This window comes from Ruegeria sp. BG5 (assembly GCF_056538425.1).
This window is the reverse complement of record NZ_JBQFTC010000005.1, coordinates 1-55,931: the sequence shown is the minus strand read 5'-3', so window position 1 is coordinate 55,931 and position 55,931 is coordinate 1. Positions and strand designations below refer to the sequence as shown.

The 55,931-nt window shown below is 59.6% G+C and carries 56 protein-coding genes and 1 tRNA gene (1 of these 57 running past the window's edge); 31 read left to right on the top strand and 26 right to left on the bottom strand.

Features of this window, described 5'->3' with window-relative positions:
* On the top strand, positions 1-510 hold the final stretch of the coding sequence (gene gltX, locus ACR0KX_RS15145; RefSeq protein WP_480708560.1) for a glutamate--tRNA ligase. 816 nt of this gene lie to the left of the window's left edge; only the last 510 of its 1,326 coding nucleotides appear in the window; its start codon lies off the left edge, out of view; the stop codon is at positions 508-510.
* Positions 511-524: 14 nt separating this feature from the next.
* Here the strand turns inward: gltX and ACR0KX_RS15140 are convergent, their stop codons facing one another.
* Positions 525-1,136: a gamma-glutamylcyclotransferase family protein gene (locus tag ACR0KX_RS15140; RefSeq protein WP_480708559.1), complete on the bottom strand. Its 612-nt coding sequence runs from the start codon at positions 1,134-1,136 to the stop codon at positions 525-527.
* 93 nt (positions 1,137-1,229) lie between these two features.
* Between ACR0KX_RS15140 and ACR0KX_RS15135 the strand changes: the two genes are divergently transcribed.
* Positions 1,230-1,676: an Rrf2 family transcriptional regulator gene (locus ACR0KX_RS15135; RefSeq protein ID WP_170522357.1), complete on the top strand. Its 447-nt coding sequence runs from the start codon at positions 1,230-1,232 to the stop codon at positions 1,674-1,676.
* Between the two features lie 2 nt (positions 1,677-1,678).
* On the opposite strand, the gene ACR0KX_RS15130 is transcribed toward ACR0KX_RS15135, so the two are convergent.
* Both ACR0KX_RS15130 and ACR0KX_RS15125 read right to left on the bottom strand, forming a co-directional pair.
* Positions 1,679-4,207, bottom strand: a complete 2,529-nt coding sequence (locus tag ACR0KX_RS15130) for an ABC transporter permease (protein WP_480708558.1) — start codon at positions 4,205-4,207, stop codon at positions 1,679-1,681.
* Positions 4,204-4,899, bottom strand: a complete 696-nt coding sequence (locus ACR0KX_RS15125; protein ID WP_480708557.1) for an ABC transporter ATP-binding protein — start codon at positions 4,897-4,899, stop codon at positions 4,204-4,206. Before ACR0KX_RS15125 ends, ACR0KX_RS15130 begins: the two co-directional genes overlap by 4 nt.
* Positions 4,900-4,911: 12 nt before the next feature.
* Here ACR0KX_RS15125 and ACR0KX_RS15120 point away from each other — a divergent pair, with 12 nt between their 5' ends.
* Both ACR0KX_RS15120 and ACR0KX_RS15115 read left to right on the top strand, forming a co-directional pair.
* Positions 4,912-5,592, top strand: a complete 681-nt coding sequence (locus ACR0KX_RS15120; RefSeq protein ID WP_170455516.1) for an arylesterase — start codon at positions 4,912-4,914, stop codon at positions 5,590-5,592.
* Positions 5,593-5,595: 3 nt separating this feature from the next.
* The gene (locus ACR0KX_RS15115; protein WP_170623943.1) at positions 5,596-6,210 is read left to right on the top strand and encodes an SOS response-associated peptidase; all 615 of its coding nucleotides are present in this window, start codon (positions 5,596-5,598) and stop codon (positions 6,208-6,210) included.
* Positions 6,211-6,218: 8 nt separating this feature from the next.
* Here the strand turns inward: ACR0KX_RS15115 and ACR0KX_RS15110 are convergent, their stop codons facing one another.
* The 5 genes from ACR0KX_RS15110 to ACR0KX_RS15090 form a co-directional block, all read right to left on the bottom strand.
* Positions 6,219-6,773 carry a L,D-transpeptidase gene (locus tag ACR0KX_RS15110; RefSeq protein WP_170455512.1) on the bottom strand — a complete coding sequence of 185 codons (555 nt, stop codon included), beginning with the start codon at positions 6,771-6,773 and terminating at the stop codon, positions 6,219-6,221.
* 164 nt (positions 6,774-6,937) lie between these two features.
* A complete protein-coding gene (locus ACR0KX_RS15105; protein ID WP_170378838.1) occupies positions 6,938-7,144 on the bottom strand; it encodes a cold-shock protein in 207 nt (68 codons plus the stop codon).
* A 327-nt stretch (positions 7,145-7,471) separates the two neighbouring features.
* A complete protein-coding gene (locus tag ACR0KX_RS15100; protein ID WP_170623941.1) occupies positions 7,472-8,287 on the bottom strand; it encodes a DUF3800 domain-containing protein in 816 nt (271 codons plus the stop codon).
* A gap of 67 nt (positions 8,288-8,354) precedes the next feature.
* Positions 8,355-10,022, bottom strand: a complete 1,668-nt coding sequence (ettA, locus tag ACR0KX_RS15095) for an energy-dependent translational throttle protein EttA (RefSeq protein WP_170327107.1) — start codon at positions 10,020-10,022, stop codon at positions 8,355-8,357.
* A 76-nt stretch (positions 10,023-10,098) separates the two neighbouring features.
* Complete coding sequence (locus ACR0KX_RS15090) at positions 10,099-11,481, bottom strand: KAP family P-loop NTPase fold protein (protein ID WP_480708556.1); 1,383 nt, start codon at positions 11,479-11,481, stop codon at positions 10,099-10,101.
* Positions 11,482-11,584: 103 nt separating this feature from the next.
* Here ACR0KX_RS15090 and ACR0KX_RS15085 point away from each other — a divergent pair, with 103 nt between their 5' ends.
* From ACR0KX_RS15085 to dacB, 3 genes are all read left to right on the top strand, one after another.
* Complete coding sequence (locus ACR0KX_RS15085; protein ID WP_480708555.1) at positions 11,585-12,052, top strand: MOSC domain-containing protein; 468 nt, start codon at positions 11,585-11,587, stop codon at positions 12,050-12,052.
* Positions 12,053-12,084: 32 nt separating this feature from the next.
* Positions 12,085-12,705 carry a nicotinate-nucleotide adenylyltransferase gene (locus ACR0KX_RS15080; RefSeq protein ID WP_170455504.1) on the top strand — a complete coding sequence of 207 codons (621 nt, stop codon included), beginning with the start codon at positions 12,085-12,087 and terminating at the stop codon, positions 12,703-12,705.
* A gap of 66 nt (positions 12,706-12,771) precedes the next feature.
* Complete coding sequence (gene dacB, locus ACR0KX_RS15075; RefSeq protein WP_170623937.1) at positions 12,772-14,250, top strand: D-alanyl-D-alanine carboxypeptidase/D-alanyl-D-alanine endopeptidase; 1,479 nt, start codon at positions 12,772-12,774, stop codon at positions 14,248-14,250.
* Positions 14,251-14,255: 5 nt separating this feature from the next.
* Here the strand turns inward: dacB and ACR0KX_RS15070 are convergent, their stop codons facing one another.
* The 5 genes from ACR0KX_RS15070 to ACR0KX_RS15050 form a co-directional block, all read right to left on the bottom strand.
* Positions 14,256-14,678, bottom strand: coding sequence for a tellurite resistance TerB family protein (locus ACR0KX_RS15070; RefSeq protein WP_170455499.1), 423 nt, complete (start codon positions 14,676-14,678; stop codon positions 14,256-14,258).
* Between the two features lie 148 nt (positions 14,679-14,826).
* Entirely contained in the window at positions 14,827-15,966 is a 1,140-nt protein-coding gene (gene nagA / locus ACR0KX_RS15065; protein ID WP_480708554.1) for an N-acetylglucosamine-6-phosphate deacetylase, read from the bottom strand.
* Entirely contained in the window at positions 15,963-16,991 is a 1,029-nt protein-coding gene (locus ACR0KX_RS15060) for an SIS domain-containing protein (protein WP_170522384.1), read from the bottom strand. Before ACR0KX_RS15060 ends, nagA begins: the two co-directional genes overlap by 4 nt.
* A gap of 19 nt (positions 16,992-17,010) precedes the next feature.
* Positions 17,011-17,760: a GntR family transcriptional regulator gene (locus tag ACR0KX_RS15055; RefSeq protein WP_170455494.1), complete on the bottom strand. Its 750-nt coding sequence runs from the start codon at positions 17,758-17,760 to the stop codon at positions 17,011-17,013.
* Complete coding sequence (locus ACR0KX_RS15050) at positions 17,757-18,635, bottom strand: BadF/BadG/BcrA/BcrD ATPase family protein (RefSeq protein ID WP_170455491.1); 879 nt, start codon at positions 18,633-18,635, stop codon at positions 17,757-17,759. Before ACR0KX_RS15050 ends, ACR0KX_RS15055 begins: the two co-directional genes overlap by 4 nt.
* Before the next feature lie 161 nt (positions 18,636-18,796).
* Here ACR0KX_RS15050 and ACR0KX_RS15045 point away from each other — a divergent pair, with 161 nt between their 5' ends.
* From ACR0KX_RS15045 to ACR0KX_RS15020, 6 genes are all read left to right on the top strand, one after another.
* A complete protein-coding gene (locus ACR0KX_RS15045; protein ID WP_170455490.1) occupies positions 18,797-19,681 on the top strand; it encodes an N-acetylmuramic acid 6-phosphate etherase in 885 nt (294 codons plus the stop codon).
* A 21-nt stretch (positions 19,682-19,702) separates the two neighbouring features.
* On the top strand, positions 19,703-20,956 hold the full coding sequence (locus tag ACR0KX_RS15040; RefSeq protein ID WP_170455487.1) for an ABC transporter substrate-binding protein: 1,254 nt from the start codon (positions 19,703-19,705) through the stop codon (positions 20,954-20,956).
* A gap of 69 nt (positions 20,957-21,025) precedes the next feature.
* Positions 21,026-21,940, top strand: coding sequence for a carbohydrate ABC transporter permease (locus tag ACR0KX_RS15035; RefSeq protein ID WP_170522394.1), 915 nt, complete (start codon positions 21,026-21,028; stop codon positions 21,938-21,940).
* The gene (locus ACR0KX_RS15030) at positions 21,937-22,776 is read left to right on the top strand and encodes a carbohydrate ABC transporter permease (protein WP_170522396.1); all 840 of its coding nucleotides are present in this window, start codon (positions 21,937-21,939) and stop codon (positions 22,774-22,776) included. The genes ACR0KX_RS15035 and ACR0KX_RS15030 overlap by 4 nt, the downstream gene beginning before the upstream one ends.
* Positions 22,773-23,807 (top strand): Gfo/Idh/MocA family protein, encoded by a 1,035-nt coding sequence (locus tag ACR0KX_RS15025; protein WP_170455482.1) that lies wholly within the window; start codon positions 22,773-22,775, stop codon positions 23,805-23,807. Before ACR0KX_RS15030 ends, ACR0KX_RS15025 begins: the two co-directional genes overlap by 4 nt.
* Complete coding sequence (locus ACR0KX_RS15020) at positions 23,804-24,799, top strand: ABC transporter ATP-binding protein (RefSeq protein ID WP_170522398.1); 996 nt, start codon at positions 23,804-23,806, stop codon at positions 24,797-24,799. The genes ACR0KX_RS15025 and ACR0KX_RS15020 overlap by 4 nt, the downstream gene beginning before the upstream one ends.
* A gap of 7 nt (positions 24,800-24,806) precedes the next feature.
* Here the strand turns inward: ACR0KX_RS15020 and ACR0KX_RS15015 are convergent, their stop codons facing one another.
* Genes ACR0KX_RS15015 through ACR0KX_RS15005 form a run of 3 tightly spaced genes read right to left on the bottom strand, consistent with a single transcriptional unit; the run spans position 24,807 to position 26,862 of the window.
* Positions 24,807-25,601 carry an iron chelate uptake ABC transporter family permease subunit gene (locus ACR0KX_RS15015; protein WP_170455477.1) on the bottom strand — a complete coding sequence of 265 codons (795 nt, stop codon included), beginning with the start codon at positions 25,599-25,601 and terminating at the stop codon, positions 24,807-24,809.
* Positions 25,601-26,347 (bottom strand): metal ABC transporter ATP-binding protein, encoded by a 747-nt coding sequence (locus ACR0KX_RS15010; protein ID WP_170455475.1) that lies wholly within the window; start codon positions 26,345-26,347, stop codon positions 25,601-25,603. Before ACR0KX_RS15010 ends, ACR0KX_RS15015 begins: the two co-directional genes overlap by 1 nt.
* A 2-nt stretch (positions 26,348-26,349) precedes the next feature.
* Positions 26,350-26,862 (bottom strand): transcriptional repressor, encoded by a 513-nt coding sequence (locus ACR0KX_RS15005; protein ID WP_170455473.1) that lies wholly within the window; start codon positions 26,860-26,862, stop codon positions 26,350-26,352.
* A 56-nt stretch (positions 26,863-26,918) separates the two neighbouring features.
* On the opposite strand from ACR0KX_RS15005, the gene ACR0KX_RS15000 reads away from it, so the two are divergent.
* From ACR0KX_RS15000 to ACR0KX_RS14965, 8 genes are all read left to right on the top strand, one after another.
* A complete protein-coding gene (locus ACR0KX_RS15000) occupies positions 26,919-28,070 on the top strand; it encodes a zinc ABC transporter substrate-binding protein (protein ID WP_480708553.1) in 1,152 nt (383 codons plus the stop codon).
* Positions 28,071-28,313: 243 nt separating this feature from the next.
* Positions 28,314-29,474: a substrate-binding domain-containing protein gene (locus tag ACR0KX_RS14995; RefSeq protein WP_170623933.1), complete on the top strand. Its 1,161-nt coding sequence runs from the start codon at positions 28,314-28,316 to the stop codon at positions 29,472-29,474.
* Positions 29,471-30,826 carry an extracellular solute-binding protein gene (locus tag ACR0KX_RS14990; RefSeq protein WP_170455467.1) on the top strand — a complete coding sequence of 452 codons (1,356 nt, stop codon included), beginning with the start codon at positions 29,471-29,473 and terminating at the stop codon, positions 30,824-30,826. The genes ACR0KX_RS14995 and ACR0KX_RS14990 overlap by 4 nt, the downstream gene beginning before the upstream one ends.
* Positions 30,827-30,892: 66 nt before the next feature.
* Entirely contained in the window at positions 30,893-32,128 is a 1,236-nt protein-coding gene (locus ACR0KX_RS14985) for a carbohydrate ABC transporter permease (protein WP_170623931.1), read from the top strand.
* Complete coding sequence (locus tag ACR0KX_RS14980) at positions 32,128-33,336, top strand: carbohydrate ABC transporter permease (protein ID WP_170623929.1); 1,209 nt, start codon at positions 32,128-32,130, stop codon at positions 33,334-33,336. Before ACR0KX_RS14985 ends, ACR0KX_RS14980 begins: the two co-directional genes overlap by 1 nt.
* A gap of 5 nt (positions 33,337-33,341) precedes the next feature.
* Entirely contained in the window at positions 33,342-34,589 is a 1,248-nt protein-coding gene (locus ACR0KX_RS14975) for an MGH1-like glycoside hydrolase domain-containing protein (RefSeq protein ID WP_480708552.1), read from the top strand.
* Positions 34,589-35,641: a sn-glycerol-3-phosphate ABC transporter ATP-binding protein UgpC gene (locus ACR0KX_RS14970; protein ID WP_170455459.1), complete on the top strand. Its 1,053-nt coding sequence runs from the start codon at positions 34,589-34,591 to the stop codon at positions 35,639-35,641. The genes ACR0KX_RS14975 and ACR0KX_RS14970 overlap by 1 nt, the downstream gene beginning before the upstream one ends.
* 131 nt (positions 35,642-35,772) lie before the next feature.
* Positions 35,773-36,447 carry a glutathione S-transferase gene (locus ACR0KX_RS14965; RefSeq protein ID WP_170737068.1) on the top strand — a complete coding sequence of 225 codons (675 nt, stop codon included), beginning with the start codon at positions 35,773-35,775 and terminating at the stop codon, positions 36,445-36,447.
* A gap of 40 nt (positions 36,448-36,487) precedes the next feature.
* Here ACR0KX_RS14965 and ACR0KX_RS14960 read toward each other — a convergent pair whose 3' ends face one another.
* On the bottom strand, positions 36,488-37,492 hold the full coding sequence (locus ACR0KX_RS14960; protein ID WP_170522418.1) for an AraC family transcriptional regulator: 1,005 nt from the start codon (positions 37,490-37,492) through the stop codon (positions 36,488-36,490).
* 362 nt (positions 37,493-37,854) lie between these two features.
* Between ACR0KX_RS14960 and ACR0KX_RS14955 the strand changes: the two genes are divergently transcribed.
* Genes ACR0KX_RS14955 through ACR0KX_RS14940 form a run of 4 tightly spaced genes read left to right on the top strand, consistent with a single transcriptional unit; the run spans position 37,855 to position 42,282 of the window.
* Positions 37,855-39,024: an amidohydrolase family protein gene (locus ACR0KX_RS14955; protein WP_480586459.1), complete on the top strand. Its 1,170-nt coding sequence runs from the start codon at positions 37,855-37,857 to the stop codon at positions 39,022-39,024.
* Between the two features lie 26 nt (positions 39,025-39,050).
* Positions 39,051-39,815, top strand: a complete 765-nt coding sequence (locus ACR0KX_RS14950) for a DUF3299 domain-containing protein (protein WP_170522422.1) — start codon at positions 39,051-39,053, stop codon at positions 39,813-39,815.
* 47 nt (positions 39,816-39,862) lie between these two features.
* Entirely contained in the window at positions 39,863-40,990 is a 1,128-nt protein-coding gene (locus tag ACR0KX_RS14945) for a carbohydrate porin (protein WP_480708551.1), read from the top strand.
* 50 nt (positions 40,991-41,040) lie between these two features.
* Complete coding sequence (locus tag ACR0KX_RS14940; RefSeq protein WP_480708550.1) at positions 41,041-42,282, top strand: dipeptidase; 1,242 nt, start codon at positions 41,041-41,043, stop codon at positions 42,280-42,282.
* A gap of 256 nt (positions 42,283-42,538) precedes the next feature.
* Here ACR0KX_RS14940 and ACR0KX_RS14935 read toward each other — a convergent pair.
* A tRNA-Val gene (locus ACR0KX_RS14935) sits at positions 42,539-42,614 on the bottom strand.
* A gap of 285 nt (positions 42,615-42,899) precedes the next feature.
* Between ACR0KX_RS14935 and modA the strand changes: the two genes are divergently transcribed.
* From modA to ACR0KX_RS14915, 4 genes are all read left to right on the top strand, one after another.
* Positions 42,900-43,640 carry a molybdate ABC transporter substrate-binding protein gene (gene modA / locus ACR0KX_RS14930; RefSeq protein ID WP_480708549.1) on the top strand — a complete coding sequence of 247 codons (741 nt, stop codon included), beginning with the start codon at positions 42,900-42,902 and terminating at the stop codon, positions 43,638-43,640.
* A 5-nt stretch (positions 43,641-43,645) separates the two neighbouring features.
* On the top strand, positions 43,646-44,338 hold the full coding sequence (modB, locus tag ACR0KX_RS14925; RefSeq protein ID WP_170455694.1) for a molybdate ABC transporter permease subunit: 693 nt from the start codon (positions 43,646-43,648) through the stop codon (positions 44,336-44,338).
* Positions 44,335-45,435 (top strand): molybdenum ABC transporter ATP-binding protein, encoded by a 1,101-nt coding sequence (modC, locus tag ACR0KX_RS14920; RefSeq protein WP_170455443.1) that lies wholly within the window; start codon positions 44,335-44,337, stop codon positions 45,433-45,435. The genes modB and modC overlap by 4 nt, the downstream gene beginning before the upstream one ends.
* Positions 45,436-45,520: 85 nt before the next feature.
* Positions 45,521-45,928, top strand: a complete 408-nt coding sequence (locus tag ACR0KX_RS14915) for a hypothetical protein (protein ID WP_170455441.1) — start codon at positions 45,521-45,523, stop codon at positions 45,926-45,928.
* Positions 45,929-45,931: 3 nt separating this feature from the next.
* On the opposite strand, the gene hemF is transcribed toward ACR0KX_RS14915, so the two are convergent.
* The 4 genes from hemF to clpS are packed head-to-tail and all read right to left on the bottom strand — an operon-like array spanning position 45,932 to position 48,998.
* Positions 45,932-46,816 carry an oxygen-dependent coproporphyrinogen oxidase gene (gene hemF, locus ACR0KX_RS14910; RefSeq protein ID WP_170623921.1) on the bottom strand — a complete coding sequence of 295 codons (885 nt, stop codon included), beginning with the start codon at positions 46,814-46,816 and terminating at the stop codon, positions 45,932-45,934.
* Between the two features lie 6 nt (positions 46,817-46,822).
* Positions 46,823-47,623: an SDR family oxidoreductase gene (locus ACR0KX_RS14905; RefSeq protein WP_170455437.1), complete on the bottom strand. Its 801-nt coding sequence runs from the start codon at positions 47,621-47,623 to the stop codon at positions 46,823-46,825.
* Between the two features lie 37 nt (positions 47,624-47,660).
* Positions 47,661-48,626 carry a class I SAM-dependent methyltransferase gene (locus tag ACR0KX_RS14900; protein WP_480708548.1) on the bottom strand — a complete coding sequence of 322 codons (966 nt, stop codon included), beginning with the start codon at positions 48,624-48,626 and terminating at the stop codon, positions 47,661-47,663.
* 30 nt (positions 48,627-48,656) lie between these two features.
* Positions 48,657-48,998 carry an ATP-dependent Clp protease adapter ClpS gene (gene clpS, locus ACR0KX_RS14895; protein ID WP_170455433.1) on the bottom strand — a complete coding sequence of 114 codons (342 nt, stop codon included), beginning with the start codon at positions 48,996-48,998 and terminating at the stop codon, positions 48,657-48,659.
* Between the two features lie 93 nt (positions 48,999-49,091).
* On the opposite strand from clpS, the gene ACR0KX_RS14890 reads away from it, so the two are divergent.
* Entirely contained in the window at positions 49,092-49,793 is a 702-nt protein-coding gene (locus ACR0KX_RS14890) for an HAD family hydrolase (RefSeq protein ID WP_170455431.1), read from the top strand.
* A 282-nt stretch (positions 49,794-50,075) separates the two neighbouring features.
* Entirely contained in the window at positions 50,076-51,470 is a 1,395-nt protein-coding gene (locus ACR0KX_RS14885; RefSeq protein ID WP_170455430.1) for a D-alanyl-D-alanine carboxypeptidase family protein, read from the top strand.
* Positions 51,471-51,539: 69 nt separating this feature from the next.
* Here ACR0KX_RS14885 and ACR0KX_RS14880 read toward each other — a convergent pair whose 3' ends face one another.
* The 4 genes from ACR0KX_RS14880 to ACR0KX_RS14865 form a co-directional block, all read right to left on the bottom strand.
* Entirely contained in the window at positions 51,540-52,787 is a 1,248-nt protein-coding gene (locus ACR0KX_RS14880) for a hypothetical protein (protein ID WP_170623913.1), read from the bottom strand.
* 141 nt (positions 52,788-52,928) lie between these two features.
* Complete coding sequence (locus ACR0KX_RS14875; protein ID WP_170455425.1) at positions 52,929-53,690, bottom strand: 5-oxoprolinase subunit PxpA; 762 nt, start codon at positions 53,688-53,690, stop codon at positions 52,929-52,931.
* Entirely contained in the window at positions 53,691-54,701 is a 1,011-nt protein-coding gene (locus ACR0KX_RS14870) for a 5-oxoprolinase subunit C family protein (protein WP_170455423.1), read from the bottom strand.
* Positions 54,698-55,447 (bottom strand): carboxyltransferase domain-containing protein, encoded by a 750-nt coding sequence (locus ACR0KX_RS14865; protein ID WP_170455421.1) that lies wholly within the window; start codon positions 55,445-55,447, stop codon positions 54,698-54,700. The genes ACR0KX_RS14870 and ACR0KX_RS14865 overlap by 4 nt, the downstream gene beginning before the upstream one ends.
* Between the last annotated feature and the right edge of the window lie 484 nt (positions 55,448-55,931).

Sequence of the window (55,931 nt, the reverse complement as noted above, 5' to 3'; positions counted from 1 at the left end):
GATCCGGTCGAGCTGCGCTCGGACATGGCGGAACTGATCGATGGGTTTGATGTGAACCGCTTTGGGGCTGCGCCGACCAAGTTTGACGTGCAGGACCTGTTCCCGCTGACCGCGAAACACTTGCAATCGCTGCCGCTGGCGGAAGTTGCTGATGCTGTGGCCGATGCAGGCGTTCCTGCCGAACTGGCCGAGCCGTTCTGGGCCATGGCGCGTGAAAACATCACCACTCTGTCCGATCTGAAAGGCTGGTGGGAGCTGTGCCGGGATGGGGCGGAACCTCTGATAGCGGATGAAGACCGGGTGTTCATCTCGGACGCCATGGCATTGCTGCCCGAAGGCCCGTTTGATGGTGAGACCTGGGGCACCTGGACCAAAGCGGTAAAAGAGGCGACGGGCCGCAAAGGCAAGGGCCTGTTCATGCCGCTGCGCAAGGCGCTGACGGGGATGGAGCGCGGGCCTGAAATGGCGGCACTGCTGCCCTTGCTGCAGGTGATCCGCGCGCGGGGCTGAATGCCGCTGACAATTTAGAACTTGAAAGAGGCAGGCAGTTCGTCTGCCTCTTTTTGTTGTTGTGGTTGGATGATCTTCACCGCCGCGCGCTGCAGGCGGTCATCCACAAAGGCAGTCTCGTCCGGTTTGAGTTGTTGGTGGCGCGGATACCTCGGTTCGGCCCGGTCATTCAACACAGGTGCGTCCCAGCCATCGGTCGTGGCAAAGAACCGGTCCACCCCGTCTGGTCCGAAAATGCGCAGGTACCCTTGCACCACAACGTCAATGTAGCTGAGCAGTAAAGGATGGTGGCCGGTCGGTGCATTATGCCGGGTTTGCGGGACGGCATAGACCGCGATTTCAACGTCATGGGTCAGCGGATGTGTGGCCGATTGTGTCACGGGTATCCGGTCATAGGCCCATTCCCTTTCATCCAGCGCGGCCCAGTCGTTCTTGGGAACATGCGCGATCATGCCTTCGATCTCGGACTCGGGGTCCGGAACCGCCGTCAGAAAGGCGACCGGACGCAGATCGGTGTGTTTCCAGGCCCGCCGCCAGCCCTTCAGTTTTGCCGGTCGTGGGTCGGGAAAATCATGGGTGGCCAGGTTCACAAGGCTGCCATAGCCAAAGAAATAGGGGTCTGCCATCTGCGAACGCGCCTTTCGATCGATTGATGTATGTCAAACCGCTTTTTTCCCGGACATGCAATAAGTCTGCATCATTATGTGAGGGAGGCCCATATGCGGATTACCAAACGAACGAATATTGCTGTGCGCCTGCTGATGTATTGCGCGGCGCACCCAGACCGGCTGGTGACGAAATCCGAGATCGCCGAAGTGTGCAACATCTCGGAAAACCATCTGGCGCAGGTGATCAATCAACTGGGTCAGTTGGACTATCTGAGCACGCAGCGCGGCCGGAATGGTGGCATGTCTCTGGCGCGCCCGGCGGATCAGATCCGCATTGGTGCCGTATTCCGGCATGTGGAAGGATCGCTGCCGATTGCCGAGTGTTTTGCGGATGCCGACAATACCTGTCCGCTGACCGACGCCTGCCGCTTGCGGGTGGCCTTGCAGGACGCCGCCGAGGTGTTTTACGCATCGCTCGACGACATCACGCTGGATGCGCTGGTCTGCGATAATGATCCGCTGCTGAAAATCCTGCAGCCGGTCGCGTGTATGCGTTAAACTCAGTCGCTGGCGCGCAGAATGCGGGCGGGTCGGACGGATAAGGGGCGCAGCGCAAAGATCAGCCCTGCGCCAAGGGTGACGATGACCCCTGTGATCACGATGCCCAGTGCCGAGGGCCAGATCACCGCGAACCCGGTGTCGAAGATATAGGTCGCCACAGCCCAGCCGCCCAAGATACCGACCAGCAGGGCGACGCAGCCTGCCGCGGCCCCCAGCAACATCGCACGCAGGGTGAAGCTGAGCAGAATGCGGCGACGGTCGGCCCCGATTGTTTTCAGGATCGCAGCCTCGTACCGGCGGGCCGGTTCTCCGGCTGCGGCTGCGCCGATCAGCACCAGAAACCCGGTCAGCAGCGACACCCCGGCTCCGTAGGACGTTGCCGAGGCCAGCCCCGCCAACAGGCCCGAGACACGGTCTATGGCATCGCGCACTCGAATAGCGGTTATATTGGGGAACTGACCAGCCAGATCGCGCAGGATGGCGGCCTCGGCCTGTTCTTCGGCATAGACGGTGGCGATGAAACTATGCGGTGCGCCGGCCAGCGCCGACGGGTTCATCGACATGATGAAGCCGATGCCGGCGGTCGAAAAATCAACCTCGCGAAAGGATGTGATCGCCGCGGTGATGTCGCGGCCCAGAATGTTCACGGTCAGCGTATCGCCCAGGGACAGGCCCATTTCTTCGGCCTCTTCGGCGGCAAAGCTGATCTGGGGGTCACCTGCATAGCCCTCAGCCCACCATTCGCCCGCCGTGATGCGCGCATTCTCGGGCGGGAGGGCAGAGTAGGTGATGCCCCGGTCGCCTTCCAGAACCCAGTGGCTGCCTGCAACCTCGCGGGCGGGCTGACCGTTGATCCGGGTGATGATCCCTCGCAGCATCGGTGCGCTTTCAAGGCGACTGACAGTGGGGTCGGTTTCCAGACGCTCGGTAAAACCGGGCATTTGATCCTTCTGGATGTCGACAAAGAAATACGAGGGCGCAACGTCCGGCAGATTGCCCGAGATGGCATTGCGCAATGTGCCATCGATCTGGCCCACGGCGGCAAGCACAGAAAGGCCCAGACCAAGGGACAGAACCACAGACCCCGCGCCTTCGCGTGGGTCCGAGATGGCGGCCAGCGCCCATCGCAGTGGCGGGTGGCCGCGCGACCACGGAACGCCCTTGCGGGCCAGCCAGCGAATTGCGAAAGCGGCCAGTGATAAAAGGAACAGCGCCCCGACCAACCCGCCGCTGGTCCAAAGCGTCAGCCGCGCCGAGCCGCTGAACCACGCCGCCGCTGCGATCAGAATGGCCAGACCCAGCCCGGTTGCCAGAACGTAAATCAACCGGGGTATCTGCCGGGCCGAGGTCAGGGCGTCGCGAAACAAGGTGGCGGCACGCACCTCCTCGGTTCGGGCCAGCGGCCAGAGGGTGAACAGAAACGCTGTCAGCAAGCCATACAGCGCAGCCTCGGCCAGGGGTTGGGGATAGATCGAAAACACCGCCGGGACGGGCAATTGGCTTTCGATGATAGGAGCCAACAGGACGGGGGCCAATCCACCCAAGGCCAATCCGATGGCAATGCCGATCCCGGACAACAGCCCGATCTGGATCATATAGGTCTGAAACACGGTCGCCCGATCCGCGCCCAATGTGCGCAGCGTGGCGATGGTTTCCGTTTTCTGCGACAGGTACGCCCGAACCGCGGCGGACACGCCGATGCCGCCCACGGCCAAGCCAGACAGGCCCACCAGAACCAGAAAGGCGCTGAGCCGCCCGACGAATTCGGCAATGCCGGGCGCTCCGTTTCGGGCATCCGTCCAGCGCATTCCGGTACCTTCAAAGGTCCGGGCGGCTTCGGTTGCGGTTACCTCAAGATCGGCGGTTTCCGGAAGGTTCAGCCGGTACTTGGTCGAAAACAAAGTGCCGGGTTCCAACAAGCCAGATGCGCCAAGGTCTGCGGTGCGAACCAGCGTTCTGGGGCCAAGGCCAAACCCGTCTGCGGCCCCGTCAGGCTCGGCGATCAAGGCAGCCATCAGAACGAAATCCTGCGTTCCCAGCGCAAAAACATCGCCCACCGAAAGGCCAAGCCGGTCCATCAGGACCTGCTCCATCACCGCGCCCGGCAGACCGTTTTGACCGTCTAGGGCGTCAGGCAAGGGCATGTCAGGGTTCAGCCCGACCTCGCCCAGCAAGGGATAGGCGGCATCAACGGCTTTCACCTGCGTCAACGCGCGTTCGGCGCCCGTATCAAGCGGGGCAACCGCGAGCGAACGGAAATCGACAACCTCCGAGACCGCCTCGGCGGTGTTTTCCATCCATGCACGTTCTTCTGCTGTGGCAAACCTGTAGGTGAATTCCAGTTCGGCGTCGCCGCCCAGCAGCGCCGCGCCTTCCTGTGTCAGCCCGATCTGGATGGCGTATCGGACCGATCCAACAGCGGCGATGGCCGCGACGCCAAGGGCCAGACAGGCCAGAAAGATGCGAAATCCGCGCAGACCTCCGCGCAGTTCCCGCCGCGCCAGCCGCCCGGCCAGTCGCAGGCTCATTCTGCAGCCTCTTTCCGCGCATCCTCGGCAATGCGCCCGTCGCGCAGGCGGACAACGCGGTCGCATCGGTCGGCCAGCGTATGGCTGTGCGTCACCAGAACCAGCGTTGCGCCGTGTCTGTCGCGCAAGCCAAACAGCAGATCGACAATGGCGGCACCGTTTGCCTCATCCAGATTTCCCGTGGGTTCATCCGCCAGCAGGATCTGCGGGCGCGGGGCCGAGGCCCGGGCCAGTGCCACGCGTTGCTGCTCACCGCCCGACAACTGCGCCGGATAGTGGTCGCGCCGATGCGACAGGCCAACCGAATCCAACTCGGCCTCGGCCCGGGCAAAGGCATCCTTGTGACCGGCCAGTTCCAGTGGCGTGGCTACGTTTTCCAGCGCAGTCATGGTCGGGATCAAGTGGAAGTTCTGAAACACCACACCCATCGTATCGCGCCGGAACCGCGCCAGATGATCCTCGTCCATCCCGGTCAGGTCCTGCCCCAAGGCCGTGACGGAGCCTCCGGTCGCCTGTTCCAGCCCACCCATCAGCATCAGAAGGGATGACTTGCCCGACCCGGATGGCCCAACCAGCCCCAAGGTCTCACCCTGCTTTACCGACAGCGTGATGCCATGCAGAATATCCACACGCCCGGCATTGCCATCCAGCGACAAAGCGGCATTTTGGAGCGAAAGAACAGGCTGAGTCATAGGTCTTTCCAAATGGAGGCAACACTTGTGGGATATGGAGCGGATACGACTTTGCGCAAGACTTTGATCGCAGGCCTTTTTGCAAGCTGCGGTTTTGCGGCCACAGCCGAACCTGTGATTATCGCCGCATTGGGGGACTCGCTGACGCAAGGCTATGGGCTGGTTGAAGAGGACGGGTTTGTTTCGCAACTGGAACGGTGGCTGCAGGCGCAAGGCGCGGATGTCCGGTTGATCAATGCGGGTGTTTCGGGCGATACCACGGCCGGTGGTGCTGCGCGAGTGGACTGGACCCTGACGCCCGAGGTGGATGGGATGATCGTCGCGCTGGGCGGCAATGATCTGCTGCGCGGGATCGACCCGGATGTGTCTCGATCAAACCTCGAGAAGATCCTGACCACCGCGCAAGCGGGGGAGGTTGAGGTGTTACTGGTGGGCATGCAAGCCCCCGGCAATTATGGCCCGGACTACAAGCAGAGCTTCGACAGCATCTATCCCGATTTGGCGCAGCAGTATCAGACGCTTTACGCAGACAGCTTCTTTGAAGGGCTGACGGCGGTTGACGATCCGAATGCTGTTGGCGCGTTCATGCAGCCCGATGGCATTCATCCCAACGCCAAGGGCGTCGCCCTTATTGTCGAGGCTTTGGGGCCAAAAGTGCTGCAACTGGCCAACGAGGTCGCAGAACAAGGGTAGCTCATGCCGGGACGGTTCTTTCTGACGCGACCTATCGCCGAAATCGCCGATTTGCTTGGTGTTTCGGCGGATGTCCCCGAACAACCGCCCCGCAGCAACATCCAGCCTGGTCAAGAGATGCTGGTGCTGACGCAAACCGGGCTGGTGCCGATGCGCTGGGGCATGATTCCGGTCGGTCGGGTCAACGCCCGAGGGCGCCCGGTGATGGAGACCATCATCAATGCCCGTTCTGAGACCGTCTTCGACAAGACCGCGTTTGAGGGCGTTGGCCGCGCAGTTATCCCGGTGGATGGGTGGTACGAATGGACCGGAGAGAAGCGTCGCAAGACAGCATGGCGTATCTTGTCGGCTGACGGCGCGCCACTGTTCTTCGCGGCGATTACCGACACCTGGCAGGCCCCGGGCGGGTTGCAGGTCGATCAGTTTGCTGCCGTCACTTGTGAACCGAATGGCGACGTGAAACCTATCCACCACCGGATGGGCGTGCTGCTGGATCGCGCAGGCATTGATTTATGGCTGACTGTCTCGGAAGATCAGGCCAAGCAGTTAACGCGCCCGTGGCCAGACGGGCTGTTGCATATCGAAGAAGCAAAGGGCGTAGACTGGTCCGCGCCCTAACCAGCCGGTCAGACCACGGTTACCACCGTTCCAATCGGAACCCGGTTATACAGATCGACCACATGTTCGTTCAGCATCCGAATGCAGCCGTTCGAGGCCGCCCGTCCGATGGTCTGCGGCTGTGTCGTCCCATGAATGCGAAAATACGTATCGACCCCGTTCTGGAAAAGATACAGCGCACGGGCGCCCAGAGGATTGTCCCCTCCGCCCGGTTGCACATAGTCGTTGTCCTTGAACTTGGCATAAGCCACCGGATCGCGTTCGATCATCTCATCGGTGGGCCGCCACGTGGGCCATTCCTTCTTGACGTCGATGGTCGCGGTGCCCGTGAACTCCAGCCCCGCCTTGCCGACACCGCAACCGTAACGGATCGCCTTGCGCGGTTCGGTCACGTAATAGAGGTAGAAGGATCGGGGCACGACCAGCAATTGACCGGGGACGAATTGCTTCTTGATCCGCACAAATTGCGGCGTTGGATCATACTCGACCGCCTTCTTGGCGCTGGCGATACCCGGCAGCAGGCTGGCAGCCGTTCCGGCAAGAAACACACGGCGTGTGAACATGGGTGAGCCTCTTCAAATGACCAATGCAATCATGACTATACTGTCAGGATGATAGCAAATCTGGTCATTTCTAGGGCAAATATAACGGAAACGTGATGTGTTCCGCTTGCGCGCTGCGCCGTAAGTAAAAAAGGGTGAGGATTGCGCCTCACCCTGTGACTGGCTTAGGCCAGCTCGATATTGTCGGCGCTTTCGCGACCGTCACGACCCGAGCGCAGCTCGTATGTGACTTTCTGGTTGTCGGCCAGACCTGTCAGGCCCGAACGCTCGACAGCCGAGATGTGAACGAAGATGTCTTTGCCGCCATCTTCGGGTGCGATAAAGCCGTAGCCTTTGGTGGTGTTGAACCATTTTACGGTGCCTGCGGGCATATCCGTTGTCTCCTGATTGGTGCTGCCCACGTGGATGCGGCAGCCTGGCGTCGTAGTCTGGATCGAATGACTGAGCGCCGTGGAAGGAGACAGTAGGTCGAAATAGAAAAACGTAAGCCCTTTGCATATGGCATTGGGGTGGGCATGTGGCAAGGGTGGAATTTGGTTCCGTTTAGCATCAAACTAACGAATGAACCTCCACTTATAAGTTGATTTTTCACCTTTTAAGGTTATATCTCAGTTGCGGGCAAGCGCTGGGAGCAATCCGAGTTGCCAAACGGCGGCAGCGTCCTGAGCGACGTGATACAGGATCCAGGGGCCCGCACTTTACAAACTTTGAACAAATACTTCTGACTGCGGTGGGATGGTGCAGCGACGCGGCACTAAGGTAACCCCGCAGTTCAGTATTCGCTTATTTTGTTTGATAAATCTGGGCCGCAAGTAGTTGGCATATCGTGGCTCGGTGTCACCATAGAGATTTGGTTCAAGCGCACTATACACAGCGCTGGTTGCCACATCAGCAATTTGTAAGCCTGCACGGTTTGAGTGGTCTTCAACTTTAACGTCTTCAGGATTCAAAACTGACCAATCAATCGAGCGGACCGGGCGCATGACTTCACGACCGTCACGCATTAAAAACAGGTAGTCACGCATTACCTCGTAGTCAGTGCCGCCCCGCTTCGAGAAAGTAACATGCACTTTACATGCTGTACCTGTAAGCTTGCTTTTTTGAGCACATGCAGCAGTGACCCTCTCAAGCAGAAATCTAACTAAATAATTGTATAGATGTCCTTTTCTTTTGTAGACTGCTAACTTTTGATCATCAAGTTGGAGCAAGGTTGGTTTGTAAGAGGCGACAACACAAGCTCCGAATGGTTTTCCGGCCAAGGTGCGGGAGGCCAGCACTTTTTGTTCATGTTTGAGTTTGTGAAAATGGAGGTCTCTGCGTCTTTTCTGGGGAAACTGATCCATGATTTCGTTCCGCCATTGTGGCAGAAAACGATCATTTTCTTTGGAAACAACAATTCCACCTAAGAGAAGCCAAGATGACTGACCGCCAGAATTGGAGTTTCGTAGCTTCCCGAAACCTTCGTCCCCCGCTTCGTCAATGTAAACGAAGTACTCAGTCAGAGTAGCCTCCAAAAATTCCTACAAGCAATGCTGCAAATTGTGTGCCAGACATTTGCTCGGCACACAACTAATAGGTGAACTATCGCGCAAACTTCTTATGCTTCAACCGCTTGGGCTCCAGCGCATCCGGTCCCAGACGGCGCTTTTTGTCCTCTTCGTAATCCTCGAAGTTGCCCTCGAACCATTCCACATGTGCATCACCCTCAAACGCCAGAATATGCGTACAAATCCGGTCGAGGAAGAAGCGGTCGTGTGAGATGACCACGGCGCAGCCTGCGAAATCGACCAGCGCGTCTTCTAGCGCGCGCAGGGTTTCGACGTCGAGGTCGTTGGTCGGCTCATCCAGCAACAGCACGTTGCCGCCCTCTTTCAGCAGGCGGGCCATGTGGACGCGGTTGCGCTCACCGCCTGACAGCAGCGAGACCTTTTTCTGCTGGTCGCCGCCCTTGAAGTTGAAGGACGAGCAATAGGCGCGGGAATTGACCTGCGCGTCGCCCAGTTGGATGATCTCGGCGCCGCCGGTGATCGCCTCCCACACGGTGTCGTTGTCTTTCAGGTCGTCGCGGGACTGGTCGACATAGGACAGCTCGACCGTGTCGCCCAGCGTAATGGTGCCGCTGTCGGGCTGTTCCTGACCGGTGAGCATCTTGAACAGGGTCGATTTACCCGCGCCGTTGGGGCCGATTACACCGACAATGCCGCCGGGGGGCAGGGCGAAGTCCAGCCCTTCGATCAGTTGCTTGTCGCCCATGTGTTTCGACAGGCCCTCGACCTCGATCACCTTGCCGCCAAGGCGCTGGCCGTTGGGGATGACGATCTGGGCGCGGGTCAGCTTTTCGCGTTCGGACTGTTCGGCCAGCTCGTTATAGGCGTTGATCCGGGCCTTGGATTTGGCCTGACGGGCCTTCTGGCCCTGACGCATCCATTCCAACTCGCGCTGCAGGGTCTTCTGCTTGGACTTGTCCTCGCGCGCTTCCTGTTCCAGCCGTTTGGCTTTTTGTTCCAGCCATGCGGAATAGTTGCCCTCGTAAGGAATACCCCGGCCACGGTCGAGTTCCAGAATCCAGCCGGTGATGTCATCCAGGAAATAGCGGTCGTGGGTGACGATCAGGATGGTGCCTTTGTAATCGATCAGGTGCTGTTGCAGCCAGGCGATGGTCTCGGCGTCCAGGTGGTTGGTCGGTTCGTCGAGCAGCAGCATGTCGGGCGCTTCCAGCAGCAGCTTGCACAGCGCCACGCGGCGTTTCTCACCCCCCGAGAGGTTGGCGATGTTGGCATCGTCCGGCGGGCAGCGCAGCGCCTCCATCGAGACGTCGATCTGGCTGTCGAGGTCCCACAGGTTTTCGGCGTCGATAGCGTCCTGCAGGGTGGTCATTTCCTCCATCAACTCGTCCGAGTAATTCTCGGCGATCTCCATGGCGATTTCGTTGAACCGGTCGACCTTGGCCTTTTTAGCGGCCACGCCCAGCATGACGTTTTCGCGGACCGACAGGCTTTCGTCCAGTTGCGGTTCCTGCGGCAGATAGCCGACCTTGGCGCCCTCGGCTGCCCATGCCTCGCCGGTAAAGTCGGTATCCAGACCGGCCATGATCTTCATCAGCGTCGATTTACCCGCGCCGTTGACGCCGACAACACCGATTTTCACGCCGGGCAGAAAACTCAGGTGGATGTTTTCAAAGCACTTCTTGCCACCGGGATAGGTCTTTGAGACACCCTGCATGTGGTAGACATATTGATAGGCGGCCATGTCGCGTCCTCTGGGTCGGGGAAATTGGGTTGGGCGGTGTGATAGCGGATGCGTTGGGTGGGGGCAATGATGCCCGTCAATGATTGTTGAGTGGCTGAAACACCTCTAGGTAATCGTTGATGAGTGCGGAGAGAAGCTCTGTGCGCGGTACGTTCCGAAGATCGTCAGGAACAAAGTCGTTCTCAAAATTAAGTTCACTCTGACCGAGTACCGGTCTGTCACCAAAGGCAGGGTCCAAGTAATAGTGCCATATCAATATTAGCATATGTCGCTGGCTATTGCGGGGCTTGCTGTGTTCATCAAGTTCTACGCGCGCCAAGACCAACTGTTCGAGCACTTCGTTTTTTGGAAGTTTTCCAGCTCTCAATGATGTGTAGAGCTCCGGCCTTTTGATTTTGATAAGCAGCAGACCCGGCACCAACCATGCCGCGTACTTCCCACCCCAGTCAGTGTCTATTGGAGCGGCAATGGAAGCCAAAGCACACACCCTTTCCGCTTCGCGAAGTGTCAATTCGCGAGTTGCTGAACCGTGCTTGGTGTAGAGGTTTAGTAGACCGACACCTTGAGTGTTCTTGCTCTTGGTATGTTCAGCGACGAGGGCTAAATACTTTGAAAGTGTTGTTGCTGATGCCTTGCCTGTTTCTAATGGCAGTTTGAACTGAACGTGAATGAATTTCTGTAGATAGGCATTTGCGTTTGTCTGTCTTCCATACCGAGCGCGAACTGAGTTCTGTAATTCCTCTAGATTTACGCCCAAAACGAACTGGACGCCTGCCACGTCGAAAAAGTGTTTGATCGTTTCCAGAACGGAGAGTGCAAAGTCGGGTCGACAACGATCCAGTTCGTCAATCACAACGATCAGTTTTCGGTTTGGCGCTCCGCTGGCATCTGGCTCGGTCAGATCGACCAGTGCCCGTCTGAAACCCTCCATTGCCGCGCGTTTACCATTTTCTAATTTCCAGAAATCAGTCACGGCTTCATCAAGCTCACCGGCAACGGTTTTGATCGCGGCCTCCGCCAATTCGTCTGCTTTGGTTACTAGACCCGCAGTCACGACGGACGCGCCGGTACGAACAAGTGCGCGCGCGAGGGCAGGGGCGACCTGCTTGGCTGTCTTCCAAGCCTTTTGAGCCGCTTCGTCGTTCGTTTCTTCGAACCGTTCGGCAATCGCTCCGGTCAACGCAATCAAAGGATCGTCCAGAAAGTCATGTTTGAACGCGTCGAAGTAAACGGTTTGGGTCGTGTTTCCTTCTCGCTTCAGATGCTCGCCCACCCAGCACTTTAGGAAGAATGACTTGCCGGAGCCCCATGCTCCGTCCAAAGCGATCACAAGTGGGTCGTCGATGCGCTCGACCAGTTCCGACAACTTGTCGCCGGTGGGTTTGCGTGAGAGTTTGTCGTGCTCGTCAAACCCATCTTTGTATAGCTTGATCTTGGGTTCGGGGATGGTCAGGCGCATGTTTGGTTCCAATTCACAAATCAATCAGCATTACTATTAGCGGCTGCCGCAGGAACGGCCAGACTGCTAGATGAGGGGAGGTGTGAAAATCTCGGAGCCTTTGATGTCCCTGAAAGATCTCATTGCTGGTTGGGCACAGTCGGGACGTGTTGAATGGATCGGCCTTCGGTCTGAGCGGCGGTCGGAGGTGATTATTGTGGACGAGGCCATGACCTCTGCCGATGGGTTGGACGGCGACCGCAGTCGCGCAGGCAAGCGGGCGGTGACTCTAATTCAGCAGGAGCATCTGGCGGCGATAGGCTCGTATCTCGGGCAGGGGCCGGTTTCGCCCGACATTCTACGGCGCAATCTGGTGGTTTCCGGGATCAATCTGGCGGCGCTCAAAGGGCGTGAGGTGCAGGTGGGCGAGGCCATCTTGCGCTTTACCGTGATCTGTGCGCCGTGCAGCCGGATGGAGGAGGCGCTGGGCAAAGGGGGTTATTCTGCCGTGCGGGGGCATGGTGGTTGGTGTGCGGAAGTCCTCCGGCCCGGGCGCGTCAAGCTGGGTGATGCGGTGCAGCCGGTTGATTGACAACGCCCGCCAGTTCTGAACATCAGCGTGGGATGGAGCGATACGACATTCCATATGCGCGGCCCGGGCAGGTGATCGGGCTGTTCGGCGGGTCCTTTGATCCGCCGCACAAGGGCCATGTGCATGTGACGCTTGAGGCGATGAAGGCGTTTGGGCTGGATCGGGTGTGGTGGCTGGTGTCTCCGGGCAATCCGTTGAAGGAGCGCGGACCGGCCCCTCTGGCGCAGCGGGTCAAGGCCGCGCGGGGGGTCATACAGCACCCGGATGTCGAGATCACGGATATCGAGGCGCTGACAGGAACGCGGGCGACGGCGGACACTCTGGCGGCGCTATGCCGGTTATATCCGCAGGTCAAATTTGTCTGGCTGATGGGGGCCGATAATCTGGCGCAGTTTCATCGCTGGAAAGACTGGCGGCAGATCATGGACAGCGTGCCGGTGGGTGTGGTGGCGCGTCCGGGGGATCGGATCAGTGCCCGGATGTCGCCTGCGGCGCGGCTCTATGCCCGCTACCGGATTGACGGGCAGGCGCGGCATTTGCTGGGGCGGGCACAGGCTCCGGCCTGGTGTTTCGTGAATGTACCGATGGTCGATGTCAGCTCGACCGAGTTGCGCAATCGCGGCGATTGGCGCAACGGAGTGTTGCCGGAATAGCCACATCACCTGCATATTGTCATGCAATGGTTGTCTGATTTTAATCGCTGGGATTTTAATTGCCCCATGGTTGATCGCATTTCACGACGGTTTTTTCTGGGGGGTATCGGGGCGTCCCTGATCCCGGCGACGGGATTGGCGCAGGCCCCTTTGGTCTCGCTCCGGCCGCAGGCGCGCGGGCCGCAGTTGACCGGCGCCGAACGTCTTGTCCGGGCGGCCGGTCTGAAAGGCGACGTCGTGTTCGCGGTGGCCGATGTTGGCACCGGTGCGCAGCTTGAGGCGTTTCAGGGCGAGATGGGATTGCCGCCCGCCAGTGTGGGCAAGGCGCTGACCGCGCTTTACGCGCTGGACGTGCTTGGACCCGATCATCGCTTTGAAACAAGCCTGATCGCGGCTGGGCCAATTGAAAACGGCATATTGCAGGGGGATCTGATCCTGGCCGGCGGAGGTGATCCGTTGCTGGACACCGACAATCTGGCCTCGATGGCGGCCAATCTGCGCGAGGCGGGCATTACCGAGGTGCGCGGCGCGTTCAAGGTTTATGACGGCGCGCTGCCTTTCGTGTTCAGCATCGACCCCGGACAGCCGGATCATCTGGGCTATAGCCCGGCCATCAGCGGTATTTCACTGAATTTCAACCGGGTTCACTTTGAATGGAAACGGGACGGCACCAATTACGACGTCACAATGGACGCCCGCACCGCCAAGTATCGCCCGGATGTTGACGTGGCGTCGATGCGGGTCGAAGGGCGCAGCCTGCCGATTTACACTTATCAACCCAGTGCGCGGCAGGACCGCTGGTCCGTCGCCAAAGGAGCCTTGGGCAACGGCGGTGCCCGTTGGTTGCCGGTGCGAAAACCTGCACTTTATGCGGGGGATGTGTTCAAAACTCTAGCCCGTGCCAACGGGATCGTTCTGGACCGGGTTGAAGTCACGCGCGAGGCGCCGCAAGGCACCACCCTCATTGTCCATCAAAGCGATCGTTTGGACAGTATCCTGCGCGGAATGCTGAAATACTCGACCAATCTGACAGCCGAGATGGTGGGAATGGCAGCGACCAAGGCGCGCGGAGTGATGCCGCAGGACCTTGCGGAATCGGCGGCAGAGATGAACCGCTGGGCGCTTGAGGTCTATGGGGTCGATCAGATTGCAATGGTGGATCATTCCGGGCTGGGCGACGCATCGCGCATGGCACCGGAGGCTTTGGTTGCGGCCTTTGTTCAGGCGCGCAAGGCCGGGGCGCTGCGCCCTTTGTTGAAGCCGTTTTCCCTGACCGACAAGATTGGCACGCCCGTAAAGGATCACCCGATCAAAGTGGATGCCAAAACGGGAACGCTGAACTTCGTTTCAGGTCTGGGCGGCTTTCTGACAACGGCGGATGGATCGGAGCTGGCCTTTGCGATCTTTACTGCAGATGTCGATCACCGCGCGACGATCCCTCGTGCCCTTCGCGAACGCCCCGAGGGCGCGCGCGCCTGGAACCGGCGGTCGCGCAAATTGCAACGGGCGCTGATTGAGCGCTGGGGCGCGCTTTACGGCAGTTGAAACCGTCAGACCACGTGACGGGCGCGTGCGCCACGCTCGATGGCGGCGGCGTGCAGGCGGTCAATGCTCAGCTCATACCGGATTTCTTCCAGCAGGCGCAGCTCGGTCTCGGCCAGTGATCCGTCGGCAGCGGCCACGTCGCAGGCCAGCGCATAGGCGGTTTCGTTCAGACGCTCGGGCAGGTTGTCCCGGATCAGGCCGAACAAGGCGTCCAGACCATCTTCCTGCTCGAACAGGTCGAACACGATTTGCGAGACATGCCGGGTGCGGTCCGCGTCATACCCGGCAAAGACCGGCAGCATGTTCACCGCGCCCTGGATCTTGACCAGCTCAGCCGTGCGGATGTTTTCGTCCGATGCGGAGACCGCGACCATGATCGCCACAAGGCAATCCTGCGGGGACATGGGATGAGGGGTTTGATCGGTCATGAGCTACGTCCTGATTGAAGGCCTTCAGAGGCGCACGATAGGCACCGGTGCGCGCGGGTTCAACAGCTTGTTTGGTCGCAGATCGAGTACCGATAAGAATTGATAAGGACCTGAGCGGGATGGGTCATCCCGGTCTTGCACGTCATTGTCAGTCGAACGTGGAGACTGATGAGAAGTCCGAGGCGATGCGGATCATACCCGACAACTTGCCCTCACCGATCTTGAGGTCCTCGCATTGCTGTCCAATCAAGGCGGCAGGGACCGAGGTTGCAGCCTGCAAGGCGTCCTCCGGCGGGATGCCGACTTTGTTGACCATCACGCCCAGTGCTGTGGTCAGATCCAGATCAGCGCCTGCCAAAGTGCCATCCGACAAGGTGAGGATCCCGTCACGACGCAGGATCGTGCGCCCGTTCAGTTGGAACTCAGTTTCGCTTGTCCCGGCCACAGCCATGGCGTCACTGACCAGATACAGCCGACCCGGCCCGCGCTTGGCCGCCCACGCGGCGCGGATCGTTTCCGGGTGAACGTGAACGGCATCGGCGATCAACCCGGACGAGGCCGCGCCATTGGCCAGAACCGCGCCGACCAGCCCCGGTTCGCGATTGCCCAGCTGGCTCATGGCGTTGAACAGATGCGTCGCACAACGCGCACCAGCCGCAAAGTACCGCATGCAGGTGTCGAAACCGGCGTCCGTGTGCCCCAGCGAAACCAGCACCCCGGCCTCGGCCAGCGTGCTGACCTGCTGTTCGGACACGGATTCCGGGGCGATTGTGACTTTGAGACACGGCAATTGGGCGGCGGCAGACAACAAGGCATCAAGATCGTGCTGCTCCATCGGTCGGATCAAGCTGGCGTCATGCGCGCCTTTTCGGGCAACCGACAAATGCGGCCCTTCCAGATGCAAACCGGCAATGCCGGGAATACCCGCGCGAACGGCTTGGATGGCTGCATCTATGGCAGCCTGAGTTTTATCGGCGGTATCCGTAATCAGTGTCGGCAGCAGCGAGGTGACCCCCAAACGACGATGGGTGCGAGCCATTCGGCGCAGCGTGTCTACCGAGGGATCGTCATTGAACAACAGCCCATCGCCGCCATTGACCTGCAGATCGACATAACCGGGGCTCAGAATATCGCCGCCAAGGTCAACGACACGTCCCGCGTTAGAGATGTCCGTATCCGGTCCGAACTCTGCCACGTGCCCATCGACGACCCGCAACGCGTGGTTCTGCCACAGCTTTGACCCGTCAAAACAAAGCCCGTTCCGGAATGTCACCACATCCTGTGTCATACCGTTTCCGTCACCTTGTTCAGATGCCGCGGCGTGTCGGGGTTGATCCCACGGTTTACCGCCACGGTTTCAACCATCCCGTAGAACGAAACGATGGCTGCAATCGGGTCGGTCAGCCAGTGATCGGTTCGCACATAAGGCAGACGCGTCGCCGTGTTGACCTTGTCGGACAGGGCAAAAACGCGCGCGCCCTTGGCGGCCATTGCGTCCGCCGTCTGCGCGACGCTATCTTCAGCGGCGTCTGCGGCAGCGAAGGCGATCACGGGAAAATCCTGCTCGACGATCGAGACCGGGCCGTGCAGAACCTCGGCAGACGAGTAGCTTTCGGCGTGGATCAGGCAGGTCTCCTTGAACTTCAGCGCGGCCTCGTTCGAGATCGCCCAGCTTGGCCCCCGGCCCAGCGTAAACAGCGACCGGCCGTCGACGGCCTCTGCCGCAGCGGACCAGTCGCATTGGGTCGCCGCCTCCAGCCTTTCCGGCAGGGTCTTGATCGCTGCGATCAGTGCGGCGTCCTTTTTGATTTCGGCAATCAGCCACAGCCCCGCGACCAGTGATGTGACGAAGGTTTTTGTTGCCGCGACGCTCAGCTCGGGGCCTGCATGGATCGGCAGCGTGGTGTCGGCAATTCCGGCCAGCCGGGACGTCGAGTCATTGGTGATCGCAACCGTAAATCCGCCGGTCTTGCCCAGCACTTCGGTCATGCGCGCGATGTCGGGGCTTTGCCCGGATTGCGAGATCGAGATGCACAGGGCACCTTCGGCCTGCAACGCGACATCGTAGATCGAACTGACGGATGGGCCGACCGATGCCATGGGGCGTTTCAGGATCAACTCGCTGGCGTATTTCAGATAAGTGCAGGCGTGATCCGAAGACCCCCGCGCCACGGACAGCAAATAGCGCGGGTCGATCTGCCGCGCTGTATCGGCGGCTTGCGTGATCGCGTCACCGCCCTGGGTCAGAAGCCTGTCGACAGCGCCGGGGATTTCCAGAATCTCGCGGCGCATCTGCGTGGTTTGATGTGGCATTCAGATCGGCCTTTCCGGTCTACAAGCGCAATTCGGCGACGAAATCGTAGGCATCGCCGCGATAGATGGAGCGGGTGAGTTCCGCGACCCGCCCACTGTCAAGGAATGAGGTGCGTTCGATCCTCAATCCGGCATCCCCTTCGGCAACATCCAGCAACTCGGCCTCGCGCGCTTCCAGATTGATGGCCGAGATTTTCTGCACCGCGCGCGTCGGGCGGTTGCCGGACTTGGCGAGCAGATCATACAGGGACGTGGACACCTCGGTCGGATTGGGCAGCAAATCCAGCGGCAGCGCTGCGCGTTCCAGCGCCAGCGGGCGTCCATCCGCCTCGCGCAGGCGATAGATGCGCGAGACCTGATCGCCTGCTGCAAGGTCCAGCGCCGACACTTCCTCAGGTGTGGCCATGAATACCCCGCGTTCCAGCCAGCGAGAGGTCGTCTCCATCCCCCGCCGGGTCATGTCTTCGGTGAATGAAGTCAGTTGCTTGAGCGACTGTTCCATCCGGGTCACCGGTTCGCGAATGAAGGACCCAGAGCCCTGCCGCTGTTCGATCAGCCCTTCGCGCACAAGTTCCTGAATGGCTTTGCGGACGGTGACGCGGGACAGGTCGGTAATCTCGGCCAGTTCGCGTTCGGGCGGCAGGGACGAGTTCGGTGGTAAGATTCCCGAGGCGATGCCCTCTTCCAGACGCCGCCTGAGCTGCACATAGCGTGGCCCGCCGGTTTCGCCGAGCCAGGTTTTCGACCGCAGGAATTCGATGGCGCTCATGCGATGACCTCCTCAGCGAAATCACGGGCCAATGACAGAGCACCGTCCAGAGGCGACTTGAGCGGTTGGGTCACGCAGTCCTGCATTACGGCCGGTAAATAGGCGCGGAATTCCGGGCCGATCCCGCCGGTCAGACAGACGGGAAGTCCGGGCGCCCAGCCGATCTGTTTCAGGCTGCGTTCGATCTCATCCGCTCCGGCCTGCATGGTGGATTGAGCTAGATGATCGCCTTCTGCCGCGAGTTCGGTGACGGTTTTCGCCAATTCGCCAAACTCGTGCGGGCGGGCGGTTGCGGCGAAGCGAACAAGCCCAGCAGGGGATTGGAATTGGGTCAGAAAGCGTTGGGCCATGGGGGCGTCGGGAATGCGACCATCCACGCTTTCCAACGTCAGGCGCAGGGCGTTTCGGCCGATCCATTGTGCCGAGGCTTCATCCCCAAGAACAGGGCCCCAACCGCCTGCGAATTTCGCGGTTGCACCAAACTGCGCGGCATAAAACGACCCCGTCCCGCAATGGGCCAGAACGCCGTCCTGCCGTCCCAAGGCTCCGCGCAAAGCGGCGCGCCGGTCGTCTTCGATGCGCAGGTGCGACAAGGGCAGGGCCTGTCGCAACCGATCCGCGATGGCTGGCCCGGTCACGCCTGCCAGCCCGACAAAGGCCGGTGTGTTGTGGATCACGTCTTGGGGCAGGCCAGATTTGGCTGTCAGCAAGTCCAGACCTTGCACAATCGAAAGGACGGTGCCGTTAAAATCGCTGGATACATTGGCCGAACCGGTCTCGACCGAGGTCACGGTTTGCCCCTGCGCCAGCGCGATCCGGCACCGGGTGCCTCCGCCATCGATGGCGAGAATTGGGGTTTGAGATTCGGCAGCCATAGGAGACTCCATTAAGATACCTGTGCGGGTAAGTAAATACCTTTTAAATACCAAAATCGCGAAAAACGCCTGTATTTTACCGCCAAGAAGGTCTCAAAAAGATTCTTGTGGACAAAAGGTATTATAAAGGTATTGTTTCCGGAGTTGGAGGGGGGAATCAGGTGCATTCCACACAGACAGAAGCGTTGCACGGATTGGCAAAGGGGTTGGATGCACGCCCGTTGGCCGATGTTGCGGCTGTGCTGGCGGATGCACAGATCGAGGCCGCGACGGCGGTCCGGGCTGCTGTTCCCGAAATTTCTGCCGCAGCGGCGCAGATGGCGGCGACCCTTCGTGGCGGCGGCGTCCTGCACTATGCGGCGGCGGGGTCTTCCGGGTTGATGGCGGCTGCGGATGCGCAAGAGTTGGGCGGAACCTTCTCGATCCCGCCTGCGCAGTTGCAGATCCATTTTGCGGGTGGTTTGCCAACGGGCGTCGAAATGCCGGGCGCAACCGAGGACGATACCGCCGGGCTGGACCGTGACCTTGAGACCCTGACGGCGCGCGACCTGCTGATCGGCGTTTCGGCCAGCGGCACGACGCCCTTTACCGTCGAAGCCGCCCGGATCGCCCGATCCCGAGGGGCCGCCGTTGTGGGGATCGCCAATAATGCGGGCTCTGCCTTGTTGGATCTCGCGGATCACGCGATTTGCCTGAGCACGCCGCCTGAAGTGCTGTCCGGCTCGACCCGAATGGGCGCGGGGACGGCACAGAAAATTGCGCTGAACATGCTGTCGACGCTGATGGCGATGGAATTGGGCCATGTTCATGATGGGATGATGGTCAACCTGCGGGCGGATAACGCAAAACTGCGCGCGCGTGCCGCTTCGATGGTGGCGCGGATCGCGGGCGTTGATGTTGCTGCGGCATCCGCCGCGCTGGATCAGATCGGGGGGCAGGTCAAGCCCGCTGTTCTGGTGGCAAACGGGGTTGCCCCCGATGCGGCCCATGCGCTGCTTCATGAAACCGAAGGAAACCTGCGGGCCGCGCTGTCGCGGCTTGAATGACAATAACCTGGGAGGACTATGATGAAACGCAATTCACTATCGCTGGCGATGGCCACCACTGCCTTTGTGGCGACGGGGGCCTATGCCGAGGATATCACGCTGACCATTGAAAGCTGGCGCAACGATGACCTGACACTGTGGCAGGACAAGATCATCCCGGCCTTTGAGGCCAAGCATCCCGGCATCAAGGTCCAGTTCACGCCCTCTGCACCTGCCGAGTACAATGCCGTTTTGAACTCGAAGCTCGACGCAGGGTCTGCGGGTGATCTGATCACGTGCCGTCCCTTCGATGCCTCTTTGGCGCTGTATGAGGCGGGGCACCTGACCGACCTGTCTGATCTGGATGCGATGGGGAACTTCTCGGACGTGGCGAAATCGGCATGGCAGACGGATGACGGATCGGCCAGCTTTTGCGTGCCGATGGCGTCGGTGATCCACGGGTTCATCTACAACAAGGATGCCTTCGCTGAACTGGGTCTTGAGGCTCCGACCACCGAAGATGAGTTCTTTGCGGTGCTCGATGCTTTCAAGGAAGACGGCAATTACATCCCGATGGCCATGGGCACGAATGACCAGTGGGAAGCGGCCACCATGGGCTATAACAATATCGGCCCGAACTATTGGAAGGGCGAAGAAGGCCGTCTGGCTCTGATCGCGGGCGAGCAGAAGCTGACCGACGCGCAATGGACTGCGCCTTATGCGACGCTGGCGCGCTGGGCGGATTATCTGGGCGACGGGTATGAGGCGCAGACCTATCCCGACAGTCAGAACATCTTCACCCTGGGACGCGCAGCGATTTATCCCGCCGGTTCGTGGGAGATTTCGGGCTTCAACGCGCAGGCCGATTTCGAGATGGGCGCGTTCAAGCCGCCGGTCCAGAATGCGGGCGACACTTGCTACATCTCGGATCACACCGATATCGGCATTGGAATGAACGCAGCCAGCGAAAATTCCGAGGCCGCGCGCACTTTCCTGGCCTGGGTTGCCAGCCCTGAATTCGCCGAGATCTTTGGCAATGCCCTGCCGGGTTTCTTCCCGCTGTCCTCGACCCCGGTCGAGTTGGAAGACCCGCTTGCCAAGGAAATCGTCGGGTGGCGTGGCGAGTGTGAAAGCACGATCCGTTCGACCTATCAGATTCTGTCGCGCGGCACGCCGAACCTTGAGAATGAAACCTGGGGTGCCTCGGTTGCCGCCATCAAGGGCAGCGCCTCACCGGACGAGCTGGGCCAGCAGCTTCAGGATGGTCTGGCCAGCTGGTACGCCCCGCATCAGTAAGCCCACCGCTGTTGCACACATCCCGGGCGCATCTGTCGCCCGGGTCCTTCTACCCCCGGAGATCGAACCATGAACCCCGGCCGCATTCGCTGGCATATCGTCGTATTCCTTGCGCCAGCCGTGATCGTCTACACCGCCGTGATGATCTTTCCCCTGTTCAACACCCTGCGTCTGGCGCTGTATTCGCGCATCGATCAGGAGAGGGTGTTTGTCGGGCTCGACAATTTCAGAACGCTGTTCTTCGATCCCATCTGGGCCGAGCAATTCTGGAACGCGCTAGGCAACAATTTCTGGTTCTTCCTCATTCACATGCTGGTACAGAACCCGATCGGCATCGCGTTGGCTGCGCTGCTCAGCCATCCCCGCCTGCGGTTTGCTGCGCTTTATCGGTCGGCGATCTTCATCCCCACGATTCTGTCCTTTGTAATCGTCGGCTTTGCATGGAAGCTGATCCTGTCACCCATCTGGGGCATCGCGCCATCCATGCTGGATGCGGTCGGGCTGAAATCCCTGTTCGCCCCGTGGCTGGGCAAAGAGGAATACGCCCTGACGACGCTGGCGCTGATCTCGGTCTGGCAGTTTGTCGGTATTCCGATGATGCTGATCTATGCCGCGCTGTTGACCATACCCGAAGAGATTCTTGAGGCCGGAGAGATTGACGGCATCACCGGCATGTCTGCGTTCTGGAAAATCAAGCTGCCGCTGATCTTGCCCTCGATCGGGATTATCTCAATCCTGACCTTCGTGGGGAACTTCAACGCGTTTGACCTGATCTATGCCGCGCAGGGCGCGCTGGCCGGGCCTGACTTTTCAACCGATATTCTGGGCACCTTCATGTACCGCACCTTCTTCGGTTTCCAGTTGCAACTGGGCGACCCGCATATGGGATCGGCCATCGCCGGGGCCATGTTCGCGATCATTCTGGTGGGCGTCTGTATCTATCTGTTTGGTATCCAGACCCGGATGCGGAGGTATCAGCTATGAGCAAAGCGCGTACGAATCCATTGAACGCGTTCGGTATGCACGGGGCGTTGATCCTGTACACGCTGATCGCGCTGTTCCCCGTCTTTGTCATCCTGATCAACAGTTTCAAAAACCGCAAAGCGATCTTTCGTCAGCCGCTGGCCTTGCCCGATGCCGACAGTTTCTCGCTGATTGGCTACCAGACAGTGATGAAACAGGGGGATTTCTTCCTCTACTTCCAGAATTCGATGATCGTCACGGTCGCGTCGCTGTTCTTTATCCTGCTGTTCGGCGCAATGGCGGCTTATGCGCTGAGCGAATACCGTTTCAAAGGCAACCTGCTGATGGGCCTGTATCTGGCGCTGGGCATCATGATCCCGATCCGCATCGGCACCGTTGCGATCCTTGAGATGATGGTGGCCACCGGTCTGGTCAACACGCTATGGGCGCTGATCCTCGTTTATACGGCGCAAGGGTTGCCGTTGGCGGTGTTTATCCTCAGTGAGTTCATGCGGCAGGTTTCGGACGATCTGAAAAACGCGGGCCGGGTTGATGGGCTGTCGGAATACGCGATCTTCTTCCGGCTGGTCCTGCCGTTGGTGCGCCCGGCCATGGCGACGGTTGCGGTGTTCAACATGATCCCGATCTGGAACGACCTCTGGTTCCCGCTGATCCTTGCCCCGGCCGAGGAGACCAAGACGCTGACGCTGGGCTCGCAGGTCTTCATTGGCCAGTTCGTGACCGACTGGAACGCGGTCTTGTCGGCGCTGTCCATGGCGATCCTACCGGTGTTGATCCTGTACGTAATTTTCTCGCGGCAATTGATCCGCGGTCTGACTTCGGGGGCTGTCAAATGATCCGTGTTCTTGTTGCCGGTCTTGGGAATATGGGCCTGAGCCATGCGCTGGCCCATCACCACCATCCGGAGGCCGAGATTGTTGGTCTGGTGAACCGCAGCGGGGAGGTCTCGCATCCCGATCTGGCCGGGTATCCCGCGTTTAACGATTTCGAGGCGGCTCTGGCGGACACCACTCCGGACCTTGCCGTTATCGCAACCTATACCGACACCCACGTGGACTATGCCTGCAAGGCGATGGAGGCAGGGGCGCATGTGTTTGTCGAAAAGCCTCTGGCCATGACCGTGGCCGATGCCAAGCGGGTTGTCGAAACCGCGCAGCGCACCCGGCGCAAACTGGTCGTCGGGTACATCCTGCGTCATCACCCGTCGTGGATTCGGTTGATCGAAGAGGCGCGGGGGCTGGGTGGGCCATATGTCTTCCGCCTGAACCTGAACCAGCAATCCTCGGGTGCTGAGTGGGAGACGCATAAGGCGCTGATGCAGACCACCAGCCCGATAGTGGATTGCGGCGTGCATTACGTCGACGTCATGTGCCAGATCACCGATGCCGACCCGGTGCGCGTGCATGGCATGGGCCTGCGCCTGACCGACGAGATACCGGAAGAGATGTACAATTACGGCCAGTTTCAGGTCGTCTTCGCCGATGGCTCGGTCGGATGGTACGAGGCTGGTTGGGGTCCGATGATGTCCGAGACGGCGTTTTTCGTGAAAGACATCGTGTCGCCCAACGGATCAGTCTCAATCACGGACGGCAATAAGGGCGCATCCGCAGATATCGATGGTCACACCAAGGTCGGCAGCATTCTTGTGCACAGACCAGATGGTGACACTACCGTCGAGATGCCGGATGAGCCGGGCCATCAAGAGCTCTGCGATGCCGAGCAGGCGTACATGTTGCGCGCCATCACGGACGACATCGACCTGACCCGCCACATGAACGACGCCGTGCAATCCCTGGCCGTATGCCTGGCTGCGGATGAAAGCATTCGCACCGGCCAACCCGTTTCGCTGAAGGAGGACGCCACATGACCGCGCTGACCTTGAAAGATGTGAACAAGTCCTTTGGTGAGGTTCACGTTCTGAAAGACATCAACCTCGACGTCGAAGAGGGCGAGTTCGTCGTTTTCGTCGGCCCCTCGGGCTGTGGCAAGTCCACCCTGCTGCGCGTGATTGCGGGGCTTGAGGATGCAACCTCGGGCGAGGTGCGGATCGGCGATGAGCTGGTCAATCTGACCCCACCGTCCAAACGCGGGATCGCGATGGTGTTCCAAAGCTATGCGCTCTATCCGCATCTGAACGTGCGCGGGAACATGACGCTGGCGCTGAAGCAGGAAGGCCAGTCCAAGGCGGTGATTGAAGAGCGTATCGCCAAGGCCAGCCAGATGCTGGATCTGGGCCCCTATCTGAACCGCTACCCGTCCGAGCTGTCCGGTGGGCAGCGTCAGCGCGTGGCCATTGGCCGGGCCATTGTGCGCGAACCCAAGCTGTTCCTGTTTGACGAACCGCTGTCGAACCTTGATGCGGCGCTGCGCATGAACACGCGGTTGGAGATTGCAAACCTGCACCGCCAGCTTGGCGGGTCGATGATTTACGTCACCCATGACCAGACCGAAGCGATGACCCTGGCCGACAAGATCGTGGTCCTGCGTGACGGGCGCGTCGAACAGATCGGCTCGCCGATGGAGCTGTATAATAACCCGGCCAACCAGTTCGTTGCCGGGTTCCTGGGCTCACCTTCGATGAACTTTTTCCCCGCCGGGTTGATGCAGGAAGGGGATGACCGGACCATGGGTGTGCGCCCCGAGGATCTGGTGCTGGACGACAACGGCGCGCTTCAGGCGCAGGTCAGCCATGTCGAGCATCTGGGCGGTGACACCAACGTCATTGCCAAGGTTCAGGACCACCAGATCACCGCCCGCCTGTTCGGGCAGCATCGGGTCGAAGAAGGGCAGGACATCCGCCTCGCCTTCGATCCGCAGAGCGTTTACATGTTCGACCAAAGCGGCGCGCGGTTGTCCTGAGCTTTGATCAGGTCTTGCGCCCTTGCCAGCCCAGCAGGCTGAAACAGGCGAACAGCACAGCCGCGACGCAGACGATTGAGGGGCCGGCGGGCGTGTCGAACACATAAGCCGCCCTCAGGCCGACGATCGATGAGGTCGTCCCGATAAGGGCGGCAATCACGGCCATGGACTCGGGCGATCGCGCCAGGCTGCGGGCTGCGGCAGCGGGGATGATCAGCATGGCGGCGATCAGCAACACGCCAACCACCTTGATCGCAACCGCGACTGTTACCGCCAGCGACAGGGTCAGGATCAACTGCTCGCGTTTGGGGTTGTAGCCGCTGGCATAGGCCAGTTCTTCGTTCAGCGTCGCGGTCAGCAGGTGGGACCAACGCCAAGAAATCAGGGCCACCACCAAAGCGGCTCCACCCCAGATGACGGCCAGATCGCTTTTGGAAACGGCCAGAATATCGCCAAACAGATAGGCCATCAGGTCGATCCGCACCCCGGACAGGAACGATACGGCGACAAGGCCGAAAGCCAGTGCGGAATGGGCCAAAACACCCAGCAGAGTGTCCATGGCATAGCCTTTGCCGGACAGCAGCGTGACTGCCAGCGCCATCACCAAAGCAACGGCCAAAGCCCCGGTGAACACAGACATCTGGAAGGTCAACGACAAGGCCACACCCAGAATTGCGGCATGGGCGGTTGCATCGCCGAAATAGGCCATTCTGCGCCAAACGACGAAACAGCCCAGCGGGGCGGCGGCAAAGGCCACACCAACGCCAGCAAGCGTTGCGCGGGTCATGAAATCATCAAGCATTATTCTGCAGCTTCCTGAGAGTTCGGGCCATGATCATGTTCGTGATCATGATCATGGTCATGACGATACAGCGCCAACGCGCCCCCCGTGCCTGTCCCAAACAACGCCCGGTATTCAGGGGCCGAGGCGACCACGGCGGGCGAGCCTTCGCAGCAGACATGACCGTTCAGACAGATCACGCGGTCCGACGCGCTCATGACCACATGCAGTTCATGGCTGATCATCAGGATGGCGCATCCGGTTTCCCGGCGCACGTCTTCGATCTGGCGGTAAAAGGCGGCAGAGCCAGGTTGGTCCAGCCCTTGAGTGGCTTCATCCAGCAACAGAACTTCGGGTCGGTTGATCAGCGCACGCGCCAGCATAACCCGCTGAAACTGACCGCCGGACAGCTGCGACATCTGCCGGTTCAGCAGGTCCGGGACACCGGCGGTTTTCAGGGCCGCCGCGCAATCCTGTTTTGAAACCCGATCCGTCAGGCGCATGAACCGCTCGACCGAGATCGGCAGCGTCGGATCGATATGCAGCTTTTGCGGCACATACCCGATCCGCAGCCCTTTTTTGAGCGTGATATGCCCCGCAGCGGGTTGGGTCGCGCCAATGATGGCGCGCAGCAGGCTGGTTTTGCCCGACCCGTTCGGACCCACGATGGTCACGATCTCGCCCGGCTCAACGGCCATGTTTACGTGGCGCAATACGGTGTTTGCGCCGTAGCGGACGCTGAGATCCTTTACAGAAACCAAAGTCATGATCAGGCTTTCTCGGTGCAGTCGGGGCAGATGCCTTCGGCTTCGACGACGGTGCGTTCGATCTCGAACCCGACGGCGCGCGCGGCAGCGCCTAGCGCGCCTTTGGCGGGGGCGGAATACGCCTCGGCCACGGCATCGCATTTGCGGCAGATCATGAAGGCCGGGGAATGCGAAGCCCCGGGATGCGCGCAGGCGACAAAGGCATTCAGTCGCTCGATCTTATGGGCAAACCCATGCTCGACCAGAAAGTCCAGCGCACGATAGGCCACCGGCGGTTGCGACCCGAAGCCTTCTTCACGCAAACGGTCGAGAATCGCATAGGCCCCAAGCGCCCGATGCTCTTGCAGCAACATTTCCAGAACCTTCTGGCGCACAGGTGTCAGGCGCAGCCCTTCTGCCTGGCAATGCGCCTGGGCATTGGCCAAACCGGTTGCAACGCACGAGGCGTGGTCGTGCTTGTTGAACCCAAGCAGGGTGGCTTCTTCAGCCGTGGCGGGCGGTGTCTCACTTGTCATGTTATTATATATCATGTATTTCACTGGTAACGTTATAAAATCACATAGGGTTCCCGATGTCCAGAAAGCTCCTTCCCGTTTCGATCACAGCCGCGTTGATGGGGGGCACGGCGATTGCCGATGTGCCGAATGTGGCAGTTGATATTGCGCCGGTGCATTCGCTTGTGGCGCGGGTCATGCAAGGCGTTGGCGAGCCGGACCTGATTATCCCGGCTGGGGCTTCGCCGCACGAATACAACCTGCGCCCATCCGAAGCTGAAGCGCTGCAAGAGGCGGATCTGGTGTTTTGGCTGGGTGAGGATCTGACGCCCTGGATGGAAAGCGCGGTGGAAACACTGGCCGAAGGTGCAACTGTTACGGCGTTGCTTGAGGCCGATGGCACCGTTCTGCTGGATTTCCGTGAAAGCGCGCTGTTTGAGGCGCATGATCACGGGGACCATGATGATCATGATGATCATGACCACGAAGACCACGCGGATGACGATCATGACGACCATGATCACGACGATCATGAAGATCACGCCAAAGACGAAGACCATGACCATGATCACGAAGATCATGCGGACTCGGATGGTCACGACGACCACGATCACGACGACCACGATGATCATGCCGACGCCAAGGATCATGATGGCCATGACCATGAAGACCATGCGGGGCATGACGACCATGACGATCACGACGGCCATCACCATGGCGCGCATGACCCGCACGCCTGGCTGTCGCCAGAAAACGCCGGAACTTGGTTGAACGTGATCGCGGCCCAACTGTCGGCGGCAGACCCTGACAACGCCGGCGCCTATTTCGCCAATGCGGCCGCCGGGCGGGAAGAGCTTGAGGCGCTTTCGACCGAGGTTGCACAGATGTTGGACCCCGTTCGCGGTGGCAGTTTCATCGTCTTCCACGATGCCTATCAGTACTTTGAGGATGCGTTTGATTTCCCCGCCTCGGGGGCAGTTTCGATTGGCGACGCAGCCGATCCCAGCCCCGCGCGGATTACCGAGATTCAGGGCAGGATCACGGAAGAGGGGATCGATTGCGTTCTGGCCGAGCCGCAATTCAACCCGGGGATCATTGAATCCGTTCTGGGCGGCACCGACGCAAATACCGGCGTCATCGACCCGCTGGGCTCGGACCTTGAACCCGGCGTGGACCTGTACCCTCAGGTCATCCGGAACATGGCAAAGACCCTGGCCGAGTGCCTTTAATTCCTGATCATCCCGGACAGTGCCGAGAGAGTTGTCCGGGATATCCAAAGTTGGGGGTGACGCGGGTTAACTGTTCCGTTTCGTCAAAAGTGGCGTTGCCCCCAACAACCGGCTGAGGCCGGCTGATAACCCCGACAAATCCTGCATTCCTACCACGTGAAGTTGTGCCCTTGATTGGCGCTACAGCGCGGCTGATAAGATTTTCTGTTGCCGAAACCGGTTTCGGAAACAAAAAATGAAGACATGGGAGCGAATCTTACAAATCGGCAATACGAAGCGGCGGGTGAAAATCCGCAGTCTTCGCGCCGTGTAAAGATCGATGAACTTGCGGCCCGTCTGGGCTTGTCCAAAAGCACGGTTTCGCGGGCTTTGAACGGTTATCCGGACATTTCCGAAACCACCCGAAAGCGGGTCGAAACCATGGCGCGCAAGCTTGGGTATCGCCCGCTCAGCCACGCGCAGGCCATTCGGACCGGGCGTGTTCGGGCGCTGGCCATGGTGCTCAACACAGATGAGCCGGACGGTCACAACCCGTTCCTGCAAGAGTTTCTGGCAGGCGCATGTGAGGCGGCCAGCGGTTTCGGCTGGACCATGACGATTTCAACGGCGCATTCGGAGCAGGACACGCTCAAGGTGCTTGGCCGTCTGGTCGAGGAACACAAGGCAGACGGCTTTATCCTGCCGCGTACCGCCGTCAACGACGCGCGGGTTCGGTTCCTGCGCAATCTGGGCGTGCCGCATATCCTTTATGGGCGCACCGGCTATGGCGGGGCCAAAGTGCCGGATGATATTTCGTGGTTCGATATTTCGGGCGAGTCCGCGATGCTGAAGTCGGTTCTGCGGCTGGCAAGCCATGGGCATACGCGCATCGGTTATGTCGGCAGCGATCCCAAGTTCAACTACAGCCATCTGCGCCGGGACGGGTATATCGAGGGGCTGCGCATTGCCGACCTGCCATTCGACCCCGATTTGATCCGCGAAGGCGCGCGAACACGCGAAGAGGGCGCAATCGAAGCGCGTGCCCTAATGGCGCTGGACCGTCCGCCAACTGCCATCATCTTTGCCACCGATCTTGCGGCATTGGGCTTCTACCCCGTTGCCGCTGAGCTTGGCCTGCAGATTGGCCGGGACGTTTCGGTGACCGGATATGACGGCGTTCCGGAGTGCCAATACGCCAACCCGGCCCTGACAACCTTCAGTGTAGATTCTCGCGCCGCGGGTGAGCGTCTGGCCACCCTGCTTATCCGTCAGATCCGGGGTGAAGCACCGGGCACACTGCGCGAGCTGGGTGAGGCGATGTTGATCGAACGGGCCTCGGACGGTCCGCCGATGCTGGGCTCGGACGCGCTGGCCACGAAAATCAAAGAGACGACAGAAAGTAAATTGGGAGGAAACCAATCATGAAACTCACGCCGAAAGCAGCCAAGCTGATGTTAGGCTCGTCCCTGGCACTGGCGCTGACCGCGCTGTCCGTGCAGGCGGATACGATCCGCTTCTGGACCACCGAAGAACAGCCCGAGCGACTGGCCAAGCAGCAAGAGATGGCCGATCAGTTCAAGGCCGAAACAGGCACCACGGTCGAGGTCATTCCGATCACCGAAAGCGATCTGGGCACGCGCGCAACAGCCGCGTTTGCCGCCGGGGATCTGCCCGATGTGGTCTATCACCCGCTGCAATACGCGCTGCCCTGGGCCGAGGCCGGAATTCTGGACACCGAAGCCGCAACCGAAGTGATCGAAGAGCTGGGGGCAGACACGTTCGCTCCTGGCGCGTTGGGAATGGCGGCGTTCAACGATGAAACCGCATCTGTTCCGGTGGATGGATGGACCCAGATGGTGGTCTATCGCAAGGACCTGTTCGAAGGGGCCGGTTTGGATGCGCCGGACAGTTTTGCGGGCATTCAGGCCGCGCTGGAGGCTTTGCATAACCCGCCCGAGATGTATGGCTTTGTCTCGGCCACCAAGGTTGACGAGAACTTCATGAGCCAGGTGCTGGAGCATGTCTTCCTGGCCAATGGCGTCTCACCGGTTGGTCCTGACGGGTTCCAGCCGCTGGATGAGGCCAAGACCACCGAGGTTCTGGATTTCTACAAAGCCATCTCGCAGGCGTCACCTCCGGGTGAGCTGTATTGGAAGCAGTCGCGCGAGCTGTATTTTGACGGCAAGGCCGCGATGATCATCTGGTCGCCCTTCATTCTGGACGAACTGGCCGGCCTGCGTGACAGCGCCCCGCCGACCATCAACGACGATCCGACCTCGCGCGATCTGGCCAGCAAGACCGGCATCGTGACCAAACTGTCGGGCCCGTCGAACCCTGACGGTGCGGCTTGGGGCGATGTGCGGTACTTTGGCATCACCAACGACGCGGATACCGATGCGGCGATGGAGTTCGTGAAATTCGCCATGGACGAAGGCTATACCCAAACACTGGCCATCGCGCCCGAGGGCAAATTCCCGGTCCGTCGCGGCAACGCCGACAACCCGACCGCGTTTTCCGAGGCCTGGGCGGACCTGCCCGTGGGTGTCGACCGCAAAGCGCCGCTGGGTGAGTTGTACGAACAGGCCATGATCGACGAAATCGTCGGCGGTCTGGACGTGGCCCAGCGCTGGGGCGTGGCCGAAGGCCAACTGGCGCTGGCCTCGAAAATGGTCAACAGCCAAGCGATTAACCGCGTTGTCCGTCAATATATCGACGGCGAAATTGACGCCGCAGCTGCTGTTGCAGCCATGAACGAAGAACTCGCCAAGGTCGAGTAACGCCACCTTCCAATGGCACTGCAGCGGCGTTCGCGCCGCTGCCCCCATCCCTTCGAGGTATCCCAAATGTCTTCGGCCACCCCACCGACCGGAACCGGGGCGTTAGCCAAACGCGAGGCGCGTCTGGCCTGGACGCTGCTGGCTCCGACCGTGATCAGTGTATCGCTTGTGGTGATCCTGCCTTTGCTGGCAATCATCTGGATCAGCTTCAAGCCCTTCACGCTGTCCGACCTGCGCCCACCCGCGCCTGTTGTCCGCGAAAGCCTGCGCGGATCGGGCGACGATCTGCAAATCGAATACCGCCTGCGCAATTCCAGCCAAGAGATCGCCATCGAAGGCGTGACCCTCAGCGATGTGTTGCCGGATGGCGTTGCACCAATTGGCGAGGTCGCAGCGCCCTGTGCCCTGAACGGGCAAGAGTTGTTCTGCGATTTCGGAACGCTGGAAGGCGGTCAGCGCGAGCGCATCCGCATCCCTGTCACCGTCGACGGCGACCCGGACGTGTTCGAGGATCTGGTCGAAGGATCCGAACCGGCCACCACCGGCAGCGGGCCGAGCGTTCTGACGAATTTCGAATTCAGCCTTGAAAACTTCGCCCGCGTATTTGATGGGTCCGAATTCTGGGGCGTGCTGTGGGTCACCCTGTTCTACACGGTCTTTGGCACCATCGGCGCATTGGTCATGGGCCTGTTTGCGGCGCTGCTGCTGAACAAGAGCTTTCGGGGGCAGGGCTTTATCCGCGGCCTGTACCTGTTCCCTTATGTGGCGCCTGTCATTGCCGTGGCCTTTACTTGGGTGACGCTGTTCGATCCCTTCTCGGGCTCGGCCAATGCGCTGCTGGTGCAGATGGGCCTGACCAGTGATCCGATCAACTTCTTCGGGGAACGCCCTCTGGCCCTGATCATGGTCACGGTGTTTGAGATATGGCGCTATTTCCCGTTGTCCTTCCTGTTCATCCTCGCGCGGATGCAATCCATCGACTCCAGCATGTATGAAGCGGCGGATATGGACGGGGCGTCGCCCTTCCAGAAGTTCTGGCTGCTGAGTATCCCGCAACTGCTGGGCATCCTGTCGGTTCTGTTCCTGCTGCGCTTTATTTGGACGTTCAACAAGTTCGACGACATCTTCCTGCTGACCGGTGGCAATGCGGGCACCCGCACGCTGACCGTGAATGTCTACGAGCAGGCCTTTGCCGTCTCGAACATCGGGGCGGGCGCGGCGGTGGCCGTGGTCATCCTGATGTGCCTGATCGCCTTCAGCTTTGTTTTCTTCAAATTCATCAGCCGTGAGGAGGGTTTGTGATGCGCAACGGCTTTGTCACCGGCCCCGTACTGGGCGCGCTTTGGTTGGTGGTGATTGCCACCACCATCGCGGTCACCATGTCCTTCGCAACAGGGGCGGCCTTCCGCCCGCAGGTTCTGCTGAGCCTGATCTGGGGCGCGGTCGCGGGTCTGGCCTATGTCCGGTTCCCTAAACGCCATGCCCCGGCACGTCTGGGCGTGTCGGTCCTGTTGGGCCTGTCTTGCCTGACCGGCTTTGGCCCGGTTCTGATCGGATCGGACACCACCCTGCAAGCCACGCTGATCACCGTGATTTCGCTTGCGGTGGTGATGCACCTGTCGATGGCCGAAATCCTGAAAGAGCTGCCCTTCGGCGAACTCACCCGTCATGAATTCGAGGACGCGGTGATCCGGTTCTGCACCGGCTTTGGCTACATCTTTTTCACCGCCATTGTCATCATCCCTTTCTACGTGATGGTGATGACCAGCCTGAAATCGCAGCAGGCGCTGTTGCAGAACCCGCTGGATTTCTCGGTTGACCTGTCACAGGGCTGGGCGCTGTTGCGCAGCTATACCGAGCTGTTCCGGGACTTCAACTTCGGCACCTATCTGTGGACCTCGTTCTACGTTTCGGTCCTGACGGTGTTCATCACGCTGGCCTTCAGTGTTCCGGGGGCTTACGCGGTCGCACGGTTTCGGTTCAAAGGGCAAAAGGCGTTCTCACGCTCGATCCTGCTGATCTACATGGTGCCGATGATCGTTCTGGCGCTGCCGATCTACATCGCGTTCTCGCTGACCGGGCTGCGCAACTCGATCCTTGGCATCGTGATGATCTACCCGGTCACGACGATCCCGGTCGCGCTGTATATGCTGCAAGGCTATTTCCGGGGTCTTCCGACTGAGGTGGAAGAGGCCGGTCTGATGGATGGCCTGTCGCGTCTGGCCGTGATCTGGAAGATCACCCTGCCGCTGAGCCTGCCTGCGCTGGCATCTGTGTCGCTTTACGTCTTCATGATCGCCTGGAATGAATTCCTGCTGGCCTTCATGCTGCTGGACGATCCGTCGAAATTCACCCTGACCCGAGGGGTGACGATGCTGAACTCTTCCGAAATCCCCCGACAGCACCTGATGGCCGGTGCGGTGATTGCCACCGTCCCGATCATGGCGCTGTTCCTGGGGCTTGAACGTTTCATGACCAAGGGCCTGACTGCAGGGTCTGTCAAAGGATGACCGAGATGAACCAACATACCAACCCCGACCGCGAGGCGCGCAACATTCTGGTTGCCAATGACCGCGGCGGTTACACCATCCCCACCGAAGGGCTGTATCCCTATCAATGGAACTGGGACAGCGCGATTGCCGCACTTGGCTTTGCCGAGTTCGACATCGACCGCGCCTGGGTCGAGCTTGAGACGTTGTTCTCGGGCCAGTGGGATGACGGCATGGTGCCGCATATCCTGTTCCACCAACAGGATGACGGCTATTTCCCGGGTCCCGATGTGTGGGGCTGCCACGGGCCGATCCCGTCCTCGGGCATCATCCAGCCGCCGATTGCCGCGACGATGGCGCGCAAAATCTGGGAACAAGACCCAGACGCGGGTGAGGCGCGCATCCGGGCGCTGTTTCCGGCCATGCTGGCGTGGCATCGCTGGATCGTGAAATGGCGTCTGGACGAGCATGACGCCGTATGCACAACCCATCCCTGGGAGGCCGGTCGCGACAATGCGCCCGACTGGGACAAGACCATGGCGCGCATGGACGCATCCGATGTGGGTGAATACCAGCGCCGCGATACCGCCCATGTGAACAGCGAGGATCGCCCGACCAAGTTCGACTATGACCGCTATATCAAACTGGTGCAGATCGGACGCGATGCCCAATGGGATCAGCAGAGATTGCTGGCGGACAACCCGTTCCGCGTGGCTGACCCGACCATGACATTCACCACATTGCGCGCCGCGCGGGATTTGCTGGCGGTCAGTGAGGCGTTGCATCTGAATGCCGATGGTTTGGCGGATGACATAGCGCGGCTTGAGGCCGGCGCGCTGTCGCTGTGGAATGAGGATCTTGCGTCCTTCGACTCGCGCGATGCCCATTCGGGCGAATGGTCGGGCACTGTGTCTAACGCGTCCTATATGTGCTGGTTCGCGGGCGTCGACTCGGATGCCATGCTGGACCGGATCAGGACGGTGCTGAACACCGTCGCGCATCCGGTGCCAAGTTACGATCCAACCATGCCCGGCTTCGACGCCCGCCGCTATTGGCGCGGGCCGACCTGGGCAATCATGAACATGATGATCGGCTTTGGCCTGAAAGACATGGGCCATACAGCCGAAGCAGACCACTTGCGCCGCAAAACGGCCGAGCTGATCTCGAGTTTTGGGTTTGCTGAATACTTCGATCCAACAACCGGCAGCCCCGCTGGTGGTAACGCATTCACCTGGACAGCCGCTGTCTGGCTGCACTGGGCAGGGAGGTCCTAATGGGTAGCATCGAACTTAAAGGCGTCGAAAAGTGGTTTGGTACCGCGCAGGTCATCAAAGGCATCGACTTGCAGATCGAAGAGGGCGAGTTCGTCGTGTTTGTCGGCCCGTCCGGCTGCGGCAAGTCCACGCTGTTGCGCATGATCGGCGGGCTTGAAGATATCTCGCGCGGTGAGCTGTTGATCAATGGCAATGACGTCACGGATCATCCGCCCTCCAAGCGCGGTCTGACCATGGTGTTCCAGTCCTATGCGCTTTATCCGCATCTGACCGTGGCCGAGAATATGGGTTTCTCGCTCAAGGTCGCAGGCGTAGCCAAGGCCGAGATTCACGAGCAGGTCGGTAGGGCGGCCGAAGTTCTGAAACTGGAACCGTTTCTGGAACGGCGGCCCAAGGATCTGTCCGGTGGCCAGCGGCAGCGCGTTGCCATCGGGCGCTCGATCGTGCGGGATCCGACCGCGTTTCTGTTCGATGAACCGCTGTCGAACCTCGACGCCGCGTTGCGGGTCGAGATGCGGTACGAGATCGCGAAACTGCATCAGAACCTCAAACGCACGATGATCTATGTGACCCACGATCAGGTCGAAGCGATGACGCTGGCAGACCGGATCGTGGTGCTGGAATACGGCAAGATCGCTCAGGTCGGTACGCCGCGCGAATTGTATGAACGCCCGGCCAATCTGTTTGTCGCCCAGTTCATCGGCAGCCCGAAGATGAACATCATGCCCTGCACAACGCGGGATGGTGCCTACCATCTGGATAATGGCGGGTCCGGCACGTTCGACCTGACGGGCGAAGCGACCCGCGTGGGCATCCGCCCCGAACATATCGAGGTGGTCGCCCCCGGTGCAGGTCAGACGGATGGCACCATCGAAGTGGTCGAGTATCTGGGTGCCGATACGTTCCTGATCGTCGATTGCGGCTTTGAAGAGAAAGTGACGGTTCGTCTGAACGGCGATACGGATCTGACCGCAGGAACCGGGATCGGGCTGCATTTCCTGCCCGAAAAACTGCGTTTCTTCGATGCGGACGGGCAGGCTGTCGAGGGTTAGTGCAACGGTATAAATCGGGTACCCCGACGCGCCGATCACCCGGCGCGTCGCTGACACTGATGTCTTGCGGTGGTTGCGCATGGTGTCGCAAAGTGCAAGTTGCGCCTGTCTCTGATGAGGGTATTTGCATCATGGCCCACCCGCCGATCCTTTGGTCTTTTCGCCGCTGCCCCTACGCAATCCGGGCGCGCCTTGCGATCCTCAGCGCCGGTGTGCAGGTCGAATTGCGGGAAATCCTGTTGCGGGACAAACCCGAGGCCTTTCTGGACACATCACCATCGGCCACGGTTCCGGCCCTACGGATGAAAGACGGGGTGCTGGATGAAAGCCTTGAGGTTATGCTCTGGGCATTGAACCAGAATGACCCGGCCCGTCTATTGGACATGCCACAGGCAGGTTGGGATTTGATCGAAACCAATGACGGCCCGTTCAAAGCGGCTTTGGATCACACGAAATACGCAACGCGGTATCCGGATCTGGACCCCGCGACCGAACGTGGAAAAGCGTCAGCGCATCTCCTAAAGCTTGATGCGCAACTCAACAGACAGCGCTGGCTGTTTGGAGAGCGTCCAACTCTGGCCGATCTGGCCCTTCTGCCATTCGTGCGTCAGTTCGCCTTTATCGACAAACCGTGGTTCGACGCGCAGCCCTGGCCGAATTTGATAGGTTGGCTGAACCGGTTTCTGGAGAGCACATCTTTCGAACAGGTTATGACAAAATACCCGACATGGTCAGAAGGGGACGCACCTGTTTGGTTTGGCTTATCGACCCAGCCAATGCCCGGGGCGCGGGAAGCCAGGGTCTGACACGCGCCGACTGACGCCGGGGCTCTCGGGCTCCTGTGCGTTACGATCCAAGGCGGAATTTGGTCGGCGTCATGCCGGTCTGGCCGCGAAAGAAACGCGTGAAGTGGGACTTGTCTGAATAACCAAGCATGAGACCGATCTCGGCAATTGTCCTCTTGTTTTCTCTAAGATGCTCTTTGGCCACATCGACACGCAGCCGTTTGACCTCGCGGGTCAAGGTTGTCCTTTGGTGCCTAAGGGCTTTCAGTAACCGCTCGGGCTGTATGCCCAACAGCCCGGCCACCACCTCTGGCCCCAGATTGGTTTCGTCCAGTTTGTCGCGCAGGACGGATCGCAAAGCAGCCACCACAGTTACTTCCTCGTGCCGCCGGGGTGAGAACTCAGCGGTGGCGGCATCTTGTGAGACATGGTGCAAAAACAACCATTCCACAGGAAAGCTGATCTGCATGCCGGGATCGGTTCCAAGACCAACCTCAATCCCCTTGTAGCCAATGGGCAGGCCATTAATGTATCTGCTTTCCCATCGCACTCGGGACGGATCCCATGACGATCCGACGACGGTCTGCAAGAGGCGCACATAGATGGCGGCGCCGAAGCCGGTCACCTGAACGGGTGGGACTGTTGGTTCCTGTTGCCTCTGGATCCGATAGATCGCTTTGTCCGCGTCAACGACAAGGCTGTGCCTTACAGAATTGGACTCGCGCGGGACAAGCCCCACGAAACGGGCGAAAAATTCGAACAGGGTATGTGTCGATTGCAGGGCCTGAGCGAACGGAGGCCACGCCTGCAGGTCAAACGTTTCCCCCACTTTCAACCCAAGATACCGATCCCCTGCCAAGTCCGCGAAGGCATTTATCAGACCATAGACCAGTTCTGAATGGACATAGACAGATGGGTCAGACAGCAGCTCAGCCTTCAATCCGACCTGATCCAGGGCGGGTTGCGGATTGATTTTGCGGTCAGTGAGATATTGCAAAAACGGAGACGCCAAAGCGAGGCGGATAAAGCCTTCGCTATGTTCCGAAGTCGAGGAGTTGAAAGGCAAGCTTGTCACCCTTTGTCGGTTTGCTCAGTGGCCACTTTTACAGTCACATTCGAACATCCTAACTCGAAACTGGCAACCGGACCAAGAATTTCCGGGCTACAGTTAGGAATTGGTGAATATGAAAGGGAGACCCTATGCCCGGCTTACAATTGCCCCTTCGCACAACGGTGATCTTTGCGGCGGCCCTGACACTGTCGGCGCCCGCACAGGCTCAGGACCAAGCGGAACCTCAAACGCTGTTTACCAACGTCCACGTCTTTGACGGTGTCAACGAACAGCGTATCGAGAATGCCAGTGTTCTGGTCGAAGGCAATCTGATCACGTCGGTTTCAACGGATGCTATCGATGCCCCTGATGCCATCGTGATCGACGGCGGCGGGCGCACGCTGACACCGGGCTTTATCGAGAACCACGCGCACCTGATGCTCATGGGGCCATCGATTGCTGAGATGGAAACCAACTCGACCTGGGAGGATTTCGCCATCCACGGGACCCGGATGGCCGAAATGTACCTGATGCAGGGCTTCACGACCGTTCGCGATGCCGGGGGAGCTGGTGGCGGGCTGCGGCGCGCAATAGACGCCGGCCAGATCGTCGGCCCCCGCTTTTATCCTTCCGGGGCATTTCTCGGAACACGTGGTGGTCACGCCGATTTCGCATCCTTCACATCTCCGCCGGGCGGGGTGACCAACTTTGGCACTCTGAATATGGCCCAACAGGTCAACGGTGTTGACGAAATTTACATGTATGGCCGCAACAACTTGCGCATGGGTGCCACGCAACTGAAGTTCATGCAATCGGGTGGGGTGATTTCGGCATTCGATCCATGGCAGTTGCTCGCCGGTTCGAAGGAAGAGATTGAGGCCGCTGTTCAGGTTGCCAACGAGTACGGCACCTATGTCATGGCACATTCCTACCGCAAAGAAGCGATCATCAATGCCTTGAATGCAGGGGTCAGAACCATTGAACACGGTTTTCATTTTGACTGCGAAATTTCTGCTTTGATGAAAGAAAAAGGAGCGTACATCACGACGAACATCACGGCATTTGATCCGGGCCTTCTTGACGTTCCGTCCGTGAAAAACAACCCTAACAGTTTGAGGAAAGCCAAATCGGCCTCGGCGACCTTCGAAGCCTATATTCCCAGCATGAAGGAATGCCCGGCGCCGCGCGGATTCCAAACCGATTGCGTGGGCTCAGTCGAAGCGTGCAACATCCAGATCGCCTACGAGAAACATTTGAACAACCATTTCTTCGGCCCCTATGCGTCGATGGTAACCCTGACTTCGGTAGGTGGCGAGATCGCGGCACTTAGCGGTGATTTCATGAACCCCTATCCGGAAGGAAAACTGGGCGTGATCGAGGAAGGTGCCTATGCCGACATCCTGCTGATAGACGGCAACCCGCTTGAGGATTTCTCGGTCGTTGGCACCGGCGACCAGTGGTTCGGCGCAGACCCGAGGCCCGAAAGCCCTGAAACGATCCGTCTGATTATGAAAGACGGCGTGATCTACAAAAACACATTGGATTGATCGGTAGATAGACGTTGGAGAGTTTCATGCGCCAATGGCTTCAAGTTTTTACCATCGCAACGCTGGGAATGGGTTGTCATTCCGCCATGGCGGCATCCGGCACTTCGCTGGACTGGTCTGACCTGCCGGATCCGTCAACGCAGATCTTTGACGACCCGTATCGCGATCTTGCCCCCGAACAGTTCGACGATGTCCTTTTCGTCGTGCGCCTGCGCGGCAGATTGCAACAGAAGGCTGGCAGCGTTGAGGAAAGACAGAAATGGCAAGAGCTGCTGACTGAAACCGAGGGCGCATTGTCGGCAGACGGAATTGATGTCGACTGGCTGCTCGATCAGCGAGAGGTTGTGACAGAACGCCGAAGAAAGGCTGGCACACAAGGAAACCCGCAATTCGATGGTCAGACAATCACACTTGCGGGCTTTGCCATTCCAGCCCCGACCGATCCTGACGGGCGATCTGTGGTGTATCTGGTTCCGGAACGTGGGATGTGCAGTCACATGCCCCCGCCGCCGCCGAACCAGATGATCCGCGTGCGGTTGAACGGCGATTGGACGCCCAGCTATTTTCATGAACCGGTGAGACTTACAGGAACGCTGACGATTGACCCTTCGGTTCAGAACATGATGGTCGTGGATGGCTTGATGCCCATGAGTGCGACTTTCCAGTTGGAGACGGATACAGTCGAAACGCTGGAGACTGAGGCAGACAGGCTGGAATGGAAACAACGTGCCGCCGATCGCATCCGTGCGGCGGGTAATCGCAAGACGGGCGGGGCGCGCGCATCGGAATGATCAGAAGCCTGCTTGCCTTATTTTGTTTTGCTTTTGCTGGTTCAGCGATGGCGCAGGGATTATCCGGGCCCTCTTCCGTTGAAGCTGATCTTGAGCCCGGAGATGGTCTGACCGACCCGCAGTACCGGTCGGATTTTCCGCGCAACATTGCTGCTGGCTGGTTCCAGTGGAAGAACAGGCTGGCTGAGGACGGGTTTCGGTTCAACATTGATTACCTGGCGTTGGGCCAAACAACGAATGCCGATCCGGGAACCGGCGAAGCGGCCAGTGGAATTGCGCGTATCTATGGCAGTTGGCAGGCGACGGAATGGGGTTCGCTGACGTTCAAGATCGAAGATCGGCACAGTTACACGGATGTTTCCCCGCAGTTTCTTGGCTTGGATGGCGGCGCGCGCGCGATTACGGGAACAGCATTCAACGACAACGGTTTGCTGTTGACCAACCTGTTCTGGACCCAAAGGGCCAGAGATGGCTCTTGGACATTGCAAATCGGGCAAATCGACGTGACGGACTTTGTGGATATCTACGGGCTGGTCAGCCCTTATAGTGGGTTCCAGAACCTGTCCTTCAACACCAACCCGACCATTAACACGCCCAATCAAGGTCTTGGCGTTGCCGGTGGGATAAAGCTCAGCAAAAACGTCTATGCCGTCGCCAGTGTCTCTGACGCAAACGCCGACCCGTCTGATCCAAATTTTGATGTGTTCAGCGATGGCAAACTCTTCAAATCACTCGAACTTGGCTACACCTCTGGCTTTGATCGCATCTATTTCGACAATATCCACCTGACCCTCTGGCATGCGGATGCCGCCGACGATGGCAGCCGTCCGGAAGACTATGGTGCCGCGTTTTCCGCGGCCTGGTTTGTCGACAACAGATGGATGCCATTCTTTCGGGCCGGGGCCTCAAAAGGGACGGCCGCGCTTTATGACCGGTCCGTCTCGGCCGGTTTGGGCTATTACGGTCGCAATACCGATCTGGCCGGGCTTGGCCTGAATTGGGCCGAGGCAAGAGGCATAGACGGCACACAGTTCACGCTTGAGGCATTCTATCGCTTTTCAATCTCACCCGGGCTGCAGATCACACCGTCGCTGCAGTTCATTTCCAACCCGCTCGATAACCCCGATCAGGACAGCATCACGCTGTTAGGTCTACGAACCCGGATCGTTTTCTGATGCCGGTATCACGCAGCATCTGTCTTGGATTTCTGTCTGGAGGTACCGCAATGAAGACCCTGTTGACCGCAAGCATAGTCGCTTTTGCTTTTGGTGGCGCATTGCACGCAAGCGAAGAAAGCAAGACATGGGACGCATCAGATGAAGCGAAGCAATTTGTGCAGGACACAATCGTGCTTGGCATGTTGGCCAGCCCTTACGGGACCGGTTGGACCGAGTATGAGCAGCTGCACACTTACTTCACACGGGCCCGGGAAAACGGCATCACGGGGCATGAGATGACGCTCGCTGCGGCGGATATGTCCTTTGAGACTTTTCTTGAACAGCATTACCATTTCCGCGCGGCGATGGCGCAGCAACCGGAAAACTACCTGATCGTGAACGAAACCCGCGATATTGAAGCCGCCCATATTCAAGGAAAGACGGCGGTCATCTGGAACAGCCAAACGGCCACGATTCTGGACGGCGATCTAAAGAAGATGGCCCTGCTCAAGGATATGGGGATCAAGAGTATGATCCTGGCCTACAATGACATCCTCCGAACCGGATCAGGGCAATTGGCGGCCTACAACGGGCGCGACATCGGGCTGACCCCTTGGGGGAAGTCTGTCATCGATGAAATGGTGCGGTTCGGTATCCTGCTGGACCTCAGCCATACCGGTTCCAAAACGGCCAATGACGCCATGGATTACATGGATGAGACCTACCCCGGTGTACCCTATGTTTACACGCATTCAGTCCCTGCCGGTCTTTATGCGAACGAACCCAATGCCACGCCGCGCGGGTGTTATCGGGCCATTCCCGATGATGAGGCGCTGCGCGCGGCCAAATCGGGGGGATATGTTTCTCCGACATTCACCGAATGGATGATGGACGGTGTCTGGCCCGAGGATATCTCTCCCAAACAAGCCGCTGATATGATCGACTACTACGTTCAACTTGTGGGCGTCGACCATGTCGGGATCGCAACGGATGACATGTTCTCGCTCGAACTGGTCGTGGAGTTCGCGACTGCAAACGCGAGCATGTACGATGACGGAGGGTACATGATCGATGCCTTCAACAAAGGGGCGACCGGCAACGGCGAACTTGCCAAAATTCTGGCCGCGATTACCGATGATCTTTGGGCGCGTGGCTATTCCAACGAAGACCTTGCAAAGATCTATGGCGGCAACAAGATGCGGGTCTACGCGCAAGTCTGGGAAGGCAAACCGCCCGAGCAGTTTCTGAAGGAATACCCCGAGCGTTTGCGCCTCAGGCAAGAGCTTCGTGATGGGTTCTATTCGCGATAGAAACGCAAGCGTGTGCATGAAGCTGGTCGACTAGGCGTGGCCAATTTCATTTTGGGCAAGTTGGCCCGGCTCTCAGCCTTTCAACGCATCGACAGCCGTTTTCAGCCGCGTGTTCGCCCACAGGTTAGCTGCCGCCGCGGAACGGATATCAGAGTTGAACAAACCCATCGGACCCATCACCGCGGGCCGGAACCCGCGCGCAGAAACCGGCGAGGTGACTGTCAGGCAATCCACTGGTGCAGTGCTGGGATGGGGATGGTGGGTGATGAGAGACTCGAACTCCCGACATCTTCGGTGTAAACGAAGCGCTCTACCAACTGAGCTAATCACCCGTGACGGTGCATGTAGCCAAGCCTGCGGGCGGGCGCAAGAGGGTGGGGTGGAATTTCTTGAATAGATTTGTTTCACCGGGATCGGTGGGAGGACCGCACGCCCAATGCCTGGGCCTTTGGCCAAAAACGTTGTCCGATCGAAGTTTTTTCTACCTTATCCAAAGTGCGTCAGGAAACGCGCTTGCGTGGTCCATGCAGCCTCCGATATTCCCAAACAGGATGGTAACTTTCCAGTCGGGAGTTTTAATGGCCCTTTCAATGGCCCGCCGAACAGTTTTTGCCTCTATGGTTCTGATCGCAGTTCTGCTGGCTCCGATACGGGCTGGGGCAGAGGGGATATTGGTATTCGCTGCAGCCAGCCTGAAAACCGCGCTGGATGAGATTGCGTTGGACTACACGCAGCAGACGGGCGTGGATGTGATCGTGTCATATGCGGCCTCGTCGGTCTTGGCGCGCCAGATTCAATTGGGTGCGCCGGCGGATGTGTTTATTTCCGCAAACCGGGATTGGATGGACGCGCTGCAAGGGGGCGGATGGATCGACCCTAAATCGCGGGTGGATCTGTTGGCAAATGGGCTGGTTCTGATTGGACCGGCGGACCGGGCGTCGGATGGACAGCTTGCCCCCGGATATGATCTCTCGGGTCAACTGGCGGGCGGTTATCTGGCTATGGCTTTGGTGGACGCGGTGCCTGCGGGCATTTACGGCAAAGAGGCGTTGCGGACTCTTGGCTTGTGGGATGCGGTGCAGGGGCAGGTGGCGCAATCGGACAATGTCCGCGCGGCGCTGGCTTTGGTTGCAACCGGCGCAGCCCCGCTGGGGGTTGTCTACCGATCTGATGCTATCGCTGAAACGCGTGTCGGCGTTGTGGGCACGATACCGTCCGAGGCGCATCAGCCGATTGTCTACCCTGCTGCTTTGACCGGTGCTGCCAACAAAGACGCCGCAGGGTTTCTGGATTATTTACAGACCAAGGACGCTGAGGTCGTGTTTCTGAACCAGGGCTTTGCCCTGCCGGGCGAGTGACGCAGATGGAGTGGTTGGGTCCGGCAGAGTTGGAGGCGTTGAAGCTGTCATTGCGCGTGTCTTTCTGGGCGACGCTGGCAACTTTGCCCTTCGGCATATTTGTGGCCTACGCGCTGGCGCGCTGGCGGTTTCCGGGTCGTCAGGTCCTGAACGGGTTGGTGCATTTGCCGCTGATCCTGCCGCCTGTCGTCACTGGATACCTGTTGTTGCTGACCTTCGGCATTCAAGGCCCGATGGGCCGATTTCTGGCCGAGTTTGGAATTGTCGTCGCGTTTCGCTGGACCGGGGCGGCTTTGGCCGCAGGGATCATGGCCTTTCCACTGATGGTCCGCGCCATTCGCCTGTCGATCGAAGCTGTGGACCCACGGCTGGAACAGGCCGGGTCAACGCTTGGGGCCTCGCGTCTGATGGTATTCGCGACTGTAACTCTGCCGATGATCCTGCCGGGGATCATCGCGGGCTCGATCCTCGCGTTCGCCAAAGCGATGGGAGAGTTCGGGGCAACCATCACCTTTGTGTCCAACATTCCGGGGCAGACCCAGACCTTGCCCTCGGCCGTATACGCCTTCCTGCAGGTTCCGGGCGGTGAGGCCGCTGCGACCAGATTGGTGATCATTTCGATCATCATCGCCATGTCTGCGCTGCTGCTCTCGGAATATGTAGGGCGGCGCGCCGCTGCCCGGGTGGCCGGGACATGAGCCTTTCTGTTCGCCTGCAACACAGCCTGCCGGGGATCGATCTGGATCTGACCTTTGACGCGCCGCCGGGGGTGACGGTTCTGTTCGGACGCTCCGGGTCGGGCAAAACCACGGTGGTCAACGCCGTCGCCGGGTTGCTGCGGCCACAGGCCGGTCGGGTCGCCGTGGATGATTGGGTTTTGTTCGACACCGATCACCAGAACTGGCTGCCCCCGCACAAACGGCGTCTGGGCTATATCTTTCAAGAGGGGCGCCTGTTCCCGCACCTGACCGTGCGCCAGAACCTTGCCTATGGCCGCTGGTTTGCGCCGCGCAAGGCAAAGCGGGAAAACCCCGACAAGGTCATCGAGATGCTGGGCATCGGTCATCTGCTGGATCGCCGTCCGGCCATGCTGTCGGGCGGTGAGAAACAGCGCGTTGCCATCGGTCGGGCCTTGCTGGCCAGCCCGCGCCTGATCCTTGCGGACGAGCCTCTGGCCGCGTTGGATGACGCGCGAAAGGCTGAGATCCTTCCCTATTTCGAACGCCTGCGCGATGAAGTGTCGGTCCCGATCCTTTATGTTACCCATTCGGCGGCCGAGGTTGCGCGTCTTGCGACGTCGGTGGTCGCGCTGCAGGACGGCAAGGTGGCGCGTCACGGTCCGGCGTCCGAGGTTCTGTCCGACCCGTCCGTCGCCCCTGCCGGTATTCGCGCCGTGGGGGCCGTGCTGCAGGTGCGGGTGCGGGAACATCATTCTGACGGTTTGACCGAGTTGGATGCCGGTGGCGAGCGGTTGTTCCTGCCGCGCATCGCGCATCAGGTCGGGGAAACCCTGCGCATTCGTATCCCCGCGCAAGAGGTTATTCTGTCCAGCAACCCGCCCGAGGGTCTGTCGGCCCTGAATGTGCTGAGCGGGCAGGTGGATTCGATCCGCGCGGGTGATGGGCCGGGGGCGATTGTGTCGGTAAAAACGCCAGCGGGCATTGTTCTGGCGCGGGTCACGCGACGCTCGGTCTCGGCGTTGGGTCTGCAACCCGGCGTGGCGTGCCATACGGTGATCAAAACCGTTGCGCTGGCACCGCAGGATGTTGGCGGGCGGATCTTGCAGGACAAATGACAGGGGGTCCTCTGACCGCTTTACTCATGCTGCACGACATCTATGTTATTGACAGAGAACGGAGTTCATTCAGGGTGTTTTGCCTATGAGACTTTTATCAGCTCTTTTGGTCACAGGCGGGATGGTTATGCCCGATTTGGCGCAAGCTGTCGGATTTGGCCTGAGCGTTCAGCCCCAGTACCGGACCGAGATCACTCAGGTCGGTGAGGGAACCTACAGCGTCAAAGCCATCGGTTCGTCCGCCCCTGTGAACTATTGGTGTGGCATTGGCGATTTTGCGATCCGTTCGCTGGGCGTGCCGAACAACCAGCGGATTTACATCTCGAAAGCCTATGAGCCGGGTGTGCGGACGGTTGAGTTCTCGCTGACCCCGCCGCCTGGTGCGGATACGAACCCCGGATACTCGATCACCGTCAAACGGGTGGGCGAGAATATGTCGGCATCCTCGGCGCAGAACTACTGCTATGACAACTTCATAGATTTCGGGTTCTGAGCTTTAGATCCATTTCGCCAGAGGCGGCAGGCTCATAAGCACGGCATCCGGGTCATGCCCGGTCTCCAGACCGAATTTCGTGCCTCGGTCATAGACCAGATTGTATTCGGCGTAGAGGCCGCGATGCACCAGTTGCGTCTCTTTATCGGCGTCCGAGAATGACTGCACCCGGCGCTTTTCAACCAGCGGCAGGAAGGCAGGCAGAAAGGCTTTGCCGATGTCCTGCGTCAGGGCGAAATCGGCCTGCCAGTCGCCAGTGCAGTAATCATCCATGAAGATACCGCCAACGCCGCGGGCGCGTTTGCGGTGGGGGATGTAGAAATATTCGTCGGCCCAGTCTTTCAGTCGCGGGTAATGGCCGGGGCCGTGCGGGTCCAGATGGGCCTTTTGCGTCGCGTGGAAATGGGCCGTGTCCTCATCATACTCAATGCAGGGGTTCAGGTCCGATCCACCGCCGAACCACCAGGCGTGCGGGGTCCAGAACATGCGCGTGTTCATATGCACCGCCGGGACATGCGGGTTCTGCATATGCGCCACCAGACTGATGCCCGACGCCCAGAACCTCGGGTCTTCGGTCATTTCGGGGATACCCTTGCGCGCCGCCATTGCCTGCTGCGCGCGTTCGCCCAGCGTGCCAAAGACGGTCGAGACATTGACCCCGACCTTTTCAAACACACGCCCACCGCGCATCACCGACATCAGACCGCCGCCTGCGTCCGAGCCATCCTCGGAGTGGCGGGTGGTTTCCTTGACCTCGAACCGACCCGGTCGGGCGTCCGAGAACGGGCCTGTGTCGTGGCTGTCTTCCAGCGCTTCAAAGGCGGCAACAATGTCATCGCGCAGTTGACGGAACCAGGCAGAGGCAGTGGTTTTTTCTGTATCGAACATGAGGTCTTAGTGAGCTGGCGCGGCAACAGGATCCAGCAGGGTCCGGCCACCGTCGATTGTCAGGATTTGCCCGGTGATGAAGCCGGCAGCGTCGGATGCGAGAAACTGGGCAGTTTCCGTCAATTCGGTGGGTGCAGCGATACGGGCCAGCGGGGTATGCTTTTCAATGTCATCCCGGAAGTCGCGGTTTTCCTTGAGCGTGGACTGCAAGGATGCACTCATGACTGATCCCAGCGCGATGGAATTCACGCGTATCCGGTTCGGGGCCAGTGCAACGGCCAGCGAGCGTGTCATCTGATCCAGCGCAGCCGTAGACACCGAATAGGCCATCAGATCGGGATGGGTTCGGCGGGCGGCAATCGAGGACAGGTTGATGATCGATCCGGCCGGGTTTTCGTCCTCGTCCCCGGCCTGTTTGATCATGCGCTTGGCCACCAACTGGCTGAGACGCAACGCGGGCATCAGGTTCTGGTTCAGCAGCGAGCGGACCGAGTCGTCATCGGGGTCCAGCGGATCGGACGGGATCACCTGCCGCGCGCCGTTGATCAGAATGTCCACCTGATCGAACGCGTCCAGCGTGGCCGACAGAAGGTTGGCGATGGTCAGTTTCTCGCGCAAATCGCCTGCGAAATAGCGGATATTGCTGTCATCTGCCTGCTCGCCCAGTTCCTCGACCAGACGCTTTTCGTCCATATCGGCGAACATCACATTCGCCCCGGCATCGGCAAAGTGGCGTCCAATGGCCAGCCCGATCCCATTGGCCCCGCCTGTGACGATTGCTGTCTTGCCAGCTATGGAAAAGGACATCCGAATCCTCCTGAGTTGGGGGGCAGGTTAACGGGCCTCAGCGTCGAGGGCGAGAGGCATGAAAGACCTTGAACCGATTGTCACCGGCAACCTCTTCCACATGCGCGAAAGTCTCGGCCAGCGTGGCCTCGTAGGGCAGGTGGCGATTGGCGACCATCCACAGATCGCCATTGCGGGTCAGGTTGCGGGCGGCAGCGGTGATAAACCCCTGACCCAACGCGGGATCAGCGCTGCGCGAGGTGTGAAAGGGCGGGTTCATGATGACGGTATCGCAAGGCTCGCTGGCCTTCCACGTCACAGCGTCTGCCCAGTGAAACGCGGCCCGGTCGTCGGTCACATTGGCGCGGGCACAGCCGAGTGCGACATGATCCGCCTCGACCAGATGCAAAGATGTGATGCGGTCGCGCTTCAGCAATTCGGCTGACAGATACCCCCAGCCGGCCCCAAGATCGGCAACACGTGGCCCCAGCTTTGCGGGCAGGGTTTGCAACAGAAGCGCCGAGGCTGGATCGATGCCGTCCGCAGAGAATACGCCGGGCGCAGTCCGGTACCCCTCGACCAGTTGCGTTTTCGGCGCGGCCCAATCGGCAAAAGCCTGAGGCTCGGATTGGAACCAGAATATCTTGCCATGTGCCTTGGAAAGCGGCCCATCGACGGGCACACGCTTGCGCACGTCTTTCAGGATACTGTCCACGCCATTGGTTTTGGCCCCGTCAACAACAACCAAGCCACTAGCACGGGTGCAGGCCTGATGGATCAGCGCGCGGGCCAGAGCCTTGGCGCGGGGCAGGAAAACAATTGCATCCTGACAGGGTGCGCCCGCTTCGGGCACTGCGGCGAAACCCAGCGACGCAAAGTGATCGTGAAATGGTTTGAACGGCTGCACGACCTGCGTATCACGCGGCAGGTCGGACAGATCCTGCTCGGGCGTCGGGCCGATCACTGTCAGCGGGTGCGACAGCGTCAAACCGCTTTGCAGGGCGAGATCGAGGCGAGGGGACATCTTCGAATGCGTCGAACAGCAGCGCGGGGCTTACTCTTCGCGCTCCATTGTACATTGCAGCGGATGCTGATGGCGGCGGGCAAAATCCATCACCTGACCCACCTTGGTTTCGGCAATCTCGTGGCTGAACACGCCGACAACGGCGACGCCCTTCTTGTGCACGGTCAGCATGATCTCGAACGCCTGCGCATGGGTCATGCCAAAGAAACGCTCAAGCACGTGAACCACAAACTCCATCGGTGTGTAGTCGTCATTCAGCAGCAACACCTTATAGAGCGGAGGACGCTTGGTCTTTGGCCGCGTCTGAACCAGAACGGACGAGTCGGCATCGTCATCCGATTTGTCAGACATCATCCAGGGGTTTTCCAGCATCGCGCGCTTCTGTCCGATTCAGGCATTGGGTTTATCTGAGCGCTTATATAACGTCGATGGGCGCAGAGAAAAGAGGAAGAGAGCGTATTCTGAATGGTGGAAAAACTGACCACAATCGGGTTCGACGCGGATGACACCCTTTGGCATAACGAACGGTTCTTTCAACTGACGCAGGCGCATTTCGCCAGCTTGCTGAAAGACCACGCCGACCGCGATCACCTGATGGAGCGTCTTCTGGCCGCCGAGAAACGCAATATCCGGCACTATGGCTACGGCATCAAAGGCTTTGTTCTGTCGATGATCGAAACGGCGATTGAGGTGACCGAAGATCGTGTGCCTGCATCCGTAATCCGTCAGTTGATCGAAGCCGGGCAAGAGATGTTGGCTTATCCGATCGAGTTGCTTCCCCATGCCCGCGAAGCCGTTGAGGCGGTCACCAACGAATATCGCGTTGTTTTGATCACCAAGGGCGATCTGATCGATCAGGAGCGTAAACTGGCCCAGTCGGGGTTGGGTGACTTGTTCGACGCGGTCGAAATTGTCTCGGAAAAGACAGCCGACACATACCGGTCGATCTTCACCTCACATGGCGATGGCCCGGCGTCGGCGATGATGGTCGGCAACTCGATGCGGTCAGATGTTGTGGCCCCGATTCAGGCTGGTTCCTGGGGCGTTTACGTGCCGCATGGTCTGGTGTGGGAGGTCGAGCATGCCGACGCCCCCGTCGATGATCCGCGATTCCGCGAGCTGCGGGATTTGGGCGATCTCAGCGATCTGATCCAGGAACTCGGGTGATGTTGCCATTCGGCCTCAGTTCCGAAAAATCCGCTTTGGGATACGCCCCGTTCCCGCCAACTTCGCCGATGTAGTAGGGCCAGGGTCGCGCCGCGCCTAGATATAGCTGCGGGTGCGGGCCATAACGAAACTGCGAAAACCGCAGCTTTCGGTTTATTTCATACGGCCCCTGTGTTAGCCTTTCCGACAAGCAGAATAAATTTTAGCTGACCGGGAAAACCCGGCGGCGCGAGGCAGACAGAGGCAAAGATCGTGCAGATTCGGCGGACAGTTCCGGCCCGAATGGGCTTATTTCTCATCGCATTGTTGATGGTGCTTTCTTTTGCGCCGCTTAAATCTTTGGCCGCACCCTACGCCGCCATGGTGATCGATGCCCGCACGGGCGAGGTTCTTCATTCCCGCAACGCGGACACCCGGCTGCATCCGGCATCGCTGACCAAGATGATGACGCTGTATATCGCGTTCGAGGCGGTGCGGAACGGCGAGATCACATTGGATACCCCGGTTCGTATCACCCGGGCCGCGGCGGCAGAGCCACCTTCGAAACTGGGCCTGCGCTCGGGCCAGACCATCGCGTTCCGGTACCTGATCCGCGCGGCGGCTGTGAAATCGGCCAACGACGCAGCAACCGCCATCGGCATCGCGCTCAGCGGGTCCGAGGCCGCCTTTGCGCGTCGCATGACCCGCACGGCCAAGGCCATGGGCATGAGCCGCACGACCTTCAAGAACGCACACGGGCTGACCGAGTCGGGGCATTTGTCCACCGCGCGCGACATGACCACGCTGGGGCGGCATCTGCTGTATGATTATCCGCAGTATTACAACCTGTTCTCGCGCCAATCGACCCATGCCGGGATCAAGACGGTTCCCAATACGAACCGCCGCCTGCTGGCTGCATACCGGGGCGCGGACGGGATCAAGACAGGCTACACCCGTGCTGCGGGCTTCAACCTTGTCGCCTCGGCCAAGCGTAAGGATGAGCGTATCATCGCAACCGTGTTTGGCGGCAAATCCAGCGCCTCGCGCAACGCCAAGGTGGCCGAACTGCTGGATATGGGCTTCCGCCGTGCGCCGTCACGCGCACCGATCCGCAAACCTGCGCGGCCATCTTACGCGGGCAATACGGGGCTTGGCGGTTCGACTCAGGTGGCCAGCATTAGCGGCGCGCCCAAAGCCAGCCTGCGCCCGGTTCTGCGTCCAAGCGCGGCCACGCAAGTTGCCAGCGCAATCGCCGAGACGGCAGATCAGGATCGTGACCGTATCCAAAGCGGCATCGCTGCGGCCATTGCCGAGGCTGATATTGCACCCACCGCTCCTCCGGTCGAAAGCTCGGACACACGCCCTGCATTGCGGCCCGACAACCTGGTTCTGGCATCGACACAACCTGCGGAACAGCCCGAACCCGAGCAAGAGGTCGTCACCCGCCTGTCCACATCCGGCGGGCATCTGTGGGGCGTCAATGTCGGTCGCTACACCACACGATATGAGGCCGAGAAGATCTTGCTGAAAACAGCGCTGTCGGAAATGACCACGCTGGAGGGCACGCTGCGCAAGGTCAATCAAAGCTCGAAAGGGTTCGAGGCGACGTTCCAGGGCATGACCCGCGAACAGGCCGATCTGGCCTGCCGCCGGTTGCAGGCGCGCAATGTTACCTGTTTCATGATCGGGCCGTCATAAGACCCGGCATATTCTCTCCTGATGGGTCTGGGCTGCGAGGTTTCGCAGCCCTTTTTTCATCCGGGAATGTCAGTCGAACACATGGCCATGTTCATACTGCTCGTCCTGCCCGGCGGCTGCCGTTAGTGCGGCCACGTTGTCCTTGGTAAAGAACCCGTCATAGTGGTGGCAGCGTTCGATATATTCGGTGATCAGCAGCGTGTTCTTCGAGTGTTTTGAGAAGATCTGTTTCAGGTTCGGATCGTCTTTGCACTCGCCCACCACATGCGCCAGGAACGGCACGCCCGTGTCTTTCAGGGTATTAACGACGAAATCGACATTCTTCTCACCCGCGCCATGATCGCCGTCTTGTATCTCGACCGCTATGTGGTGCAGGCGGCGCCCGAAATTGCGCACGAAATCCTCGGTCGGCATTGGCAGCTTGGCGAAGGAATTCACAAAGGACGGCGTGTTGTTGGCGGTGAACACCTTGGCCGGGGATTTCTTGTCGTCATCCACATTGGCGTTGCGGTTCACATTGGTGGAAGAGTTCATGTCGAAAATGTTGTATGCGCCCCAGAAATAATAGGGCACCATGGTCAGAAATTCGAGGATCGCATCCTCACGCTCACCCGCCAGAACCCGCGTGGCAAGGTGGTCGATCCCCAGCATCAGCGGCCCAATCTTGCTGTCCTCGGCAAACGCGGCCGCCTCATCCAGTTTCGCCTTCTCGGCATCGCTGAGCAAAACGCGATCCCCGAGGCCCAGACTGTCTGGATCATTGAAATCCAGCGTCGAGTAACCGACCCGATTGCAGGTGAAATCGGACGGGGTGGTAAACCGAAACCCGTCCAGCGTGTAAAAGGGGTTCTCGGTGTCGCCCGCATACTCGAACCGAATGTTCTGATCTTCCAGCGTCTTGGTAAGCGCGCCTAGATCGCTGGCGGCAAAGACCTCGCCCACATACCGGGTTTGGGGCGTATTGCGGGCCAGCGGATACATGCGGTTGATACGCGGGATGAAGTCTTCAAATGTTTCGCTCAGCGGTGCCATCACCATCAGTGCCGGGTAATCGGCATGTGAATGCAGGACCGAGAACTTGTGTGTCCTCCCCAAATAGCTGGCCGAGTGGCGATAGGGCGTCATCACATACAATTCGACCAAGGTATCGAACAGAGCGGCGGTTTCGACCTGTATGACAATCGCCCGCATGGGGCCAACCTGATCCGCGATCCCCGAACTTGTCCGCCGTTCATAGATCATCGGCAGGTATTCGTGAAAGAAGTCCGAGTTCTTCTTGTCGCCTCGGGGTTCATAAGACATCAGATCGAAAGACATTGGCGCCTCCTTGCGGAAATCTGGCTGCAAGCGTGTTGCTGCAATAACGGTATTCAGAACATGCACTTGCAGGCATGCTAGGCGCTGAACCCCGTTCGGGCAACAGCCAGACCCTGGACCGCCTGGATTACGGCCAGATGGCTATCTGGTGAACTTTGTCACCTCGACCTCGCCCGCAATCAGGTTTTCCCGGACCGAGTGGGCAATCTGCACAGCCGTTGGCCCGTCGCCATGCAGGCAGATCGTATCGATTGAGGTCTCAAGGTGTTTGCCGGATTCAGTGATGATCGCGCCCTCGCGAACCATGTTCAGGATGCGCGGCCCGGCAACTTCGGGGTCATGGATCACCGCGCCGGGCAAGCTGCGATCGACCAGAGTGCCGTCGTCATTATAGGCGCGGTCGGCAAAAATCTCGCCCACCCATTTGCAGCCAAGCTCGCGCACGGCCTCTTCCTGTTTCGTAACCGCCAGTACCATGATGATGATGTCGGGGTCCACATCCAGCGCCCCCTGATAGCAGGCCCGCGCCATGTCGATATCGACCGAGCACATATTGGCCAACGCCCCATGCAGTTTCAGGTGCCGGACCTTGGTGCCAACAGCCGCCGCCATCCCCATGGCTGCGCCCAGTTGGTACCGCACCAGATTGCGCAGGCTGCCATGGGGCACTTTCATATTGCGGCGGCCAAAGCCCTGAAGATCGGGAAAGCCGGGATGTGCGCCAATGCCCACATCGTTCTCGGCGGCCAACGCCATCGTCTTGGCCATCACGTCCCAATCACCGGCATGAAACCCGCAGGCGATATTGGCAGAGGTGATGATCTTCAACAGGCTTTCGTCATCGCCCATCTTCCACGGGCCAAAGCTTTCGCCCATATCAGCATTCAGATCCACGCGCGGCATCTAACGGTCTCCTTGCTCGGTGGCAGAGATCACTCCGCCGATCAATTGGTAGGACAACAAGTCCGGAATGTCATGCGGGTCGCGCACCAGTGGCTCAACACGCCCCGGCAGGCGGGCAAGATCCGCCCGAAAGGCCGCATCCAGTTCCATCGCCTGATCCATCGTCACGAATTCGAACCGGACCGAGCCACCTGCGAGGGTTTGCGCGGCACGCGGCATATCGCAGGGCAGTACGGTTGCAATCCGGGGGTAACCGCCGGTCGTCTGGCACTCGGGCAGCAGGATGAACGGGTTGCCAGTTCCGGTCATCTGGATGTCGCCGGGGGTGATCACTTCGGACAGGATGTTCAACTGCCCCTTCGCGGCGAACCCCTCACCGTCGCTCTCCATCTGCATGCCCATCCGGTTGGCGCGGGCACCCCGCCGGAACTGGGTTTGCGTGAAACGGCCCAGCGTCGTGTCATCAAACAGTGGGGTCTGAAAGCTGGCCACAACGCGCAATGTGCCGCCGTTGAACCGGTCGCTGGGGGGCAGCTTGCGCCCGGGCTCGCCTGCATCCGGCCCCGCGGGAAGCGTATCGCCCGCCTCGACCGCGCGCCCGATTTTAGCCGTCAGATGGGTCGCGCGTGAGCCAAGAAACACCTCGGTATCGATGCCACCACCCACATGAAGGTAGCCATAATTGCCTTGCAACGTCGCACCAATCGTCAGGCGTTGCCCGGGTTCCAGATGATGGGATGCGTTCCAGACAACAGGCGCGCCATCGATACTGGCTTGCATAGGCGCGCCGGTCAGCGCGACCCGCACGGGCTGAGTGGCTTCGAACTCGCCCCCCATGCCTGCCATTTCCAACGCGGCCAAGTCCGGGCTTTGCCGCAACAAGGCCGCGCCTTCATGCAGCGCCAGAATGTCGGCCGCCCCGGACCGGGACAGTCCCTGATCCAGGTACCCCGTGCGCCCCTGATCCTGAATGGTGCATGCGGGGCCGATACGTCTAACAATCAGGCTCATGACGCAATCTCGTGACACGTTGCGCCGCCAAGGCCGTCTTCGTTGTTCGTGCGAATGCTCTGCAATTCGTCACGCGAAATGGGATCAAACTGCAATTCGTCGCCGGGTCTCAGGGTGAAGGTCTCTTCCATCTCGGGCCGGAAGCACCGGAACGCAGTTTGACCGATATGCCGCCATCCGGTCGGGGTGGGGCCGGAAAACAGAACAAACTGCGAGATCGCAAGGACCAGAGCCCCCTCAGGCACCATCGGGTTTAATTCTTGCAGGCGCGGTATTTCGAACTCGGGCCCAAGGGGGCCGAGGTAAGGCTGACCGGGCGCAAAGCCAATCGTCAGAACCCGCACGCGGGACTGGCTGAGGCGGCGAATGGCCTCGGCGGTGCTCAATCCGGCGGCGGCTGCCGCTTCATCCAGTTGCGGGGCAAGATCGGTACCGTACACAGTCGGAACCCGCCACAACCTGCGCCCCGTCGGCAAGGGCGTCGCATACCAATCCTGCTGTTCCAAAAGCTGATGGAGGCTGGCTGTGATTTCACCGTAGGTCAGCTGCTGCGGATCATACCGCACATAAGCCGACCCAAGAGACGCCGAGGTCTCAACAATCCCGCTCAGGCCCAAGGCATCAAGCGCGGCCCGAAACGCCAGCGCGGCCCGGTTTGCGGTATCCGACATAGTGTCTGCAAACGTCACCAGGGCTCCGTCAAAGCCGACATTGCGTATAGCAGGAAAAGTGGGGGTGAGGGTCATGTCCGTCCCGCATCATCGTCATTGCTTGTTCCCTGGGAACCAGAGCGCATCGCGCAGAGATGCGCAAGGTCGGGTGCGGTGTCAGGGTGGCTTTTCAATGCCATCCAAATCTTTCCTGCGCACTTCATGCCGTTGGGCGCGGGAAACTATCCCGATTCATCGATTCATGCGGTGTTGAGCAAGGCCGATTCACCACACCGAGTCGCGTAGCCTAGTAGTCGGTGGCCATCGATGCCCTATATATAGTGGTGGACTGTGTAGGCCTTGGTTCGGAACAGCGACTGCGAGGCCCCACAAGTACCCCGCAGGTGCAGAGATTGGTGTTTGGTGGGTTGCTAAACAATTGAAAAGTATATATTTTCCCTGAGTATGCAAAAAAATGCGCCAGAATGCATTTTTCTGCTTGCGGCTATGAAAGGTTATGCTTAGAACGCCCTTCACCGGCGCTGCTGAGGCGCTCGGGACGCGGCGGGAGCGGCGGAGA

Bases quoted from the DNA above. Each gene is read 5' to 3' on its own strand.
- ACR0KX_RS14970 (WP_170455459.1), top strand. From the start codon at position 34,589: ATGGGTAGCATCGAACTTAAAGGCGTCGAAAAGTGGTTTGGTACCGCG.
- modC (WP_170455443.1), top strand. From the start codon at position 44,335: ATGAGCCTTTCTGTTCGCCTGCAACACAGCCTGCCGGGGATCGATCTG.
- ACR0KX_RS15115 (WP_170623943.1), top strand. From the start codon at position 5,596: ATGCCGGGACGGTTCTTTCTGACGCGACCTATCGCCGAAATCGCCGAT.
- ACR0KX_RS14900 (WP_480708548.1), bottom strand. From the start codon at position 48,626: ATGTCCCCTCGCCTCGATCTCGCCCTGCAAAGCGGTTTGACGCTGTCG.
- ACR0KX_RS15070 (WP_170455499.1), bottom strand. From the start codon at position 14,678: ATGACCGATCAAACCCCTCATCCCATGTCCCCGCAGGATTGCCTTGTG.
- ACR0KX_RS14990 (WP_170455467.1), top strand. From the start codon at position 29,471: ATGAAACTCACGCCGAAAGCAGCCAAGCTGATGTTAGGCTCGTCCCTG.
- ACR0KX_RS14980 (WP_170623929.1), top strand. From the start codon at position 32,128: ATGCGCAACGGCTTTGTCACCGGCCCCGTACTGGGCGCGCTTTGGTTG.
- ACR0KX_RS15090 (WP_480708556.1), bottom strand. From the start codon at position 11,481: ATGCGCCTGACCATCCCCGAACCCAAGATCAAGCTATACAAAGATGGG.
- ACR0KX_RS15005 (WP_170455473.1), bottom strand. From the start codon at position 26,862: ATGACAAGTGAGACACCGCCCGCCACGGCTGAAGAAGCCACCCTGCTT.
- ACR0KX_RS15020 (WP_170522398.1), top strand. From the start codon at position 23,804: ATGACCGCGCTGACCTTGAAAGATGTGAACAAGTCCTTTGGTGAGGTT.
- ACR0KX_RS14870 (WP_170455423.1), bottom strand. From the start codon at position 54,701: ATGAGCCTGATTGTTAGACGTATCGGCCCCGCATGCACCATTCAGGAT.
- ACR0KX_RS15025 (WP_170455482.1), top strand. From the start codon at position 22,773: ATGATCCGTGTTCTTGTTGCCGGTCTTGGGAATATGGGCCTGAGCCAT.
- ACR0KX_RS14950 (WP_170522422.1), top strand. From the start codon at position 39,051: ATGCGCCAATGGCTTCAAGTTTTTACCATCGCAACGCTGGGAATGGGT.
- ACR0KX_RS15130 (WP_480708558.1), bottom strand. From the start codon at position 4,207: ATGAGCCTGCGACTGGCCGGGCGGCTGGCGCGGCGGGAACTGCGCGGA.
- ACR0KX_RS14945 (WP_480708551.1), top strand. From the start codon at position 39,863: ATGGCGCAGGGATTATCCGGGCCCTCTTCCGTTGAAGCTGATCTTGAG.
- nagA (WP_480708554.1), bottom strand. From the start codon at position 15,966: ATGACACAGGATGTGGTGACATTCCGGAACGGGCTTTGTTTTGACGGG.
- hemF (WP_170623921.1), bottom strand. From the start codon at position 46,816: ATGTTCGATACAGAAAAAACCACTGCCTCTGCCTGGTTCCGTCAACTG.
- ACR0KX_RS15055 (WP_170455494.1), bottom strand. From the start codon at position 17,760: ATGAGCGCCATCGAATTCCTGCGGTCGAAAACCTGGCTCGGCGAAACC.
- ACR0KX_RS14905 (WP_170455437.1), bottom strand. From the start codon at position 47,623: ATGTCCTTTTCCATAGCTGGCAAGACAGCAATCGTCACAGGCGGGGCC.
- ACR0KX_RS14865 (WP_170455421.1), bottom strand. From the start codon at position 55,447: ATGACCCTCACCCCCACTTTTCCTGCTATACGCAATGTCGGCTTTGAC.
- ACR0KX_RS15050 (WP_170455491.1), bottom strand. From the start codon at position 18,635: ATGGCTGCCGAATCTCAAACCCCAATTCTCGCCATCGATGGCGGAGGC.
- ACR0KX_RS14985 (WP_170623931.1), top strand. From the start codon at position 30,893: ATGTCTTCGGCCACCCCACCGACCGGAACCGGGGCGTTAGCCAAACGC.
- ACR0KX_RS15030 (WP_170522396.1), top strand. From the start codon at position 21,937: ATGAGCAAAGCGCGTACGAATCCATTGAACGCGTTCGGTATGCACGGG.
- ACR0KX_RS14995 (WP_170623933.1), top strand. From the start codon at position 28,314: ATGGGAGCGAATCTTACAAATCGGCAATACGAAGCGGCGGGTGAAAAT.
- ACR0KX_RS15000 (WP_480708553.1), top strand. From the start codon at position 26,919: ATGTCCAGAAAGCTCCTTCCCGTTTCGATCACAGCCGCGTTGATGGGG.
- ACR0KX_RS14915 (WP_170455441.1), top strand. From the start codon at position 45,521: ATGAGACTTTTATCAGCTCTTTTGGTCACAGGCGGGATGGTTATGCCC.
- ACR0KX_RS14890 (WP_170455431.1), top strand. From the start codon at position 49,092: ATGGTGGAAAAACTGACCACAATCGGGTTCGACGCGGATGACACCCTT.
- ACR0KX_RS15120 (WP_170455516.1), top strand. From the start codon at position 4,912: ATGGAGGCAACACTTGTGGGATATGGAGCGGATACGACTTTGCGCAAG.
- clpS (WP_170455433.1), bottom strand. From the start codon at position 48,998: ATGCTGGAAAACCCCTGGATGATGTCTGACAAATCGGATGACGATGCC.
- ACR0KX_RS14975 (WP_480708552.1), top strand. From the start codon at position 33,342: ATGAACCAACATACCAACCCCGACCGCGAGGCGCGCAACATTCTGGTT.
- ACR0KX_RS15110 (WP_170455512.1), bottom strand. From the start codon at position 6,773: ATGTTCACACGCCGTGTGTTTCTTGCCGGAACGGCTGCCAGCCTGCTG.
- ACR0KX_RS14885 (WP_170455430.1), top strand. From the start codon at position 50,076: ATGGGCTTATTTCTCATCGCATTGTTGATGGTGCTTTCTTTTGCGCCG.
- ACR0KX_RS15080 (WP_170455504.1), top strand. From the start codon at position 12,085: ATGGAGCGATACGACATTCCATATGCGCGGCCCGGGCAGGTGATCGGG.
- ACR0KX_RS15015 (WP_170455477.1), bottom strand. From the start codon at position 25,601: ATGCTTGATGATTTCATGACCCGCGCAACGCTTGCTGGCGTTGGTGTG.
- ACR0KX_RS14880 (WP_170623913.1), bottom strand. From the start codon at position 52,787: ATGTCTTTCGATCTGATGTCTTATGAACCCCGAGGCGACAAGAAGAAC.
- ACR0KX_RS15035 (WP_170522394.1), top strand. From the start codon at position 21,026: ATGAACCCCGGCCGCATTCGCTGGCATATCGTCGTATTCCTTGCGCCA.
- ACR0KX_RS14875 (WP_170455425.1), bottom strand. From the start codon at position 53,690: ATGCCGCGCGTGGATCTGAATGCTGATATGGGCGAAAGCTTTGGCCCG.
- ACR0KX_RS14940 (WP_480708550.1), top strand. From the start codon at position 41,041: ATGAAGACCCTGTTGACCGCAAGCATAGTCGCTTTTGCTTTTGGTGGC.
- ACR0KX_RS15125 (WP_480708557.1), bottom strand. From the start codon at position 4,899: ATGACTCAGCCTGTTCTTTCGCTCCAAAATGCCGCTTTGTCGCTGGAT.
- ACR0KX_RS15105 (WP_170378838.1), bottom strand. From the start codon at position 7,144: ATGCCCGCAGGCACCGTAAAATGGTTCAACACCACCAAAGGCTACGGC.
- modB (WP_170455694.1), top strand. From the start codon at position 43,646: ATGGAGTGGTTGGGTCCGGCAGAGTTGGAGGCGTTGAAGCTGTCATTG.
- ACR0KX_RS14965 (WP_170737068.1), top strand. From the start codon at position 35,773: ATGGCCCACCCGCCGATCCTTTGGTCTTTTCGCCGCTGCCCCTACGCA.
- dacB (WP_170623937.1), top strand. From the start codon at position 12,772: ATGGTTGATCGCATTTCACGACGGTTTTTTCTGGGGGGTATCGGGGCG.
- modA (WP_480708549.1), top strand. From the start codon at position 42,900: ATGGTTCTGATCGCAGTTCTGCTGGCTCCGATACGGGCTGGGGCAGAG.
- ettA (WP_170327107.1), bottom strand. From the start codon at position 10,022: ATGGCCGCCTATCAATATGTCTACCACATGCAGGGTGTCTCAAAGACC.
- ACR0KX_RS15040 (WP_170455487.1), top strand. From the start codon at position 19,703: ATGAAACGCAATTCACTATCGCTGGCGATGGCCACCACTGCCTTTGTG.
- ACR0KX_RS15085 (WP_480708555.1), top strand. From the start codon at position 11,585: ATGTCCCTGAAAGATCTCATTGCTGGTTGGGCACAGTCGGGACGTGTT.
- ACR0KX_RS15060 (WP_170522384.1), bottom strand. From the start codon at position 16,991: ATGCCACATCAAACCACGCAGATGCGCCGCGAGATTCTGGAAATCCCC.
- ACR0KX_RS15010 (WP_170455475.1), bottom strand. From the start codon at position 26,347: ATGACTTTGGTTTCTGTAAAGGATCTCAGCGTCCGCTACGGCGCAAAC.
- ACR0KX_RS15135 (WP_170522357.1), top strand. From the start codon at position 1,230: ATGCGGATTACCAAACGAACGAATATTGCTGTGCGCCTGCTGATGTAT.
- ACR0KX_RS15140 (WP_480708559.1), bottom strand. From the start codon at position 1,136: ATGGCAGACCCCTATTTCTTTGGCTATGGCAGCCTTGTGAACCTGGCC.